46 protein-coding genes and 2 pseudogenes (2 of these 48 cut by a window edge) are annotated in these 56,160 nt (G+C 74.2%); 19 read left to right on the forward strand and 29 right to left on the reverse strand.

The window, feature by feature from the left end; translation table 11 throughout:
• Positions 1 to 193 carry the beginning of an FtsW/RodA/SpoVE family cell cycle protein gene (locus tag ACLJTM_RS03955; protein WP_411101902.1) on the reverse strand. 1,172 nt of this gene lie to the left of the window's left edge, so only the first 193 of its 1,365 coding nucleotides appear in the window; it begins with the start codon at positions 191 to 193; its stop codon lies beyond the left edge, outside the window.
• A gap of 121 nt (positions 194 to 314) precedes the next feature.
• On the opposite strand from ACLJTM_RS03955, the gene ACLJTM_RS03960 reads away from it, so the two are divergent.
• The 3 genes and pseudogenes from ACLJTM_RS03960 to ACLJTM_RS03970 all read left to right on the forward strand — a co-directional run.
• Entirely contained in the window at positions 315 to 722 is a 408-nt protein-coding gene (locus ACLJTM_RS03960) for a DUF6325 family protein (RefSeq protein WP_411101903.1), read from the forward strand.
• On the forward strand, positions 722 to 1,126 hold the full coding sequence (locus ACLJTM_RS03965) for an SHOCT domain-containing protein (RefSeq protein WP_411101904.1): 405 nt from the start codon (positions 722 to 724) through the stop codon (positions 1,124 to 1,126). Before ACLJTM_RS03960 ends, ACLJTM_RS03965 begins: the two co-directional genes overlap by 1 nt.
• Before the next feature lie 2,120 nt (positions 1,127 to 3,246).
• Positions 3,247 to 3,861, forward strand: a pseudogene (locus tag ACLJTM_RS03970) (C40 family peptidase); the annotation flags it as partial.
• A gap of 167 nt (positions 3,862 to 4,028) precedes the next feature.
• Here the strand turns inward: ACLJTM_RS03970 and ACLJTM_RS03975 are convergent.
• From ACLJTM_RS03975 to ACLJTM_RS03995, 5 genes are read right to left on the reverse strand one after another with little or no spacing between them, the layout of a single operon-like run.
• Positions 4,029 to 5,369 carry a styrene monooxygenase/indole monooxygenase family protein gene (locus tag ACLJTM_RS03975; RefSeq protein ID WP_411101905.1) on the reverse strand — a complete coding sequence of 447 codons (1,341 nt, stop codon included), beginning with the start codon at positions 5,367 to 5,369 and terminating at the stop codon, positions 4,029 to 4,031.
• 20 nt (positions 5,370 to 5,389) lie between these two features.
• On the reverse strand, positions 5,390 to 6,028 hold the full coding sequence (locus ACLJTM_RS03980) for a GTP-binding protein (RefSeq protein ID WP_411101906.1): 639 nt from the start codon (positions 6,026 to 6,028) through the stop codon (positions 5,390 to 5,392).
• On the reverse strand, positions 6,009 to 6,398 hold the full coding sequence (locus ACLJTM_RS03985) for a DUF742 domain-containing protein (protein WP_411101907.1): 390 nt from the start codon (positions 6,396 to 6,398) through the stop codon (positions 6,009 to 6,011). Before ACLJTM_RS03985 ends, ACLJTM_RS03980 begins: the two co-directional genes overlap by 20 nt.
• Positions 6,395 to 6,868: a roadblock/LC7 domain-containing protein gene (locus tag ACLJTM_RS03990; RefSeq protein ID WP_411101908.1), complete on the reverse strand. Its 474-nt coding sequence runs from the start codon at positions 6,866 to 6,868 to the stop codon at positions 6,395 to 6,397. Before ACLJTM_RS03990 ends, ACLJTM_RS03985 begins: the two co-directional genes overlap by 4 nt.
• Complete coding sequence (locus tag ACLJTM_RS03995; RefSeq protein WP_411101909.1) at positions 6,865 to 9,819, reverse strand: nitrate- and nitrite sensing domain-containing protein; 2,955 nt, start codon at positions 9,817 to 9,819, stop codon at positions 6,865 to 6,867. The genes ACLJTM_RS03990 and ACLJTM_RS03995 overlap by 4 nt, the downstream gene beginning before the upstream one ends.
• 389 nt (positions 9,820 to 10,208) lie before the next feature.
• Between ACLJTM_RS03995 and ACLJTM_RS04000 the strand changes: the two genes are divergently transcribed.
• Positions 10,209 to 10,982: a hypothetical protein gene (locus ACLJTM_RS04000; protein ID WP_411101910.1), complete on the forward strand. Its 774-nt coding sequence runs from the start codon at positions 10,209 to 10,211 to the stop codon at positions 10,980 to 10,982.
• 156 nt (positions 10,983 to 11,138) lie between these two features.
• Here the strand turns inward: ACLJTM_RS04000 and ACLJTM_RS04005 are convergent, their stop codons facing one another.
• Together ACLJTM_RS04005 and lon are read right to left on the reverse strand one after the other, a co-directional pair.
• On the reverse strand, positions 11,139 to 11,585 hold the full coding sequence (locus ACLJTM_RS04005) for a MarR family winged helix-turn-helix transcriptional regulator (RefSeq protein WP_411101911.1): 447 nt from the start codon (positions 11,583 to 11,585) through the stop codon (positions 11,139 to 11,141).
• Positions 11,586 to 11,689: 104 nt separating this feature from the next.
• A complete protein-coding gene (gene lon / locus ACLJTM_RS04010; RefSeq protein WP_411101912.1) occupies positions 11,690 to 14,086 on the reverse strand; it encodes an endopeptidase La in 2,397 nt (798 codons plus the stop codon).
• A 244-nt stretch (positions 14,087 to 14,330) separates the two neighbouring features.
• Between lon and ACLJTM_RS04015 the strand changes: the two genes are divergently transcribed.
• Entirely contained in the window at positions 14,331 to 15,545 is a 1,215-nt protein-coding gene (locus tag ACLJTM_RS04015) for a monooxygenase (RefSeq protein ID WP_411101913.1), read from the forward strand.
• Positions 15,546 to 15,641: 96 nt separating this feature from the next.
• Here the strand turns inward: ACLJTM_RS04015 and ACLJTM_RS04020 are convergent, their stop codons facing one another.
• Both ACLJTM_RS04020 and ACLJTM_RS04025 read right to left on the reverse strand, forming a co-directional pair.
• The gene (locus ACLJTM_RS04020) at positions 15,642 to 16,601 is read right to left on the reverse strand and encodes a sulfurtransferase (RefSeq protein ID WP_411101914.1); all 960 of its coding nucleotides are present in this window, start codon (positions 16,599 to 16,601) and stop codon (positions 15,642 to 15,644) included.
• Positions 16,602 to 16,659: 58 nt separating this feature from the next.
• Complete coding sequence (locus tag ACLJTM_RS04025) at positions 16,660 to 18,051, reverse strand: hypothetical protein (RefSeq protein WP_411101915.1); 1,392 nt, start codon at positions 18,049 to 18,051, stop codon at positions 16,660 to 16,662.
• 36 nt (positions 18,052 to 18,087) lie between these two features.
• On the opposite strand from ACLJTM_RS04025, the gene ACLJTM_RS04030 reads away from it, so the two are divergent.
• From ACLJTM_RS04030 to ACLJTM_RS04045, 4 genes are all read left to right on the forward strand, one after another.
• Complete coding sequence (locus ACLJTM_RS04030) at positions 18,088 to 18,666, forward strand: hypothetical protein (protein WP_411101916.1); 579 nt, start codon at positions 18,088 to 18,090, stop codon at positions 18,664 to 18,666.
• 139 nt (positions 18,667 to 18,805) lie between these two features.
• Positions 18,806 to 19,546 carry a response regulator transcription factor gene (locus tag ACLJTM_RS04035; RefSeq protein WP_411101917.1) on the forward strand — a complete coding sequence of 247 codons (741 nt, stop codon included), beginning with the start codon at positions 18,806 to 18,808 and terminating at the stop codon, positions 19,544 to 19,546.
• Entirely contained in the window at positions 19,543 to 20,628 is a 1,086-nt protein-coding gene (locus ACLJTM_RS04040) for an ATP-binding protein (protein WP_411101918.1), read from the forward strand. Before ACLJTM_RS04035 ends, ACLJTM_RS04040 begins: the two co-directional genes overlap by 4 nt.
• A gap of 258 nt (positions 20,629 to 20,886) precedes the next feature.
• Positions 20,887 to 24,780, forward strand: coding sequence for a multifunctional oxoglutarate decarboxylase/oxoglutarate dehydrogenase thiamine pyrophosphate-binding subunit/dihydrolipoyllysine-residue succinyltransferase subunit (locus ACLJTM_RS04045; RefSeq protein WP_411101919.1), 3,894 nt, complete (start codon positions 20,887 to 20,889; stop codon positions 24,778 to 24,780).
• Positions 24,781 to 24,850: 70 nt separating this feature from the next.
• On the opposite strand, the gene fxsT is transcribed toward ACLJTM_RS04045, so the two are convergent.
• The 7 genes from fxsT to ACLJTM_RS04080 all read right to left on the reverse strand — a co-directional run bounded on the left by fxsT (position 24,851) and on the right by ACLJTM_RS04080 (position 37,638).
• Complete coding sequence (fxsT, locus tag ACLJTM_RS04050) at positions 24,851 to 27,865, reverse strand: FxSxx-COOH system tetratricopeptide repeat protein (RefSeq protein ID WP_411101920.1); 3,015 nt, start codon at positions 27,863 to 27,865, stop codon at positions 24,851 to 24,853.
• Between the two features lie 94 nt (positions 27,866 to 27,959).
• On the reverse strand, positions 27,960 to 29,231 hold the full coding sequence (locus ACLJTM_RS04055; RefSeq protein WP_411101921.1) for an aKG-HExxH-type peptide beta-hydroxylase: 1,272 nt from the start codon (positions 29,229 to 29,231) through the stop codon (positions 27,960 to 27,962).
• Positions 29,228 to 30,448, reverse strand: coding sequence for an FxsB family cyclophane-forming radical SAM/SPASM peptide maturase (locus ACLJTM_RS04060; RefSeq protein ID WP_411101922.1), 1,221 nt, complete (start codon positions 30,446 to 30,448; stop codon positions 29,228 to 29,230). The genes ACLJTM_RS04055 and ACLJTM_RS04060 overlap by 4 nt, the downstream gene beginning before the upstream one ends.
• 238 nt (positions 30,449 to 30,686) lie before the next feature.
• Positions 30,687 to 30,917, reverse strand: a complete 231-nt coding sequence (fxsA, locus tag ACLJTM_RS04065) for an FxSxx-COOH cyclophane-containing RiPP peptide (protein ID WP_411101923.1) — start codon at positions 30,915 to 30,917, stop codon at positions 30,687 to 30,689.
• A 93-nt stretch (positions 30,918 to 31,010) separates the two neighbouring features.
• Entirely contained in the window at positions 31,011 to 34,436 is a 3,426-nt protein-coding gene (locus ACLJTM_RS04070; RefSeq protein ID WP_411101924.1) for an SAV_2336 N-terminal domain-related protein, read from the reverse strand.
• A 6-nt stretch (positions 34,437 to 34,442) separates the two neighbouring features.
• Positions 34,443 to 35,504, reverse strand: a complete 1,062-nt coding sequence (locus ACLJTM_RS04075) for an AAA family ATPase (RefSeq protein ID WP_411101925.1) — start codon at positions 35,502 to 35,504, stop codon at positions 34,443 to 34,445.
• 22 nt (positions 35,505 to 35,526) lie between these two features.
• Positions 35,527 to 37,638 (reverse strand): trypsin-like peptidase domain-containing protein, encoded by a 2,112-nt coding sequence (locus ACLJTM_RS04080; RefSeq protein ID WP_411101926.1) that lies wholly within the window; start codon positions 37,636 to 37,638, stop codon positions 35,527 to 35,529.
• A 118-nt stretch (positions 37,639 to 37,756) separates the two neighbouring features.
• On the opposite strand from ACLJTM_RS04080, the gene ACLJTM_RS04085 reads away from it, so the two are divergent.
• Positions 37,757 to 37,945: a DUF6104 family protein gene (locus tag ACLJTM_RS04085; protein WP_411101927.1), complete on the forward strand. Its 189-nt coding sequence runs from the start codon at positions 37,757 to 37,759 to the stop codon at positions 37,943 to 37,945.
• Between the two features lie 172 nt (positions 37,946 to 38,117).
• On the opposite strand, the gene sodN is transcribed toward ACLJTM_RS04085, so the two are convergent.
• The gene (sodN, locus tag ACLJTM_RS04090) at positions 38,118 to 38,513 is read right to left on the reverse strand and encodes a superoxide dismutase, Ni (RefSeq protein WP_411101928.1); all 396 of its coding nucleotides are present in this window, start codon (positions 38,511 to 38,513) and stop codon (positions 38,118 to 38,120) included.
• Positions 38,514 to 38,683: 170 nt separating this feature from the next.
• Between sodN and sodX the strand changes: the two genes are divergently transcribed.
• Positions 38,684 to 39,106 carry a nickel-type superoxide dismutase maturation protease gene (gene sodX / locus ACLJTM_RS04095; protein WP_411101929.1) on the forward strand — a complete coding sequence of 141 codons (423 nt, stop codon included), beginning with the start codon at positions 38,684 to 38,686 and terminating at the stop codon, positions 39,104 to 39,106.
• Here the strand turns inward: sodX and ACLJTM_RS04100 are convergent.
• A complete protein-coding gene (locus ACLJTM_RS04100; RefSeq protein ID WP_411101930.1) occupies positions 39,010 to 39,636 on the reverse strand; it encodes a CGNR zinc finger domain-containing protein in 627 nt (208 codons plus the stop codon). The genes sodX and ACLJTM_RS04100 overlap by 97 nt on opposite strands.
• 97 nt (positions 39,637 to 39,733) lie before the next feature.
• Between ACLJTM_RS04100 and ACLJTM_RS04105 the strand changes: the two are divergent.
• Positions 39,734 to 39,844, forward strand: a pseudogene (locus tag ACLJTM_RS04105) (SAM-dependent methyltransferase); the annotation flags it as partial.
• A gap of 118 nt (positions 39,845 to 39,962) precedes the next feature.
• Here ACLJTM_RS04105 and ACLJTM_RS04110 read toward each other — a convergent pair.
• From ACLJTM_RS04110 to ACLJTM_RS04120, 3 genes are read right to left on the reverse strand one after another with little or no spacing between them, the layout of a single operon-like run.
• Positions 39,963 to 40,715, reverse strand: a complete 753-nt coding sequence (locus tag ACLJTM_RS04110; protein ID WP_411102274.1) for an amino acid ABC transporter ATP-binding protein — start codon at positions 40,713 to 40,715, stop codon at positions 39,963 to 39,965.
• An 11-nt stretch (positions 40,716 to 40,726) separates the two neighbouring features.
• Positions 40,727 to 41,674, reverse strand: coding sequence for an amino acid ABC transporter permease (locus tag ACLJTM_RS04115; protein ID WP_411101931.1), 948 nt, complete (start codon positions 41,672 to 41,674; stop codon positions 40,727 to 40,729).
• A gap of 28 nt (positions 41,675 to 41,702) precedes the next feature.
• Positions 41,703 to 42,647, reverse strand: a complete 945-nt coding sequence (locus ACLJTM_RS04120) for an ABC transporter substrate-binding protein (protein ID WP_411101932.1) — start codon at positions 42,645 to 42,647, stop codon at positions 41,703 to 41,705.
• A 523-nt stretch (positions 42,648 to 43,170) separates the two neighbouring features.
• Here ACLJTM_RS04120 and ACLJTM_RS04125 point away from each other — a divergent pair.
• The 4 genes from ACLJTM_RS04125 to ACLJTM_RS04140 all read left to right on the forward strand — a co-directional run bounded on the left by ACLJTM_RS04125 (position 43,171) and on the right by ACLJTM_RS04140 (position 46,344).
• The gene (locus tag ACLJTM_RS04125; RefSeq protein WP_411101933.1) at positions 43,171 to 44,373 is read left to right on the forward strand and encodes an NADP-dependent malic enzyme; all 1,203 of its coding nucleotides are present in this window, start codon (positions 43,171 to 43,173) and stop codon (positions 44,371 to 44,373) included.
• Positions 44,374 to 44,537: 164 nt separating this feature from the next.
• Entirely contained in the window at positions 44,538 to 45,500 is a 963-nt protein-coding gene (locus tag ACLJTM_RS04130) for a zinc-binding dehydrogenase (RefSeq protein ID WP_411101934.1), read from the forward strand.
• A 65-nt stretch (positions 45,501 to 45,565) separates the two neighbouring features.
• The gene (locus ACLJTM_RS04135; protein ID WP_411101935.1) at positions 45,566 to 45,775 is read left to right on the forward strand and encodes a helix-turn-helix domain-containing protein; all 210 of its coding nucleotides are present in this window, start codon (positions 45,566 to 45,568) and stop codon (positions 45,773 to 45,775) included.
• On the forward strand, positions 45,775 to 46,344 hold the full coding sequence (locus tag ACLJTM_RS04140) for a Clp protease N-terminal domain-containing protein (protein WP_411101936.1): 570 nt from the start codon (positions 45,775 to 45,777) through the stop codon (positions 46,342 to 46,344). The genes ACLJTM_RS04135 and ACLJTM_RS04140 overlap by 1 nt, the downstream gene beginning before the upstream one ends.
• A gap of 18 nt (positions 46,345 to 46,362) precedes the next feature.
• Here the strand turns inward: ACLJTM_RS04140 and ACLJTM_RS04145 are convergent, their stop codons facing one another.
• The 3 genes from ACLJTM_RS04145 to ACLJTM_RS04155 form a co-directional block, all read right to left on the reverse strand.
• Entirely contained in the window at positions 46,363 to 47,307 is a 945-nt protein-coding gene (locus ACLJTM_RS04145) for a helix-turn-helix transcriptional regulator (RefSeq protein WP_411101937.1), read from the reverse strand.
• Position 47,308: 1 nt separating this feature from the next.
• Positions 47,309 to 48,214 (reverse strand): hypothetical protein, encoded by a 906-nt coding sequence (locus ACLJTM_RS04150; protein WP_411101938.1) that lies wholly within the window; start codon positions 48,212 to 48,214, stop codon positions 47,309 to 47,311.
• 996 nt (positions 48,215 to 49,210) lie between these two features.
• Complete coding sequence (locus ACLJTM_RS04155) at positions 49,211 to 50,200, reverse strand: LysR family transcriptional regulator (protein WP_411101939.1); 990 nt, start codon at positions 50,198 to 50,200, stop codon at positions 49,211 to 49,213.
• Between the two features lie 207 nt (positions 50,201 to 50,407).
• Between ACLJTM_RS04155 and snpA the strand changes: the two genes are divergently transcribed.
• On the forward strand, positions 50,408 to 51,064 hold the full coding sequence (gene snpA, locus ACLJTM_RS04160) for a snapalysin (protein WP_411101940.1): 657 nt from the start codon (positions 50,408 to 50,410) through the stop codon (positions 51,062 to 51,064).
• Here snpA and ACLJTM_RS04165 read toward each other — a convergent pair.
• The 4 genes from ACLJTM_RS04165 to ACLJTM_RS04180 all read right to left on the reverse strand — a co-directional run bounded on the left by ACLJTM_RS04165 (position 51,061) and on the right by ACLJTM_RS04180 (position 54,714).
• The gene (locus tag ACLJTM_RS04165) at positions 51,061 to 51,267 is read right to left on the reverse strand and encodes a hypothetical protein (RefSeq protein WP_411101941.1); all 207 of its coding nucleotides are present in this window, start codon (positions 51,265 to 51,267) and stop codon (positions 51,061 to 51,063) included. The two genes, snpA and ACLJTM_RS04165, sit on opposite strands and share 4 nt — an antisense overlap.
• A gap of 240 nt (positions 51,268 to 51,507) precedes the next feature.
• Positions 51,508 to 52,101 (reverse strand): GNAT family N-acetyltransferase, encoded by a 594-nt coding sequence (locus tag ACLJTM_RS04170; RefSeq protein ID WP_411101942.1) that lies wholly within the window; start codon positions 52,099 to 52,101, stop codon positions 51,508 to 51,510.
• A gap of 118 nt (positions 52,102 to 52,219) precedes the next feature.
• Positions 52,220 to 53,269 carry a family 2 encapsulin nanocompartment cargo protein polyprenyl transferase gene (locus tag ACLJTM_RS04175; protein ID WP_411102275.1) on the reverse strand — a complete coding sequence of 350 codons (1,050 nt, stop codon included), beginning with the start codon at positions 53,267 to 53,269 and terminating at the stop codon, positions 52,220 to 52,222.
• A 38-nt stretch (positions 53,270 to 53,307) separates the two neighbouring features.
• Positions 53,308 to 54,714, reverse strand: coding sequence for a family 2B encapsulin nanocompartment shell protein (locus ACLJTM_RS04180; RefSeq protein WP_411101943.1), 1,407 nt, complete (start codon positions 54,712 to 54,714; stop codon positions 53,308 to 53,310).
• A 220-nt stretch (positions 54,715 to 54,934) separates the two neighbouring features.
• Here ACLJTM_RS04180 and ACLJTM_RS04185 point away from each other — a divergent pair, with 220 nt between their 5' ends.
• Both ACLJTM_RS04185 and ACLJTM_RS04190 read left to right on the forward strand, forming a co-directional pair.
• Positions 54,935 to 55,399 carry an RrF2 family transcriptional regulator gene (locus ACLJTM_RS04185; RefSeq protein WP_411101944.1) on the forward strand — a complete coding sequence of 155 codons (465 nt, stop codon included), beginning with the start codon at positions 54,935 to 54,937 and terminating at the stop codon, positions 55,397 to 55,399.
• Between the two features lie 179 nt (positions 55,400 to 55,578).
• Positions 55,579 to 56,160: the 5' end (the start) of a globin domain-containing protein gene (locus ACLJTM_RS04190; RefSeq protein ID WP_411101945.1), read on the forward strand. It continues 615 nt past the right edge of the window; 582 of the gene's 1,197 nt are visible here — the first part of the coding sequence; its start codon is at positions 55,579 to 55,581; its stop codon lies off the right edge, out of view.

Consider the following 56,160-nt stretch of genomic DNA (forward strand, 5'->3'; position numbering starts at 1 on the left):
CGAGACCGCCCGCGTACCGGGAGGACAGGCGCGGGAGGTGGCCGGTGGTGGCGAGGCCGACGTACAGGTGGCCGAGTACGGAGACCAGGACGGCCCCGGCGAGGAGCGTCAGCTCGACCCCGCGGCGCTTGGGGGCGCGGGCGCCGGGGGGCGGGGGCGCGGGCTCCGCCACCTTTGCCGTCAGAGCGGTCATACGCGAAACGTAGCAAGCAGAGGGATGCTATGTCCGTTTATGTCATAGTGTGCCGAAGAGTCGTCAGAAACGGTCAGGAGCAGCGACCGCGGTCGCCGCCGGGAGCGAGGAGCCGAGGCACGTGGGACCTGTGGAATTCATCGTCCTCGCCTTCCCGGAAGAGCAGCTGAGGGTCCCGGCGGTCGAGGCCGTGATGGGACTGCGCAAGACCGGGGTGGTCCGGCTGATCGACGGCCTGGTCGCCACCAGGACCGCCTCGGGGGACGTGCTCGCGGCGGAGTTCGACGAGTACGAGGAGCTGCGGGGCCTGCTGTCGGGCCGCGAGGCGGCCCGGCTGATCGGACCGGAGGACGTCCAGGAGGCGGCGGGCCTGCTGGAGCGCGGGAACTGCGCGCTGCTGCTGCTGGTCGAGCACGTGTGGGCGCAGGACGCGGCAACCGCCGTCCGGGCGGCCGGCGGCCGCATCGTCGGGTCGGTCCGCATCCCGCCGGACCGGGTGGCGGCGGGCCCCCGGGCGGGGGCGGCCTGATGTTCATCCGACCGGTGGCCCCGACGGTCACCCCGGCGGACCGCGCCCCGGGCCGCCCCCTCCTCCGCGGACTGCTGGCACGCGCCGCGGAAGCCGGCGCAGCGCAGGCGACCCGGGACACCGCACCAGCGGCCCCACCCGGACCGGGCGAAGCGGGCCGGGAGGGGCCGGAGGACGGGGAGGGACCGGAGGTTCCGGAGGTTCCGGAGGTTCCGGAGGTTCCGGAGGTTCCGGAGGAGCAGGGCCGTCCGGGCGGCGCGGGTAAACCCCGGGAGCCCGAACCCGACCCCGCCCGGGGAACGCACCTGACGGCCCAACTGACCCAACTGGCCGACCTGACCCGCGAAGGCTTCCTCACCCCGGAGGAATTCAGCAGAGCCAAGGCCCGGCTGCTGGGGGGTTGAGGGGGGCGGGGCGGTGTCGGTGGGGGCTCTGTGGCGGTGGAGCGGGATCAGGGAAGCGTGGGGGTTTCCCGTCAGTCCCAGGGTCCTTCCGGGTCGGGCCGTCCCCTCAAGGGCGCTCCTTCGTCGCGTCGCTACGCGATGGCCTTCGGCCACCCTTGACCGGCCGTCCCGCCCCGGAAAGACAAGGACTGTCGGGAACCCCCCAAAAGGACGCTCACCGGGGACAGGCCAACATTCGGGCCGGCCAGCGATGGGCGGGAGGTCGGGGGACGCATCAGACCATGACCCCTACGGCTCGGCATAGCGGCCGCCGCCCGTCTGTGGCCGTACATAGGCCGCAAGCTCCCCGGTGCCCCCTGCCACTCGGCTCGGCGACTGCCACCCGCCTGGGGCTGGGCATAGGCCGCCCACCGTCCACTGCCCTCCGGCGCTCGGTTTGGCGACTGCCGGTCGTCTGAGGTTGGGCATAAGCCGCCCAGAGTTCGGTGCCCTCCGGCGCCCGGCTTGGCGGCCATCGGTCGCCTGGGGCTGGGCATAGGCCGCCCACCGTCCACTGCCCTCCGGCGCCCGGTTTGGCGGCCATTGGTCGTCTGGGGCTGGGCATAGGCCGGGTCCTTCTGGGGCCCGTCGGGGGTGGTTGCGGGCAGTGGGCGCCGAGCGGGTCGATGTGGAGGTGTACAGGCCGCCTTCCGGCGACCCTAGGCGCCGCGAACGGCCATCGGCCGGTACGGGAGAAGGCCTTGGGACGCAACCAGGCGCCCGAAGGGCCGCATCGGGGGCGGAAGGCGCTCTGACGGAGTCAGAAGCCACTTCCCTCGCTGTCACACTCCGGCAAGACGTCACCCACGCCCAGACCGGCGCCCAAAAGGGACAAACCGACGGGAGGTGGCTCCCCCGGGCCGCGGTCGGCCCGTGCCCACTCCCGAACGGCTCGCAGACGCCCGCGGCGGGGACCCCACACCCCGCCTACGGCGGCCCGTGCCCCAGCCACAGACCAGGTGGCAGCCGCCAAGCCGAGCAGCAGAGGGCAGCGGGCAGCCTGCGGCCCATGCCCAGCCCCAGACGACCGGCGGACGCTAGACCGGGCGCCGGAGGGCACCGGATGGTGGACGGCCTATGCCCAGCCGCAGCCAACCGGCGGACGCCAAACCGGGCGCCGGAGGGCACCGGATGGTGGACGGCCTATGCCCAGCCACAGACAACCGGCGGACGCTGAGCCGAGCGCCGTTGGGCACCGGATGGTGGGCGGCCTATGCCCAGCCCCAGACGGCTCGCAGCCGCTGAGCCGAGTGGCAGTGTGTAGCGATCTGTTGCGGCCTATGTACGGCCACAGGCGGGGTGCAGACGCTATGCCGAGCCGCAGGGGGCATGGTCTGATGCGGCCCCCCGACCTCCCGCCCATCGCTGGCCGCCCTGTCCCTGGACCGGTCCCCGGTGAGCGTCCTTTTGGGGGGTTCCCGACAGTCCTTGTCTTTCCGGGGCGGGACGGCCGGTCAAGGGTGGCCGCAGGCCATCGCGTAGCGACGCGACGAAGGAGCGCCCTTGAGGGGACGGCCCGACCCGGAAGGACCCTGGGACTGACGGGAAACCCCCACGCTTCCCTGATCCCGCCCCGCCGCCACAGAGCCCCCCGAAGCCCCCGCCCGGCCAAGCCGGCCCCGCCCCCCCCCCGAAGCCCCCCTGACCACCCCCCAAACAGGGGAGTTGTGGGGGCTGGCCGGCTCGGGTGGGGGATTTGTCATACCGGGCGTGGCAGCATCGGCGCCGGAGGTGACCCCATGTCACGTCGGCCGCTTCGTGCCGTCTGCATCGCCGCTGTCCTCGTGCCCGCGCTCGTCACGGCCGGGCCCGTACCCGTCGTCCACGCGGAGCCGGCCGGGCCCGGGGAGTCGGTCGGGGCGCTGCTCAGCCGGTTGCAGGGGCTGTACCAGAAGGCCGAGGAGGCGACCGAGGCGTACAACGCCACCGAGGTCGCGTTGGGTGCCCGGCAGGGCGAGGAGCGGCGGCTGGCCGCTGCGCTCGGCAGGGCGCGTACTGCCCTCGGCGCGGAGAAGGCGGCTGCCGGGATGCTGGCCCGGGAGCAGTACCAGGGCTCGCGGGGCCTGTCCCCGTACGCCCGGATGGTGCTGGCCGGGGATCCGCAGGCGGTGCTCGACCAGCGGCGGCTGCTCGCCCGCGAGAGTGCGCGGCGGGCCGGGGTGCTGCGGCGGCTCGCGCGGGGTGAGCGGGAGGCCGGGGCGTTGGCGGAGCGGGCCCGCAAGGCCCTGGACGCGGAGCAGAGGCTGGCGGCGCAGCGCAAGCAGCACCAGGCGGAGGTGGCGGCCCGGCTGCGGGAGGTGGAGCGGACGCTGGCGGCGCTGACTCCCGCAGAGTTGGCCCGGCTGGGTGAAAGGGAGGCGGAGGACACCGCGGTCGCCCAGCGCGCGCTGGTGGCTTCGGGGCGGTTGGGGAGTCCCGGTTCGGCGGCGGTCCGTACGCCCACGGCGGCCGGGGGTACGGCGCTGACGTACGCGGCGGCGCAGATCGGGAAGCCGTACCTGTGGGGTGCGGAGGGGCCGGCGGCCTTCGACTGCTCGGGGCTCACCTCGCAGGCCTGGGCCCGGGCCGGCCGGGTCATCCCGCGGACGAGCCAGGAGCAGTGGGCGCAGTTGCCGAAGGTGGCGCTGAACCAGCTGCGCCCCGGTGACCTGGTGGTTTACTTCCCGAAGGCGACCCATGTGGGCCTGTACATCGGTGACGGCAAGGTGATCCAGGCGCCGCGTCCGGGGGCGCGGGTGAAGGTGTCGCCGATCGCGGCCAATCCGCTGCTGGGCGCGGTGCGGCCGGATCCGGACGGGGCTCCGCTGGACCGTTTCACGCCCCCGCCGCTGCCCGAGGGTGCGGCGGCGGGGGACGATGCGGGCTACTCGTCCGAGGAGGCCCCGGAGGAGGCCCCGGAGGAGAGACCGGCCGAGGCATCGGCAGGGGCTTCCGCGGGGGCGGCGGCGGGGGTGGCCGACGGTGAGGCGGTGGCGGCGACTTCCGCCAGGTAGTCCGCCGCGTCCTCGGGGTCGTAGAAGTAGGCGTCGAAGTCGGCCGGGTTGTCGAAGCCGTTGGCGAACCGGTCGGCGACGGGCTGGAGCTGGCCGGCCGCGCCGATGAGGTTGAGCACGTGTTCCGGCGGTACGCCGAGCATCGCGTTCGTCCACTGGGTCACGGGCTTGCCGGTGGTGAACCAGAACTTGTCGAAGGTCGCCTTCATCCAGGCCTCGTCGAACGGCTTGTCGCCGTGCAGGAGGATCGACGAGAGGTAGGAGGCCGCGCACTTGGAAGCCGAGTTCGAGCCCTGCCCGGTGATGGGGTCGTTGGCGACGACCACGTCGGCGACGCCGAGCACGGCTCCCCCGCCCGGGAGGCGGCCGACGGGGTTGCGGACCACCGGGGCGTAGCGGCCGGCCAGGGTGGCTCCTGTGTCGGTGAGTTCGACCTTGGTGGCGCGCGCGTACTCCCAGGGCGTGAACCTCTCCATCAGCTCCAGGGTGAGCGCCAGGCGCTCGCCCGGGTCCTTGACGCCGGCGAAGGCGTCCAGCGGGCCGCCGGGGATGCCTTCCCAGAACAGGATGTCCGCGCGCCCGGAGGTGGTGAGGGTGGGCATGACGAAGAGTTCGCCGACGCCGGGTACGAGGTTGCAGCGGACGGCTTCGGTGTCCGGGTGCTCCGGGCGCGGGCCGAGGCCGTGCACGTAGGAGACGGCGAGGGCGCGCTGCGGGGCGTCGTAGGGGGATCGGGCCGCGTCGCGGCCGAACATCGACACCAGCTCGCCCTTGCCCGCGGCGACCAGGGTCAGGTCGTGGGTGCGGGAGAAGTAGTCGAGGTCGGCGACGGAGGCTCCGTGGATGACGAGTTGGCCGCCGCGCTGTACGAAGGCGTCGAGCCAGCCGGCCATTTTGACCCGCTGGTCGACGGATTGCGCGTAGCCCTTGAGGTGGCCGAGCCAGTCGATGGCGCGGCCCCCGTCGGGGGCGGCGACGGAGACGCCGAGGCCTTCGATGCGGGGGGCCTGCTGCTCCCAGAAGTTGATCCGGAGGTCCCGCTCGTGCTGCAGCGCGGTGTCGAACATGACTTGCGTGGACATGACCCGCCCGGTGCGGATCTCGTCCGCGGTCCGGTTGGACATGAGGGTGACCTCGTACCCCTTCGACTGGAGGCCGAGGGCGAGCTGGAGGCCGGACTGGCCGGCTCCCACGACGAGTATCCTGCGCATCTCACACTCTCGATTCGGGTCTATGCGGGGGTGGCGTCGAGGGCGTGCCCCACCAGGGTGAGCAGGCTTTCCACGACGGTGCGGCGGTCCCGTGCATCCATGATCACGACGGGTACGCCGGGCGGTACGGTGAGCGCTTCGCGTACGTCTTCGGGCTCGTAGGAGCGCGAGCCCTCGAAGTGGTTGACGGCGACGGCGTAGGGCAGCCCGCAGCTCTCGAAGTAGTCCAGTGCCGGGAAGCAGTCGCGCAGCCGGCGGGTGTCGGCCAGCACGATCCCGCCGACGGCTCCGCGGACGAGGTCGTCCCACATGAACCAGAAGCGCTCCTGGCCGGGGGTTCCGTAGACGTAGAGGACGAGGTCGTCGTCGAGGGTGATGCGGCCGAAGTCCATGGCGACGGTGGTGGTGTGCTTGTCCGGGGTGCCGGTCAGGTCGTCGGTGGGGGCGCTGGCCTGGGTCATCACCGCCTCGGTGCGCAGCGGCGTGATCTCGGATATCGAGGAGACGAAGGTGGTCTTGCCCACGCCGAAGCCGCCGGCGACCAGGACCTTGACGGCCACGGGTGCGCGGGAGCGGTCGTACTGCCAGGGCTGGGCGGCCTCGTCGTCCGGGCCGGGGGCGGCGGGCGCCGCGGTCGGGTCAGAGACGGCGGAGGCCACTGAGCACCCTTTCGAGCAGCGCGCGTTCGGGGCGGCCGGTGGCGTGGCCCGTCCCGTAGACGCGGATCCTTCCCTGGTCGGCGAGGTCGCTGACGAGTACGCGGACCACGCCGAGCGGCAGCTTCAGCAGCGCGGCGATCTCGGCGATCGTGCGCATCCGGCGGCAGATCTCCACGATGGCGGGCATCTCGGGCATGCGGTCGGGCTTCTGCGGCTCGGACGCCTTGGGGTCCAGGGCCGCGACGAAGGTCTCGACCAGCAGCACCTGCGTGAAGCGGGTGCGGCCTCCGGTGAGGGAGTAGGGGCGGACTCGGGCGGGGCGGCGGTCGGCGCCGCGTATCGGCAGCCGGTCGGAGGCCGGACTCCTCACGGGGTGTTCTCCATCGACTGGCGCAGCTCGCTGCGGACTTCGGGGGTCAGGACGTGGCCGGCGCGGCCGACGAAAAGGGCCATGTGGTAGGCGACGACGCTCATGTCGCAGTCGGGGGTGGCGTGTACGCCGAGGAGCGAGCCGTCGCTGATGGCCATGACGAAGACGGAGCCGTGCTCCATCGCGACCATGGTCTGTTTGACGGATCCGCCGTCCATCAGTGCGGCGGCGCCGGTGGTGAGGCTGCCGAGGCCGGAGACGATGGTGGCGAGGTCGGCGGAGGCGCCGCGCGGGCCCTTGGGACGGTCCTGCGGGGTCTCGGGTCCTGGTGCGGAGGAGAGCAGCAGGAGTCCGTCCGAGGAGACGACGGCGACGGAGTTGACGCCGGGCACCTCCTCGACCAGGTCGGTCAGCAGCCACTGCAGGTTGCGGGCCTGGGTGCTCAGTCCGTACGTACTGGGCGCGGTCATGTGCGTGCCTCCTGTGCGGTGTCCCCCCGGTCGGTGTGCCCCTGGTCCTGGTCGCGGTCCTGGTCGTGGTCGCGGTCCTGGTCGTGGCCCTGGTCCTGGTCGCGGTCCTGGTCGTGGTCCTGGTCCTGGCCCTGGTCCTGGGCGAGTTCGGCGGCGACCACGCGCCGGCCGTCCTGGGCGCCCTGGTAGAACCCGCCGAGGCGCCGCCGCAGTTCCTCGGCGTCGACCTTGCGCGGGGGTTCGGGCCGGGCGTCGCCGTCGGCTGCGCCGTCGCGGCCGGTGGCCACGGAGCGCGGGGTCCGCTTGGGCAGGCCCTTGTCCGTGAGGGAGTCCTCGGCCGGGGCGGCTTCGGCGTGGTGCGCGGGGTGGCTGCCTTGGCGGGGCAGCCAGTTGCCCTCGTCGGCGGTGTGGCGGTGCGGGTCCGGCTCCGCGGCCTCGGGGGCGGTCTCGGGCCGGGGCGACGCGGGGGCCGCGGGGGCCGCCGGAGCCGCGGGGGCCTCGGGGGCCGGGACGGTGAAGACCTGCTCGGCGGGTGGCAGCGGGTCGTCCGGGTCGGTGAAGGCGGCGGCGGTGTCCGGGACGACCCGGGCCAGCAGTTCCTCGGCCGCGGCGGGCTCGGGGGCGGGCGCGACCTCGACCACCGGCGCGACCTCGACCACCGGCGCGGCCTCGACCACCGACTCGGCCACTGACTCGGCCACCGGCTCCGGCGTGGCTGCGGTCCCCCGCCCGGCCACCGGCTCCGGCCCGGACGGGGACTCCGGCTCCGGCTCCGGCTCCGGCTGCCGTTCCTGTACGGGGAGGCCCGGCTCCGTCGGGTCCGCCGCGCCGGGGCCGCGCTGCCGGTGCGGCAGGGTGTTCTCGTTGGCCTCGGCGATCACGCCCGGCAGGCGCAGGGCGGAGGCGCCCGGCGTGGCCAGGGCGTGGACCGGGGACGCGTGCGGGGTGGTGGGGAGCAGGGCCGCCGGTACGACGACCAGGGCCTCGGTGCCGCCGTGCCGCGGGGTGCGCAGTTCCGCGGTGACCCCGTGCCGGGCCGCGAGGCGCCCGGCCACGTACAGGCCGAGGCCCAGGCCGTGTTCGGCCTCGGTCTCCTCGTCGTAGGCCTCGGGGGTGGCCAGCCGGGCGTTCAGCACCGCCAGCCGGTCCTCGGTGATCCCGATGCCCTCGTCCACGACGGACAGCACCGCGTCGCCGGAGTCGAGGAGCCACCCGGAGACCTTGACCTTGACCTCGGGCGGGGAGAAGGTCGTCGCGTTCTCCAGGAGTTCGGCGAGCACGTGCGAGATGTCGTCCGCGGCGTGGCCGGCGATCTGGGTGTACGAGGGCAGGGCCGCGAGGTCGACGCGCTCGTAGCGTTCGATCTCGCTGACGGCGGCCCGCATGACGTCGACCAGGGGGACCGGGAGGCCCTGGCCGTGGCCGTGTTCCTGCCCGGCGAGGACCAGCAGGTTCTCGTTGTGGCGGCGCATCACGGTGGCCAGGTGGTCCAGCTTGAACAGGGTCGCCAGCCGGTCCGGGTCCTGTTCCTTGGACTCGAGTTCCTCGATGACGGCGAGCTGGCGCTCGACGAGGCCCAGGGTCCGCAGGGAGAGCGAGACGGAGGTCGTCGACATGATCCGGCGGTGTTCCTCCAGACCCGCCCGGAGCTTCGACAGCTCTTCCTCCAGCACCTCGCGGCTGGAGGTGAGGGCCTCGCTGCGGCCGATGATGCGGCGGCGGTCGGCGTCGAGGCCGGCGATCCGGGTGTGCAGGGACACCGTCTGGTCGCGCACCGCGTTGAGGTGGCGGACGACTTCGGCGAACTCGTCGTTGCGGCCGGTGAAGCGCACCGGTTCCACGGAGCCCTCCGGCGTCGCGAGCCGCTCCGCTCCGCGTCGCAGGACCGACAGCGGGCGGGTCAGCGAGCGGGCCACGGCGGTGGACACGCCGACGGCGACCAGGAACAGCAGGCCCAGCAGGGCGACGAGGGTCTCCAGGCGGGTCACGTCGTCGTCGCGCAGGCCGGCGAGGGCGGTGGCCCGCTGTCCGGCGAGGGTGGACTCCACGGACCGCATCCGGTCTATGCGGGCGGTGAGCGCGGGGGCGAGGGTGGACCCGTCGGTGCGGCGGTCGGCCGTGGACAGGGTGGGGCGCTCGGTGAACCGCTTGAGGTGGTCGTCGGCCGCTTTGACCTCGGGTCCGGTGACGGTGGCGGCCAGCGTCTGGCGGACGTCGGGGCGGGCGACCCGCGCGAAGTCCTCCAGGGCGGCCTGCTCCCGTACCCGGGCGCGCTGGGCGGCGGTGGTGAGTTCGTCCACGACGGCCGCGTTGGGCGGCTGTTCGCCGCGGGGGACGGCCAGGGCGGCCAGCAGCAGTCCGCGGGTGGCCGAGGCCTGTTCCACGGCCTGGCCGAGCGGGGCCAGCGGGCGGACGGTGGCGAGTGCGGCTTCGGCGCGCGGCGGGGTCAGTTCGGTGAGCCGGTCGCCGGGGGCGAGGAGTTCCGCGATGACCCCGGCGTACGCCTGGTGGGCGGCGAGGGCGCTGCCCTTGCCGTCGACGGCTTCGGTGCGGACGGCCTGGACGCGGCCGAGGGCTCGGGCCAGTTCCTCGTCGGCTTCGGCGCGGACCTCTTCGAGCTGCCGGTCGGTACGCGTGGTGCGTTCCTGGACGGAGGCCTTGGCGGAGGCGGGCCGGCCCTTGGCGGCGTACTCGATGACCGCGTCGCGTTCGTCGCCGAGGAGGTGGGCGAGGGTGAGAGTCTGCCGGGTCTGTTCCGCGAGGGTGACCAGGCGTTGGGAGTCGTTGAGGTCCGTCGAGGCGCTGACGACGGCGGGGGCGCCGGCCGCGAGGACGGTGAGGCCGGCGACAGCCACGCCGACGACCAGCCTGCGGCGCACGCGGACGCGGCGTCCTGCGGGGGCCGGGCCGTCCGTGGCGGTGCCGTTCTTCCGAGACCGCTTCTTCTGCACCGGTGCTCGCAATCCTGTACGTGTGCTCGTGCTCGTCTACTCGGGTGGCCGAGGTAACGGCCGGTCAACAAGTAAACGTGCCCCGCCCCTCGTACCGCCTCAGACCTTTGCAGCGTGATGGGGACAGAGCCGCACATCACCCACCCGGCCACTCGAACGAGTGAACATCACGGATGAGTTGGCATCCAACTCGGACACCCCGTGCCAGGGCGGCTCCGTGGACAGGCGGTTGAAAGATCGATGCGGCCTTTGGCAGGATGCTCGGCCACGTTCGGCCTCCGGGGGCCGCGGGGGCCGCGTGCGCGGGGTGTGCGGGGTCCGTTCCGGGCCGTGTGCCGCGGTCCGGACCTTTCCGGGCGGGGCCGGGCCCGCGGGGGCAGAATGCCGGTATGCGCATCGACCTCGCCTCCGCTCCCGGTGACCCGGAACGCCCCAACGAGGATTGGGTGTCGGCCGCTCTGCCTGCCTGCGGCGGCGGTGTCCTGGTGGTGTTGGACGGGGTCACTCCGCCGCGCGGCGGTGACGGCTGCGTGCACGGCGTGCCGTGGTTCGCGGCCCGCCTCGGGGGCCGGCTGGCCGAACTGTCGGGGTCGCGGCGGGACATGCCGCTGACCGCGGTCCTGGCGGAGGCGGTCCGCGCCACGGCCGGAGCCCACCGGGACAGCTGTGACCTTTCTCACGTCCGGACCCCTCAGGCGACGGTGGTGGTGGTGCGCTGGGACGAGGCCTGGGTGGAGCACCTCGTGCTCTCGGACTCGGTCCTGCTCCTGGAAGAGCCCGGGGGCGCGGTGACGGCGGTGCTGGACGACCGCTTGGACCGGGTCCCGCGGGAGGTGCTGCGCTCGGTGGCGGCGACGGATGCGCTGCGCAACGCGGAGGGCGGCTTCTTCACCGCCGCGGCGGATCCGGCGGTGGCGGCGCGGGCCGTGGCCGGGCGGACCCCGCGCGGGCAGGTGCGGGCGGTGGCGGCGCTCACCGACGGGGCGAGCCGGTGGACGGACACCTTCGGTGAGGGCGACTGGGCCGCATGCCTGGGGGTGCTCCGGGCGGAGGGGGCGCGGGGGCTGATCGGGCGGGTCCGTGCGGTGGAGTCCGACCCGGCGCGTCCGCCGGCCCGGCACAAGCGGCACGACGACGCCTCGGCGGTGTACGCGGAGCTCTGAAGCCGGCCGGAGGCGCACGGGGCAGGCGCGGGTGCGGGGGTGCGGGGGCATGGGTGCGTGGGTTCGGGAGCGCGGGATGCCACGGCAGGCCCGCCGGTCCCGGTGGGCCCCGTACGCCGGTTGCCGCCGGGTCGTTGGTCGCCGGGTCGGTGGTCGTCAGTCGGTCTCGGCCCCGGCGTTGAGCTGGTTCAGCAGGCGGGCCAGTTCCGCGACTTCGCCGCGGTCCCAGTCGGCGAGTTTGCGCATGTACTGCTCGCGCCGGGCGTCCCGTACCCGCAGGAAGCGTTCGCGTCCCTCGTCGGTGAGGCCGATCAGGAAGGCCCGGCCGTCGGCGGGGTCCGGTTCGCGGGCCACCAGGCCGAGCACCTCGAGGGCGCGCAGTTGGCGGCTCATGGTGGCCTTGCCGACGCCGAAGTAGGCGGCGAGTTCGGTGGCCCGCTGCCGGCCGGCGGCCTCCAGGCGGGTGAGGAGTCCGTACGCGGCGGGTTCCAGCTCGGGGTGGAGCGCCCGGGCCATCTCCCCGGAGGAGGCGCGGGCCCGCCGGAGGAAGACGGACAGCTCCCGCTCCAGGGCAAGGAACTCCTGGTCTTCGCTCCCGTGCACGTCCCGCTCCCATCGAAGGTGTGAGCGGCCAGTATTTCGCAGCGGGTGCGCCGACGGCCCGGGGCCCCGCCGGGGCGGGGTCGCGGGCCGTCGGACCGGGGGTGTCAGGCCGCGGCGGTGACGGGGACCCGGTCGCGGTCGAGGGCCAGTTCCAGGACCTGGCGCACATCGGTCACCGGGTGCACCTCCAGTCCCTCCAGGACCTCGGCCGGGACGTCGTCCAGGTCGGCCTCGTTGCGCTTCGGGATGATCACCGTGGTCAGGCCGGCCCGGTGGGCGGCCAGCAGCTTCTGCTTGACGCCGCCGATCGGCAGGACCCGTCCGGTCAGCGAGACCTCGCCGGTCATCGCCACGTCGGTGCGCACCTGCCGCCCGGAGAGCAGGGAGGCGAGCGCGGTCGTCATGGTGATGCCCGCGCTGGGGCCGTCCTTGGGCACGGCTCCCGCGGGGAAGTGGATGTGCACGCCGCGGTCCTTCAGGTCGGCGACGGGCAGTTCCAGTTCGGCGCCGTGCGAGCGCAGGAAGCTGAGGGCGATCTGCGCCGACTCCTTCATGACGTCGCCGAGCTGCCCGGTCAGGGTCAGGCCGGCCGCGCCCGTCTCGGGGTCGGCCAGCGAGGCCTCTACGAAGAGCACGTCGCCGCCGGCTCCGGTGACGGCGAGGCCGGTGGCCACGCCGGGTACGGCGGTGCGCCGTTCGGCCGGGTCCTGGGCGGACTCCGGTACGTGGTGGGGCCGTCCGATGAGCGCCCGCAGGTCGCCGGCGCTGATCCGGAAGGGCAGCTCCCGCTCGCCGAGCTCGTGCTGGGAGGCCACCTTGCGCAGCAGTCGGGCGAGGGAGCGCTCCAGGGTGCGTACGCCCGCTTCGCGGGTGTACTCGCCGGCCAGCCTGCGCAGGGCGTCCTCCTCCAGGGCGACCTCGTCGGCGCCGAGTCCGGCGCGTTCCAGTTGGCGCGGCAGCAGGTGGTCGCGTGCGATGACGACCTTCTCGTCCTCGGTGTAGCCGTCCAGGCGGACGATTTCCATCCGGTCGGCGAGCGCTTCGGGGATGGCTTCCAGGACGTTGGCGGTGGCCAGGAAGACCACGTCGCTGAGGTCCAGTTCCACTTCCAGGTAGTGGTCGCGGAAGGTGTGGTTCTGGGCCGGGTCGAGGACTTCGAGGAGGGCGGCCGCGGGGTCGCCGCGGAAGTCGGAGCCGACCTTGTCGATCTCGTCGAGGAGGACGACCGGGTTCATCGATCCGGCTTCCTTGATGGCGCGGACGATCCGGCCGGGCAGGGCGCCGACGTACGTCCGGCGGTGTCCGCGGATCTCGGCCTCGTCGCGTACGCCGCCGAGGGCGACGCGGACGAAGGTGCGGCCCATGGCGTGGGCGACGGACTCGCCCAGGGAGGTCTTGCCGACGCCGGGGGGCCCGACGAGGGCGAGCACCGCTCCCCCGCGGCGGCCGCCGATGACGCCCATGCCGCGCTCGGAGCGCCGCTTGCGGACGGCGAGGTACTCGGTGATGCGGTCCTTGACGTCGCTGAGGCCCGCGTGTTCGGCGTCGAGGACGGCGCGGGCGCCCTGGATGTCGTACCGGTCCTCGGTGCGTTCGTTCCAGGGGAGTTCGAGGACGGTGTCGAGCCAGGTGCGGATCCAGGAGCCCTCGGGCGACTGGTCGCTGGCGCGCTCCAGCTTCTCGACTTCCTTGAGTGCGGCCTCCCGGACCTTTTCGGGGAGGTCGGCGGCCTCGACGCGGGCGCGGTAGTCGTCGGACTCCTCGCCCTCCTTCTCCCCGTTGAGTTCGCGCAGTTCCTTGCGGACCGCTTCCAGCTGGCGGCGGAGCAGGAACTCGCGCTGCTGCTTGTCGACGCCGTCCTGGACGTCCTTGGCGATGGACTCGGCCACGTCCTGTTCGGCGAGGTGGTGGCGGAGCCAGGTGATGGCGAGGCCGAGGCGGGTCACGGCGTCGCCGGTCTCCAGGAGTTCCACCTTCTGTTGGAGCGTCAGGAAGGGGGAGTAGCCGGAGTTGTCGGCGAGGGCGGAGACGTCCTCGATCTGCTGGACGCGGTCCACGACCTGCCAGGCCCCGCGCTTCTTGAGCCAGCTGGTGGCGAGGGCCTTGTACTCCTTGACCTGTTCGGTGACCGCGCCGGGCAGCGGGTCGGGGACGTTCTCGTCCACGGTCTCGCCCTCGACCCAGAGTGCTGCGCCGGGGCCGGTGGTCCCGGCGCCGATGCGGATGCGGCCGCGGCCGCGGATGAGGGCGCCGGGGTCCCCGTCGGAGAGCCGGCCGACCTGTTCGACGGTCCCGAGCACACCGGTGCCGGTGTACTTCCCGTCGACGCGCGGCACGAGCAGTACCCGGGGCTTGCCGGTCCCGGCCGCCGCCTGGGCGGCCTCGACGGCCCCCCGTACCTCGGCGTCGGACAGGTCCAGGGGCACGACCATTCCGGGCAGCACGACCTCGTCGTCGAGCGGCAGCACGGGCAGGGTGAGCGATACGGACGTCGAAGCCATGATCTTCCCTCCGGCAGTGAAGTTGAGCTATGCCGACTCAATGCAGCTGAGTCCCCCAATGTTCCCCGACAGTCGTTCGCCCGGGGCGAACAGGTGTCTCGGAGCCCGCCGTCGGAGGCCGACCGCGGCTGCGGTTCCGGTCGGACGAGGCCGGATTCGGCCGTTCGGGGGGGCACGGGCGGCCGGGGCCGCCGCAGGCTCGCTAGCGTGGCCGGTTCGGGCAGCACGGGCGGCTGGAGGCGGTATGCGGGGCGGATCGGTCGCGGTGGTCGGCGGGAGCATCGCGGGGTGCGCCTTCGCGGCCGCCGCCGCGCGCGCCGGAGCGGAACGGGTCGTCGTACTGGAACGGACGCGCGGGCAGCTCGCCGACCGGGGCCTCGGGCTGTGTGTCCACGACGACCGGGCCGCCGAGCTCGTTGCGGCGGGGGCGCTGCCCGCAGGGATCCCGGCGCACCGGCTGACGCGCCGCCGGTGGGTGGTGCGCGATCCGGCCGCGGCGGGCGGCCGGGTGATCTGGGAGCAGCCCTTCCCCTTCCACTCGTACCACTGGGGGCTGTTGTGGCGGGGGCTGCGCGCGGCGGTCCCGGGGACGGTGGACCACCGGCCGGGTGTGGCCGTGGCCGGTGTGGGCGACGGCCCCGACGGGGCCGAGGTGCGGTGCGCGGACGGCTCCGCCGAGCGGTTCGACCTGGTGGTGGGCGCCGACGGGTACCGCTCCGTGGTGCGCGCGGCGCTGTGCCCGCAGGCGCGGGCGCACTACGCCGGGTACGTGTGCTGGCGCGGGAACCTGGACGCGGCCCTGCTGGACGGGGTCCGCCCCGGCGAGGACCCGCACCCCGACGCCGTGACCACCGTCTGCTTCCCGGGCGGGAGCTGTGTGGTCTACCGGATCCCGGGCCCGGACGGGCCCCGGGTGAACTGGGTGCTTTACGCCGCGCCCCCGGCGGCGGGCGGGCTGCGCCTGGACGACCCCACGAGCTTCCCGCCGGGCGCACTGCCCCCCGGGCTGCGGGCGCACCTGGGGGTGCTGCTGGAGCGGGAGTTCCCGCCGTACTGGGGGCACGTGCTGGCGCTCACGGATCCGGCCGACACCTTCGTGCAGCCCATCTACGACCTGGAGCCCCCGCGCGTCGCCGCCGGGCGGCTCCTGCTGGCCGGCGACGCGGCCGCCGTGGTGCGCCCGCACAACACCAGCGGCGCCGCCAAGGCCCTGCAGGACGCCGCGGCCTTCGCGGCGGCCTGGCGCCGGGCGGACTCCTGGGAGCGGCTGGTGGCGGACTACCAGGACGTGCGGGGTGCGGCCGGGCGGGACCTGGTCGCCCTGGCCCGCCGGTTGGGCCGGGCCCAGGTGGAGCGGACGCCCGGGTGGGCGCGGATGAGCCGGGAGGAGGTCGCGGCCTGGTGGCAGGGGCAGTTGGCGGGGGCCGCCGGTATCGGCGGCCGGGCCCTGGCCCCGTAGCCGGACCGGCCGGTCCGCGTCCCGGTCGGCGGTCCGGGGCCCGGTCAGGGCCCGGTCGGCCGGTCCGGGCGGCCCGCCCGGGGCCCGGGCGGGCGGTCAGGTCCCCGGGCGGGCGGCGGCGGGGCCGGTCGGGCCCGTGCCGGGGCCGGCGTCGGCCGGATCGGAAGGGCCGGTCCCGTCTCCGGTGGCCACCGGTCGCGCCGAGGGCAGGCCCCATTCGCTCCAGGAGCCGTCGTACACGGTGAGGTCCCGGTAGCCGGCCAGGTGGGCGCCGAGAGCGAGCACGCAGGCCGTGACCCCGGATCCGCAGCTGAACCAGAGCCGCTGCCGCTCCCCCGCCGCCTGCGCGAAGGCCGCACGGAGTTCGGGTACGGCCCGCATCAGGCCGTCGGGGCCCTGGAGCTCCCCGAAGGGCAGGTTGACGGCGCCCGGCATGTGGCCGCCGCGCAGTCCGGGACGGGGCTCGGGCGCCGTGCCGGCGAAGCGCTCCCGGGTACGGGCGTCCAGGACGGCGGCGGCCGGGTCGGCGAGGGCGGCGGCGACGCCGGTGCCGTCGCCGAACAGGCCGGGGCGGGGGTGGGCGGTGAAGGAGCCGCGGGGGCCCGTGTAGGCGGGGGCGGCGGCCTCGACGGGACGGTCCGCGGCCGTCCAGGCGGGCAGCCCGCCGTCGAGGACGGCGGCCCGGTCGAAGCCCATGGCGCGCAGCATCCACCAGGCGCGGGCGCTGGAGTAGAGGCCTGCCGCGTCGTAGACGACGAGGGTGTCGGTGTCGCGGACGCCGAGGTCCCGCAGGGCTTCGGTGAACGCGGCGGCGCCGGGCATGGTGTGCGGGGCGGGGGCGCCGTGGTCGGACAGGGGGCCGTCGAGGTCGAAGGGGCGGGCGCCGGGGATGCGGCGGTCCGTGCCGCGGTGGGCGCCGACGGAGGCGTCGAGGAGGACCAGTCCGGGCGTGCCCAGCCGCGGCGCGAGCCAGTCCGCCCCGACGAGGGGGCCCGGCAGTGGGAGTGGTCCGGGACGGCCGGCAACGGCCCGGTGGGCAGGGGTCGGTGGGGTCATGCGGCGCCTCCGGTGGGTGCGGCCGGGTCGGCGGCCGGCGGTGCGGGTCGCCCCATCTTCACCCGGGGGCGCCGCAGGTTCCCGGGCGGGCGTACACCGCGATGCGGGCGCCGCGCACCGCGGTGACCGAGCAGAGCTCGAACCCCGTGGCCAGGGCGCGGCGTTTGGCCTCCTCGGCGGGGTACGGGTCCAGGGGCTGCCCGGCCGGGTCCTGGAGGGCGAGTACCCGGGGTGCGGCGGCGAGGGCGGCGCGGATGTCCTGCGGGGCACGTTCCGTGCCCTGGAGGGTGTGCGAGGCCGCCGGGGAGCGGTCCAGGGCCACGTCGCGCAGGCCCTCGTAGACGTCGGGTGAGGACAGCAGCCACTCGCGGCGCCGTGCGGGCATGAAGAGCACGGCGTCGCCCGGCCGGGCCCGTTCGCGGACCGCGGCGCTCACCGCGAGCACGTCGTCCTTGCGGCTGTCCGGGGTGCGCAGCCACGCGGACCACAGGCCGACGGGGACCAGGAGGGCGGCGGCGAGCAGCCGGGGCCACCGGTTGCGGGCGCCGGCCAGTCGGGTGCCGGTGAGCAGGGCGAGTCCGGTCAGCGCATAGAGCACGTACCGGTCGACGTACCAGGGGTGCACCAGGGAGAGCGCCATCAGCAGTCCGGGCGGCAGCAGGGCCAGCGGCAGTGCGACGCGTACGAGGTCCCGGGGGGCCCCGCGGGCGAGGAGCAGGGAGGCGGCCGCGAGGACCGCGTACGCCGTCCAGTCCTGCCAGCCCGGCCGGCCGAGCCAGCCGAGCTGCTGCTGGGCCTGGCGGGAGCTCACCAGGGCGAGCGGCAGCAGCAGGGCCGCGACGGCGGCGGCGCTCCACCGCCAGCCCCGCTCGCGGCGGGCGGCGAAGGCATGGGCGAGCAGGGCCAGTACGGCGAACTCGTGCAGCCAGCAGCCGAGGAGCAGCACCGCCGTGTACGCCGTCCAGTGCCGGTGCAGCATCAGGTGGGTGGACCAGGCGACGGCGGCGGCGACGAGGGCGTAGGAGCGGCCCTCCTGGGCGTACATCTGGACGGGCGGCAGGGCGGCGTAGACGAGTCCGGCGCACAGGGCGGCGCGTTCCCCGGCGAGGTGCCGGGCGACGGCGGCCACGCCGGCGGCGGCGAGTGCGGTGGCGGCGACGGAGGGCAGCCGCAGGGTCCACAGGCCGCCGTCCCAGACGAGGTAGGCGCCGTGCATGAGCAGGTAGTAGAGGCCGTGGACGGCGTCGACCTGGCCGAGGAGGTCCCAGAGGCCGCCGAGCGGGCGGTGGGCGGCCTGCCAGGTGACGGATTCGTCGCGCCACATGCTGCCGCCGCGGGGCAGGCCCCACAGGCCGAGGGCGGCGGCGAGCAGCGGCGGCAGGACGCGCCAGGGGGCGATGCGGCGGATGGCGGGCTCCGGGTGCTGTTCGGCGGGGCGCGGGCACTCCATACTCGGGGTTCGGTCCTTGTACCCGCGGAGGTGGGTGTGCGCACGTTCCGGGCAGTGGCGGCGGCAGTGCTGTGTGCGGTGGTCCTGGCGGGCTGCGGACCGTCCGGGGACGGCGGCGGGGACGGTGCGCCCGCGTCGTCCGCGGGCGGGGCCGGGGGCGCCGGGGGTCCGGTCGGGGCGTCGCCGTCGGCTTCCGCGGCGTCCTCGCCGGCCGCTCCTGCGCCCTCGGCCCCGTCGGGCTCGGCCGGCCCGTCCGCGCCGGGGGTCCCGCCGGCCGCCGGGACCCTGGTCCGGGTCTCCCGCAGCGGGGGCTTCGCGGGCCAGCTGCGCACCATGGTCGTGCAGGGTGACGGCGCGTGGACGGTGCTGGACCGGCAGGCCGCGCAGCTGGGCGCCGGGAGGCTGTCGGCGCCGGAGCTCGGCCGGTTGCGGGAGGCCTTGCGGGAGGCGGACTTCGCGGCGCTGCCGCGGATGTCGACGGGCGGTCCGAAGGTCTACGACGGGTTCTTCTTCACGTTCGTGCACGGCGGTGTCGAGGTGGCCGGGGAGCAGGAGTCCCTGCCTTCCGTTCTGGTCACAGTTCTGGAGGCTTTGCCTCCGTTTTCCGCGGGCTAGCACCCGGCGGCACCGGCCGCCCCGCGCGTCTCGGGGGCCCGGTCGGACCGGGCCCTGTCCGAACCCCGCATAGCCGCAGGCCGGTGGCTCCTCTACGCTGCACCCCATCACGCGGGATCATCACGGGGCGGGACCGGACATGGAACAGACACACACGACCCACAACAGCGCTGCGGCGACCCCCGGCGCCCAGCGGCGTGTGCTCGTCGTCGAGGACGACCGCACCATCGCCGAGGCCATCGCGGCCCGGCTGCGCGCCGAGGGCTTCCAGGTGCAGACGGCCCCGGACGGGCCGGCCGCCGTGGCAGCGGCCGAGAGCTGGCTGCCGGAGCTGCTGGTCCTGGACATCATGCTGCCGGGCTTCGACGGCCTGGAGGTCTGCCGGCGGGTCCAGGCGCAGCGGCCGGTGCCGGTGCTGATGCTCACCGCCCGGGACGACGAGACCGACCTGCTGGTCGGTCTCGGGGTCGGGGCGGACGACTACATGACGAAGCCGTTCTCCATGCGGGAGCTGGCCGCACGGGTGCACGTCCTGCTGCGGCGGGTCGAGCGGGCCACGCTGGCCGCGCACGCCCCGCGGGGGGCCACCCTGCGCCTGGGCGACCTGGAGATCGACCACGCCCAGCGCCGGGTGCGGGTGCAGTCCGAGGACGTGCACCTGACCCCGACCGAGTTCGACCTGCTGGTGTGCCTGGCCGGGACCCCCCGGGCGGTGCTGTCGCGGGAGCAGCTGCTGGCGGAGGTCTGGGACTGGGCCGACGCGTCCGGGACCCGTACGGTCGACAGCCACATCAAGGCCCTGCGGCGCAAGATCGGCGCGGAGCGCATCCGTACGGTCCACGGCGTCGGGTACGCCCTGGAGACCCCGGCCCAGGCATGAGCGGCCGGCCCGGGCAGCGGCCCGCGGGGCTGCGCCCTTTCTCGCCGTTCTCGATCAAGACCAAGCTGGGGATGCTGGTCGTGGTCTCGGTGTTCATCACGACGGGGCTGCTGCTGGTGGCCCTGCGCACCGACACCGAGCTGCGGTTCATCACGGTCTTCTCGGTGATCGCCTCCATGCTGATCACCCAGTTCGTGGCGCACGGCCTGACGGCGCCGCTGGACGACATGACGACGGTGGCCCGGGCCATCTCCCGCGGGGACTACACCCGCCGGGTGCGCGGCGCGGGCCGCCGGGACGAGCTGGGCGACCTGGCCTCGACGATCAACCTGATGGCGGACGACCTGGAGGCGGTGGACCGGCACCGCAAGGAGCTGGTCGCCAATGTCTCGCACGAGCTGCGGACGCCGATCGCGGCGCTGCGGGCGGTGCTGGAGAACGTGGTGGACGGGGTCTCGGCGGCCGATCCGGAGACCATGCGGACGATGCTGAAGCAGACCGAGCGCCTTGGCGGCCTGGTGGAGACCCTGCTGGACCTGTCCCGGGTGGACAACGGGGTGGTGCCGCTGCGGGCCCGGCGGTTCGAGGTGTGGCCGTACCTGTCGGGGGTGCTGAAGGAGTCGGCGCTGGCGGCGGCCGGGCGGCCCGGGCTGTCCTCCGGCTCCGGCGGGCACACGCGCAACGACGTGCACCTGCACCTGGACGTGTTCCCGCCCGAGCTGTGGGCGTACGCGGACGCCGAGCGGCTGCACCAGGTGGTGGCCAACCTGATCGACAACGCGGTCAAGCACAGCCCGGCGCACGGCCGGGTCACGGTCCGGGCGCGGGCCGGCGAGGAGCCGGGGAGCCTGGCTGTGGAGGTGCGGGACGAGGGCCCTGGCATCCCGGAGTCCGAGCGGCACCGGGTGTTCGAGCGGTTCAACCGGGGCAGCGCGCGCGGCGGCGACGGCGGCACGGGGCTGGGCCTGGCGATCGCCCGGTGGGCGGTGGAACTGCACGGCGGGCACATCGGCGTGGCCGAATCGTCTCGGGGCTGTCGCATCCTCGTCACGCTTCCGGGCAGTTCGCAGGCGCCGCGTTGACGTAGGGTTCGAGTGGGAAGGACATGATCTCGGCCACACGTGCCCGGGGTCGTCAGGGGTGCGAAGCCAAGGGGGCCGCAACCTGGGTGGCGGCTACCCGAACCCTGCTCGTTTCCCGCCATTCCCGGTGCCGAAACCCGCCGTTCGATGTGACCTGCGCGACGGATGTCCCGCCCGGTCTGCATCCGGTGCCCTGGGAGGCGTAGCCTTTATTCCCGCTGTCCATACCTTGTGAAGCGGAAGAGGGCGGTTGCCGCCGTGTCGCCACAGTCCCCCAGTAACTCGAGCACCACGACCGAAGCAGCAGAGGGCGGGAAGAACCCCGCCTCAGGCTTCGGCGCCAATGAGTGGCTCGTCGACGAGATCTACCAGCAGTACCTCCAGGACCCGAACTCGGTCGACCGGGCCTGGTGGGACTTCTTCGCCGACTACAAGCCGGGCGGCGCAGCCGCCCCGGTGAAGGCCGAAGAGCCGAAGAAGTCCCCGACGACGACGGACGGCGCCTCCGCACAGGCCGCCCCCGCCGCCGCGTCCGCGCAGGCACCCGACGACGCCGCCACGGGGGCGGCGGGCACCGCGACGCCTGCCCCGGCTCCTGCCGCCGCGCCCACGCCTGTGTCAGCTCCTGCCCCTGCTCCTGCCACCCCCTCTGGTGCCCCTGCTGTGACTGTCACCTCCCAGGCTCCGGCCGCCGCACCGGCCGCTCCTGCCCCTCAGGCCCCGGCCGCCTCCTCCGCAGCCCCGCAGAAGGCCGCGCCCACCACCGAGGCCCCCGCGGGCCCCGAGCTGGTGACGCTCCGCGGCCCGGCCGCCGCCGTGGCGAAGAACATGAACGCCTCCCTCGACGTCCCGACGGCCACGTCCGTCCGCGCCGTCCCGGTGAAGCTGCTGTTCGACAACCGCATCGTCATCAACAACCACCTCAAGCGCGCCCGGGGCGGGAAGATCTCCTTCACGCACCTCATCGGCTACGCGATGGTGCAGGCGATCAAGGCCATGCCGGCCATGAACCACTCCTTCGCGGAGAAGGACGGCAAGCCGACGCTGGTCAAGCCGGAGCACATCAACTTCGGCCTCGCCATCGACCTGGTGAAGCCCAACGGCGACCGCCAGCTCGTCGTCGCCGGCATCAAGAAGGCCGAGACCCTCAACTTCTTCGAGTTCTGGCAGGCCTACGAGGACATCGTCCGCCGCGCCCGCGTCGGCAAGCTGACGATGGACGACTTCACCGGGGTCACCGTCTCGCTGACCAACCCCGGCGGCCTGGGCACCGTGCACTCCGTGCCCCGCCTGATGCCCGGGCAGTCGGTCATCATGGGCGTCGGCTCCATGGACTACCCCGCCGAGTTCCAGGGCACCTCGCAGGACACCCTGAACAAGCTGGGCATCTCCAAGGTCATGACCCTGACCTCGACCTACGACCACCGGGTCATCCAGGGCGCGGCCTCCGGCGAGTTCCTGCGCATCGTCGCGAACCTGCTGCTCGGCGAGAGCGGCTTCTACGACGACGTCTTCGAGGCGCTGCGCATCCCGTACGAGCCGGTCCGCTGGCTCCGGGACATCGACGCCTCGCACGACGACGACGTCACGAAGGCCGCCCGCGTCTTCGAGCTGATCCACTCCTACCGGGTCCGCGGCCACGTCATGGCCGACACCGACCCGCTGGAGTACAAGCAGCGCAAGCACCCCGACCTCGACATCACCGAGCACGGCCTCACCCTGTGGGACCTGGAGCGCGAGTTCGCCGTCGGCGGCTTCTCGGGCAAGTCGATGATGAAGCTGCGCGACATCCTCGGTGTGCTGCGCGACTCGTACTGCCGCACCACCGGCGTCGAGTTCATGCACATCCAGGACCCGAAGCAGCGCCGCTGGATCCAGGACCGCATCGAGCGCCCGCACTCCAAGCCGGAGCGCGAGGAGCAGCTGCGCATCCTGCGCCGCCTGAACGCGGCGGAGGCCTTCGAGACCTTCCTGCAGACCAAGTACGTCGGCCAGAAGCGGTTCTCGCTGGAGGGCGGCGAGTCCGTCATCCCGCTGCTCGACGCCGTCATCGACTCGGCCGCCGAGGCCCGCCTCGAAGAGGTCGTCATCGGCATGGCCCACCGCGGCCGGCTGAACGTGCTCGCGAACATCGTCGGCAAGTCGTACGCGCAGATCTTCCGGGAGTTCGAGGGCAACCTCGACCCGAAGTCGATGCACGGCTCCGGCGACGTCAAGTACCACCTGGGCGCCGAGGGCACCTTCACGGGCCTGGACGGCGAGCAGATCAAGGTCTCGCTCGTCGCGAACCCCTCGCACCTGGAGGCCGTCGACCCGGTCCTGGAGGGTGTCGCCCGCGCCAAGCAGGACGTCATCAACAAGGGCGGCACGGACTTCACCGTCCTGCCGCTGGCCCTGCACGGCGACGCGGCCTTCGCGGGCCAGGGCGTGGTCGCCGAGACGCTGAACATGTCGCAGCTGCGCGGCTACCGCACCGGCGGCACCGTGCACGTGGTCATCAACAACCAGGTCGGTTTCACCGCCGCCCCGGAGTCCTCGCGCTCCTCGATGTACGCGACCGACGTGGCCCGCATGATCGAGGCGCCGATCTTCCACGTGAACGGCGACGACCCGGAGGCCGTGGTCCGCGTGGCGCGGCTCGCCTTCGAGTTCCGTCAGGCGTTCAACAAGGACGTGGTCATCGACCTCATCTGCTACCGCCGCCGCGGCCACAACGAGTCCGACAACCCGGCGTTCACGCAGCCGCTGATGTACGACCTGATCGACAAGAAGCGCTCGGTGCGCAAGCTGTACACCGAGTCCCTCATCGGTCGTGGGGACATCACGCTGGAAGAGGCGGAGCAGGCGCTCCAGGACTTCCAGGGGCAGCTGGAGAAGGTCTTCGCGGAGGTCCGCGAGGCGTCGACGGCCCCCCTCGGCGGCGCGCCGGTGGCCCCCGCGCAGACCGCGCAGGAGTTCCCCGTCCCGGTGAACACCGCGATCTCCCAGGAGGTCCTCAAGCGGATCGCCGAGTCGCAGGTCAACATCCCCGAGCACGTCACCGTCCACCCGCGTCTGCTGCCGCAGCTGCAGCGCCGTGCGGCGATGATCGACGAGGGCACGATCGACTGGGGCATGGGCGAGACCCTCGCCTTCGGGTCGCTGCTGATGGAGGGCACCCCGGTGCGGCTGTCCGGCCAGGACTCCCGCCGCGGCACCTTCGGCCAGCGCCATGCGGTCCTCATCGACCGGGAGACCGGCGAGGACCACACGCCGCTGCAGTACCTCTCGGACGACCAGGCCCGCTACAACGTCTACGACTCGCTGCTCTCGGAGTACGCGGCGATGGGCTTCGAGTACGGCTACTCGCTGGCCCGTCCGGACGCGCTGGTGCTGTGGGAGGCCCAGTTCGGCGACTTCGTCAACGGTGCCCAGACCGTGGTGGACGAGTTCATCTCCTCGGCCGAGCAGAAGTGGGGCCAGACCTCCGGCGTCACCCTGCTGCTGCCCCACGGCTACGAGGGCCAGGGCCCGGACCACTCGTCGGCCCGCCCGGAGCGCTTCCTGCAAATGTGCGCGCAGGACAACATGACGGTCGCGATGCCGACCCTGCCGTCGAACTACTTCCACCTGCTGCGCTGGCAGGTCCACAACCCGCACCACAAGCCGCTGATCGTCTTCACCCCGAAGTCGATGCTGCGTCTGAAGGCGGCGGCGTCGAAGGCGGAGGAGTTCACGAACGGCTCGTTCCGTCCGGTCATCGGCGACAGCACGGTGGACCCGAACGCGGTCCGCAAGGTCGTCTTCTGCGCGGGCAAGGTCTACTACGACCTGGAGGCCGAGCGGGAGAAGCGCGGCATCACCGACACCGCGATCATCCGCATCGAGCGGCTGTACCCGCTGGCCGGCGCGGAACTCCAGGCGGAGATCGCCAAGTTCCCGAACGCGGCGAAGTACATCTGGGCGCAGGAGGAGCCGGCGAACCAGGGTGCGTGGCCGTTCATCGCACTGAACCTGATCGACCACCTCGACCTGGCGGTCGGCGCGGACGTCCCGGCGGGCGAGCGGCTGCGGCGCATCTCGCGCCCGCACGGCTCGTCCCCGGCGGTGGGTTCGGCCAAGCGCCACCAGGCGGAGCAGCAGCTCCTGCTGAACGAGGTCTTCGAGGCCTGACCCCTTCGGTGGTCCCCGCACGGCCCGGCTCCCCTGACGGGGGCCGGGCCGTGCGGCGTCCGGGGCCCGGTCACGGCTGTGGTTCGAAGTCCCAGTAGGGGCGGGTGCGGCGGCGGGCGGAGACCGTGTGGACGTGCTGGGCGCCCAGGGTGCGGGTCAGGCCGTCGAGGGCGGCGTCCTCGTGCCGGTCGGCCTCGGCGTCCTCGTGCAGGGCCCGCAGGTCCGCGGCGAGGGCGATCCGGGCGCTGAAGGTCATCGGGTGGTCGGGGCCCAGGACCTGGCCGGCGGTGTGCAGGGTGTCCCGGGCCAGGGGCAGTGCGTCCTGCGGGCGGCCGGCGGCGGTGCGGTGGCCGGTGGTGTTCAGGGCGCAGCCCAGGGTCCAGGGGTGCCGGTCGCCGAGGGCCGTGCGCATGCCGGTGAGGGACCGTTCGGCGAGGGCGAGGGCTTGGGGGCGCTCGCCCTGGGCGCGCAGGACCAGGCCGAGGTTGCCGAGGGTGCCGACGCTGTAGGGGTGGGCGGGGCCGAGCTGGGAGCGGTAGCCGCGGACCACGTCCTCGGAGATGCGGCGGGCCTCGCCGATGTCCCCGTACTCCCTGAGGTAGGTGGCGTAGTCGGAGGCGACCATCAGGGTCCAGGGGTAGTCGGCACCGAAGACGCGGGTGGCGCGTTCCCATACGGTGCGCAGCCGCAGGCCGGCGCCGGGGATGTCGCCGCAGCGGCGCAGGCACTGGCCGAGGTTGTGTTCGGCGCGCAGGGTCTGCGGGTGGCCGAGGCCGAGGACCTGCGTGTTGAGTTTGACGCCCTGTTCCTGTCGGGTCTGGGCCTCGCGGTAGCGGCCGGTCAGGCGCAGGCCCATGGCGCAGGCGATGCCCGAGGCGAGGGTGGAGATGTGCTGGGGGCGCAGGACGCGTTCGCGGCGGCGCAGGGTGTCCAGGTCGAGGTCGTAGGCGTCCTGGTAGCGGCCCAAGAGCCGGTAGGTGGCGGCCAGGTTGTTCTGGGCGTCCAGGGTGGTGGCGTCGTCCTCCCCGAGGAGTTCGCGGTAGGTGGCCAGGCAGTGCTCGAAGATTGCGCGGGCCGGTTCGAAGGCGGCGATGCACAGCAGGACGCCGCCGTAGGCGCTGCGGGCGCGCAGGGTCTGCAGGTCCCGTTCCCCGCGTTCCGCGGTGAGCCGGTCGGCGACGGCCTCGGTGAGGGCTTCGGCGCGGCGGAAGAGGCCGAGGTTGCGCAGGGCTCCGCCGTAGGGGTAGCTGAGTTCGCGGACCCTGGGGTGGTCCTCGCCGAGCAGGGCCCGCCAGGACCGGTCGGTCTCTTCGCACAGCCGCAGGCAGGTGCGGTACTCCCCGGCGAGGATCAGATAGCGCAGGCAGTGCAGCAGGAAGGTCTGGATCCGCGGGTTGCTGCTGGTCAGGACGCCGGATGTGCCGAGGTGGGGGACGAGTTCGGCGTAGCGGGGCCACAGCCGGGAGTCGGAGGGGTGGCCGGGGTCGGCGGCGGCGAGGACCTGGCGGACGGCGCGGGCGAGGGGTTCGGCCTCGTCCTCGGCGAGGTTGTCGCGGACGATGCCGTGGACCATGCGGTGCAGTTGTACGGTTTCCAGGCCGCCGCCGCCCTCCTCCACGGGCAGGTCGGAGTACTCCAGGCGCACGACGGAGAACTGGACGAGTTTGTTGAGGGCGGCGTTCCACCGGATCTGGTCGTTGATGAGGCCGGCGAGGTGCTCGGGCACGTCGTCGGCGGGGAACTCGCGCAGCAGCCGCAGCGGTACCGGGCCGGGGGCGAAGAACACGAACAGGCGGAGCAGGGCGAGGGCGTCGGGGAAGTTCTCCCGGACGTTGTTGAGGAGTATCGCCAGGGCCGTCGGGAAGGGCAGCGGGTAGTCGTCGGAGACGGCGACGGCCTCCCGGGAGTCGAGGCGGCGCTGGAGCAGGGCGAGGTAGTCGCCGACGGTGAGCGGGGAGTCGGCGAGCCAGCCGGCGGTCTGGTCGAGGGCCAGCGGGTAGTCCTCCAGGGCGTCGGCGAGCTGGTCGGCCTCGGCGTCGGTGAGGCGTACGGCGCGGCGGCGGATGAAGGTGACGGACTCGGGCCGGGCGTACAGGGGGACTTCGACGAGGCTGGAGTGGCGGGCGGCCCAACCGCGGTTGCGGGAGGTGATGATGACGTCGCCCGCGCCGGACGGCAGCAGGTCGGCCAGGTCGTCGGGGTGGTCGCAGCCGTCGAAGACGAGCAGCCAGCGGTGGTAGGGGGAGCCGCGGCGCAGGGCTTCGAGCACGGCCCGGATCTGTTCGCCGTAGCTGCCCGCGCCGCGGGGCAGGCCGAGGGCCGGGGCGAGGTCGGCGAGGCGTTCGCGCAGGGTGGGCCGGTCCTCGGCGGGGACCCACCACACCACGTCGTACTCGGAGGCGAAGCGGTAGGCGTACTCGGTGGCGACCTGGGTCTTGCCGACGCCGGACAGCCCCAGCAGGGTGACGACGGATGCGCCGGGCGGGGCGTCGGCCAGGGCGGTGCGCAGCGTGGCGATGACGTCGTTGCGGCCGGTGAAGCGGGGGTTGCGGCGCGGGACGCGGCCCCAGATCTCGGGCGGGTCGTTGGGGAAGCGGGGGCCGCGGCGGCCGGTCTCGGCACCGATGCGCTCGGTGGGGAGTTCCAGGCGGCGCAGCACCCGGTACTCGGCCTCGTACGCGTCCACCCCCCACAGGTCGGTCTTCTCCAGGACGGCGACGGCGCTGGGCAGCGGGTCGTCCGTGAGGCAGACGGCGGCGAAGCGGCCGGGGTGGCGGGCGGTGACGGTGCGCAGGGCGGTGTTCCAGGCCTCGTCGGTGTGGGTGCCGGCGGAGAAGTAGCGTTCGCTGAGGACGAGCAGGACGCGGCTGCCGGAGCGGGCCAGGTCCTCCAGGGCGAGGGCCAGGCCCGGGCTGTTCTGCGGGTCCCAGCGCTGCAGGGCCACGCGGTGGCCGTGCTCCTCCAGCCGGTGGGCGATCCACACGGCCCAGGGGCGGTTGAAGCCGGCGAAGCTGATGACGAAGCGCTGCGGCTGGTGCGGCGGCGGGGCGGCCGCGGGGCTGGGGTCCTGCCGGCTGGCGGTCATGCGCCGTCTCCCTGGGATGCGGGCGGTGGACGGGGTGGAAAAGGTACCGCGGCCGGGTCGGGCCGGGCCCTGCCCGGAGCGGTTCGCCGTGTCCTCAGCCGTCGAGGAAGGCAGCGAGTTCGGGGTGTGCTTCGCACCAGGCGCGGCGTGCGCGCTCGACGCTGCGGCGGGCGGCGGCGTGCTGGTCGCCGGGTGGCGGCAGGTCGTCCATGGCTCCTTCGGCCTCGGCCATGGCCCCGGTGAACGCCCGTCCGGCGGGGGTCAGTGCGGGGTGGGCGAGCAGCGCGGGCAGGGCGGCGGCGACCTGGGCGCGGATCCGGGCGTGCTGCGCCCAGGCGCCGCGGGCCCCGTAGAGGGCGGCGCGCTGCCAGTAGCCGGCCAGCGCCAGGTGGGCGTACGCGCCGTGCAGGAGCCCTTCCAGGGGGCGGGGGTCGGTGCGCCAGGGGGCCCAGTGGCGGGGCGTGCGGTCGGCGGTGTGCAGGGTCAGGACCTCGGTGAGGGCGCCGAGTTTGCCGTGCTGGACTTCGTGGACGAGGGTCGCGGCCAGTGCGGGCGGGGCCTGGGCGCGGGCCAGTACGGATCCGGCGGCCGCGGGCAGGGTGGCGCCGTGCGAGCGGGAGCCGCCGGCCAGGGGGACGACGGAGCGCAGCAGGTCGACGGTCTCGCCGGCGCGGGCGGTGTCGTAGCGCTGGAGCAGGGTGAGGGCGCCGGACCACTGGGTGTCCCAGCGCTTGTGGCCCTTGGGGGTGAGCCGGCGGGCGGGCCGGACGGAGCCGGCGGGCGGGACGGCGGGGTGCGGGGGGCCCGGGGTGCGGTAGGGGTCGAGGTCGTCGAGGGCGGCGCCGCCGCCGGGCAGGGCGTGCAGGGGCAGGGTCGCGGGGTCGTCGGGGTCCCAGGAGTGTTCGGTGAGGACGAGCGGGCCGGGGCGGTCGGGGCGCAGCAGTCCCAGGGTGGGCAGGGCGAGCCGGCCGTGCCGGGGGCGCAGGGCGAGGGTGAAGGAGATCCGGGCGCGCAGGGCGGCGGCCGCGGCGACGGCTCCGAGGTGGGCGAGTTCGGCGGCGGGGCCGTACGGGGCGTGCAGGCGGCGCAGCGTCTCCTCGGCCCACACGCCGGTGGAGGGGTAGTGCAGGACGTCGCGGACCGCGTCCGGGTCGCGGCGTTCGGCCTCCTCCAGCAGGGCCCAGTGCTCGGCGGTCTCCGCGGCGGGCCCGCCGGGTGCGGCGTCGAGGACGGCGCGGAGCAGCACCAGCCGCTTGGAGCGGCGTACGTCGCGGATCAGGCGGGTGCCCTCGGCGGAGGGTTCGGTGCAGGCCAGTGCGCGCAGGACGGGCGGGGTGACGGTGAAGGCGGCGGGCGCGGCGGTCACGAGGCGGCCGCCGGGGGGACGGCGGCGCGCTGCACCGCTGCGGCCACGTGCCGGATGAGGGCCTGGAGGTCGGCGCAGTACACGGACGGCTGCCGGAAGCCCTCCCCGGCCCGGTAGCGGTGCGGGTAGTGCCCGCCGCCGCAGACCTCGACCAGTTCGCAGGCCCGGCAGCCGGCGGTGAGTGCCTCGCGGCCCAACTGTCGGGCGGCGAAGCCGGGGTGGTCGAGCAGTTCGTCGAAGCTGTGGGTGTCCAGGGTCATGCCGGTGGCGGCGGCGCCTTCGTAGGCGGACTTCAGCGAGTCGGCCTGTTCGATGGAGCCGTCGGTCTCGATGACGGCGGTGGTGGCGGGCGCGAGTCCGAGGGTCTCGGTGGCGGCGGGCAGGCCGAGCAGCAGGGCGATGATCTCCTCGAAGATCCTGATGCGGGTGCGGCGCACCCCGTCGTGCCACCAGCGTTCGAAGACGGCGACGAGCCAGTCCGCGTACGGGGTGGCGGCGGCCGTGCCGGGGTGGGGGCCGGGCGGCGGGCTGCTCCAGTTGGCGAGCGGCAGGAGCAGGCCGAGGGTGGGCGGGGCGAAGGCGAGCAGGGATTCGTAGGTCTCCACGGGGTCCTGGGCGAGGTCGACGACGCAGAGCACCCCGGCGTAGCTGTGCGGGTGGCGGGCCAGCAGGCGCAGTCCGCGGGCGGCGGCCCCGAACCCGGGCTGCCCGGTGCGGTCCAGGCGCCGGACGTTGTGTGCGGGCAGGCCCCCGTCGAGGCTGACCCCGATCCGGATCCCGGCGGCTTGCAGGGCGGCGAGCCGGCCGCGGGTGAGCAGGGTGCCGTTGGTCTGCACTCCGGCGGTGACCCGGGTGCGGGGTGCGGCGCGGGCCACGGCGGCCCGTACGGCGTCGACGGGTGCGGCGAGTCCGGCGGGGGCGGTGAGCAGGGGTTCGCCGCCGTGCAGGACGAGGTCGATGCGGTCGGGGCGGTGGGCGGCGGCGTGCTCGGCTATCCGCTCGGCGGCGCGGGCGACGGTGGCCCGGGTCATGGTGCGCGGCTGTCCGCGCCAGGTCTGGTCGGCCATCTCGTAGACGTAGCAGTAGCTGCAGGCGAGGTTGCAGCGGCTGCGTGTCTTCAGGACGAACTGCCGGATGGGGTGCGGGCGGTGGCCCGATGCCCGCAGGGCGGGCACGTCGAGCCGGGCGTAGGGCCACGGGGCGTGGCGGGCGTGCACACGGTGCTGTGCGGCGGGGGACGGGACGGGCGCGGGGGCAGCGGGAGGGCCGGGTGCGGGGGGCGGGCCGGGCGGGCCGGGTTGTTGCGCCGTGCCGCTGGTGCTCGCTCGCCTCATCGCCTGTGCCTCCCTCCCCCGGCTACGCGGGGTGCCACCCCCGGGGGACGGTCCATCCCTGCCCTCCCGGAGGTGCCCGCTAACGGCGGAAAGTGGTCAAGTCCTGCGCGGCCGGGACAGATCAGACGACTCCGGAGTCGAAGGCGTTCAGGATCTCGGCCGGGTGGGTCACCCGCTCGACCATCCCCTCGATCACCTGGGCGAGCACGGGGTGGTCGATCCCGCGCAGGGCGGCCAGGTCCAGTCCGGAGAGGTCGGGCAGCCGGCCGGGGCACTTCGCCCGCGGGGCGGCCGCGGAGTCCTCCTGATGGTGCATCACCATGGGTTCCCCGTCCCCCTGTCGTGTCGCCATGGGCGGTCCACCTCCCTTTCCCTGTGTCCGAGGCCGGGAAACGGGGGCCCGGAAGGGGCCCGGAACCGGCACCCGGGCTCCGGGCCCACCTGCTCAGGGGCCCGCCTCCAGGATGCGTATCCGGGCCCGCAGCGCCGCGGCGCGACCGCGGGCGCCCTCGCGGGTACCGGTGTCGGCTCCGGCAGCGCCCGGGTCCGGGCGCCGGCCGGCGCCCGGGTCCGCATCCGCGTCGGCTTCTGCGGTGGCAGCCGCCTCCCCGGCTGCATCCGTCCCGAGCCGCGTCCACAGCTCCAGTGCGGAGCGGTACGCGTCGAGGGCCGCCCGGGGCCGGGCCAGCCGCTCCAGTACCTCCCCGCGGGCTTCCTGGACCCGGGCGGCCAGCCGGACGGCGGCCCCCCGGCGGTCCTCGCGGTCCTCACGCTCCCGGCGGTCCTCGGGGTGTGGACGCCCCTCGTGCCAGGGGCGGTCCGCCGCCTCCGGGCCCTCCTCCCGGTCCGCGACCAGGGCGGCCAGCCAGGCCCGCCGGTAGGAGTCCGCGGCCCGGTCGAGGCGGTCCGCGGCCCCGGTGTGGCCGTGGACCTCCTGCTGGAGGTCGCCGTGGTCCCGCCAGGCCAGGGCCTGGTCCAGGGGGCTGCGGCTCTGCCGGACGGCCAGCTCCAGCAGGTACTCCGCCTCGCGCAGGTCCACCAGGTCGCCCTCGTGGACGTGTCGCAGCCGCAGCCCGGCCGCGAGCCTCAGCAGCCGGTGCGCGGCCCGCGGATCGGACTGCGGCACTGCGGCCCGGCTCTCGCGCAGCACGCGTACGGCGGCCCCGGTGAAGGGCCGTCCGCCGGCGGCCCGGGCCCGCTCCAGGAGGACCTCGCCCCACTCGGGCAGCAGCTCGCCGTAGGCCTCGCTGTCCCGGGGGACCAGCCGCCGGGCCCGGCCGTACGCCTCGGCCGCGTCCTCCAGGGCCGCCGGGTCCGCGTCCCGCCCGTACCGGGCCCGGTGCACCCGGGCGGCGCCGACCAGGGCGTCGATGCGCAGCCCGGGCTCGCCGGCGGCCTCCTCCAGGGCGGCCGCGAGCTGCGCGGCGGCCTCTTCGAGCCGGTCGGGCAGGTGGCGCAGTGCCTCCGCCCGCTCCACCCGGACCCGGGCCCGCTCCGCCGGGGCGGCCGCCGGGTCCACGGCCAGCCGGGCGGCGGCCCGGGCGGCCAGGTCGGCGCGGTCGGCCGGGTCGGGGGTGACGGGCAGCAGTGCCAGCAGCACCCTCCCCAGCGCCAGGTGCAGTTCGGGGTGCCCGACGGGGGCGGGCGCCGGCGCGGCGGCCGGCGGGCCCGCGTGGGGGCCGGGTACGGGGGGCGGGTCGGGCGGGGGGCCCGCCAGGGGTTCCAGGGCCGCCCGGGCCTCCCGCAACGCGCCCGGCTCGTCCCGCAGTTCGCTCAGCCTGATCAGGGTCCGGGCCCGCCGCACCGCACAGTCGCGGCGCAGCGGGGCGTCCAGGCCGGGCAGGGCGCCCGCGGCTGCGAACTCCCGGTCGGCCGCGGCCAGCAGCTCCGCGTCCGGTTCGGCCGCCAGGGCCCGTTCGTACAGCACCCGGCCGTGCGCGAGCCGCGCCGCGGCCGTGGCCAGTGCGGCCACGGTCTGCTCGGCCTCGGCGAGCAGGGCGGGGTCCCGCTCGGCCGCCCACAGCCGCAGCAGGGCCAGGGCCAGTTCGGCCTCCGCTTCCTCGGGCGGGTCCCCGGGGCCGGCCGGGGCCGCGAGCGCCCGCCGCAGCACCGCCACGGCCTCGTGCAGGGCCCGGGCGTCCACGCCCCCGCCGGCGTCGGCGTCGGCGAGCCGGTCCCGGGCGGTGCGGACGGCGGCGGACCTGCCGGGCGCCGGGGCCGCGGGCGGGGGCGGGGGCTCGGCCCCGGGGCCGCTCTCCGGGAGGCCCGGCAGGTAGCGCCGTACGACCTTGGCCGACACCTGCGCGAAGGCCTGCGGGAGGGGTTCCGCGGGCGGCCGCCCGTCGTCCGGGGGGCCCTCGGCGCCGCCGGGCACCGGCGCCCCGGTGAGCTGGGAGACGGCCAGGGCGGGGAAGTTGCGCACGCCGCGTCCGAAGTGGGCGAGGACGTACTCCGAGCAGTGCTTGAGCACCAGCGCGGCCTCGTCCCGTCCGAGCGGTCCCAGCAGCACGTCCTGTACGCCGGGGACGAACGCGTACCACTGGCCGGGGCCCGGTCCGCTGCGCCGCAGCAGCCCGCTGAGCAGCACTTCCGCCAGGTCCGAGGGTTCCGAGTCCGGGAGCATCGTGCGCTGCACCAGCCGCATCACGGGCAGGGTGAGGGGCGCGGCGGCCAGGTACAGGGCCAGCTGGACGGCGCGCGGCGAGGCCGAGGACCGGAACCGCCGGACCAGTTCGCGCGGCGGCCGGGCGGCCGCGGGCGGCGGCGCGGGGGCCGCCGGGTGCGCGGCCAGGACGCGGGCCACCTCGGCCGGTACGGGGCCGGTGCCGAGTCCGGCGACGAGCCGGGCCCAGGCGCCGAGGGCGATGGCGCCTGGGGGCAGTACGGGTACGGGCAGGCCGCCGGCGGGGCGGCCCGGGCGGGGCGGGCGGTCCGGCCGGAACCTCAGCCGTCCTGCGCCGCCCTCGACCCGGGTGACGGCGCCGCGCTCGGTCGGCAGCCAGCTGCGCCCCCACAGCCGCTGCGGCAGCGGCTGCACGACCACGCACGGGGTGCACTCGGCCCACCGGTACAGCAGCCGCTGTGCCCGGCCCTCCCGCCACAGGGGGCCGGTGCAGTCGGAGACGACCATGGTCAGCTCCCGTCCGGTGGGGTCGCGCAGCTGGTCCCCGGAGCGCAGGGCGGTGGCGGGTAGGGGGCCGCGGCCGAGGGCGGGCGTGCCGTCGGGGAGCCGGTGCAGGTAGTGGACCTGTACGTCCCGGAAGGCGCCGAGGCGCTCGCAGACGGCCCGCAGTTCGTCGAACACGTCCTGCCAGACCGCCATCGACGGGGAGGCGTCCATGACCAGCCGGGCGGTGGCCTCGCGGCGGGTGTCGGGCCGCAGCACCGGGACGATCAGGCCGAGGGCCCGGGCGCTGGCTTCGGCGGTGGCGCCCTCATCGAGCACCTTCCGGGTGGGCGGCCCGGCGGGCCGGTGCTGCTGGAGGGCGCGCAGGGCCCGCTGGATGTCGAGGATCCGCGGCAGCGCTGCGGCCCGGGGCACGCGGACCGGTACGCCCGGCTCCGGGGGCAGGGCCGGTCCGGGGGGTGCCGGGGAGCGGCGGGCGCCGGCGGCGTGGAGGCTGACCGGGTCCCCGGTGTCGGCGTCCGGCGCGGCCGCCGGGTCCGGTCCGGGGTCGGAACCCGGGTCCGGGTCCGGCTGGGGTTCGGGCTTCCCGGGTGCGGCGGCCGGCCGGCCCGCGGCCGGGGCCCCTGGTACGGGCGTGCCCGGCGGGCGGATCTTCGCGGCCAGCCACAGGGCGTCGCAGAGCTCCTCGGCGGTCGGGTCCAGCCCGGCCGCGCGCAGCAGCGCCGCCAGTTCACGGATGGGCACGGCCGTTCACCTCGGACGGTCGAGGCGCTGGATGAGCAGGTCCGCGAGGTCTTCCCGGGTGGGCGGGGCCGCGTAGTGGGTCAGGTAGACGGCGTTGAGCAGCTGGTCGGCGGCGACGAGTTCGGACTGCGAGCGGCTGAGGAACTCCCGGATCAGGTCCGCGCCGAGGCGGGCGGCTTCCTCCCCCAGGTGGGCGCGGACCATGGTGGCGAGCCGCTTCTCGCCGGGCTGGCCGAGTTTGAGCTGGATGCAGCGCCGCAACAGGGCGGCGGGGAAGTCGCGTTCGCCGTTGCTGGTCATGATGATGAAGGGGAAGGCCCGGCAGCGGACCCGGCCCCCCGCGACGGCCGCCTTCGTCCCGTCGTCGGTGAGCACCCGCACCTCGGGTTCGGTGTCGGCGACGCGCTCCAGCTCCGGGAGGGCGAACTCGCCCTCCTCCAGGACGTTCAGCAAGTCGTTGGGCAGGTCGACGTCGCTCTTGTCGAGTTCGTCGATCAGCAGCACGCGCGGGCGGGCGGTGGGCAGCAGGGCGGTGCCGAGCGGACCGAGGCGGATGTACTTTCCGATCCCGGGCGCCCCTCCGGGCGCGCCGCCGGATGCCGCGGGTGCGCCGCCGGATGCCCCGCCGCCCGCGGCGATCTGTACGTCCTGGAGGCGGGCGAGGGCGTCGTAGCGGTAGAGCCCGTCCTGCAGCACGGTCCGGGAGACCACGGGCCAGCGCAGCACCCGGCCCAGTTTCAGCTCGTGGGCGACGGCGTGCGCGAGGGTGGACTTGCCGGTGCCGGGGAAGCCCGTCACCAGCAGGGGCCTGCGCAGGTAGAGGGCCGCGTTGACGGCGTCGAGCTCCTCGGGTTCCGGCCGGTGCTGTTCGGCGGCCTGCCGGTGGGCCCCCAGCCGCCGGGCGATGGCCCCGTCGGCGGCCGCAGGCTCCCCGGGGCCGTCCGCGGGAGCGCCTGCCCCGCCCACGGGCCCGCCGTCGAAGTCCCGCCAGGGCGGCGGATCGGGCAGGGCGTCGATCCCGTCGTGGGGCTCGCCGACGCCCCGGTAGATGAGCCACTCGTCGTTCATCGGTGCTCCTGACTCGCGCCGCTCACAGGTCCCCCCGGAGCGGCTCGTCCTCGGGCAGGGCCCTCGCCGGGTCGTCCCACACCAGTGCGGTCCCCGCCGCCCAGTACGCGTCGGGGTCGGCGCCGTACGCCCGCCCGCGCAGCGCCCGGAGCCGCTCCGGCAGCGCCTGCGCCCGGCCCGCTCCGGCCAGTTCCTCGCGCAGCCCGCGGTGGAACGGCGCGCACGAAGCCCCCGCGTCCGCGGAGGGCCGCCGGCACACCACGACCCCGTACCCGGCGTCCCGGACCGCGTGCAGCGACCCCAGCGTGGGCTCGGCGTCGGGAGCCCGGCAGTGCACCGGCACGGTGTTGTCGGGGAGCCCGGCCAGCCATGCGGCCGAGGGGCTGCGGGGGCGGCCCCGTACGCAGTCCGCGCGTTCGTCCAGCAGGGGGCCCGCCTGCACCCGCGCCCAGCGGGCTCCCGCGTCGGGGGCCTCGGCGTCGGCGGGGTGGCAGGGCGCCGCGGGCCGGTCGGCGGGGTGGCGCAGCACCACGGGCCGCTGCACGCCGAGCGGCACCCCGCCCTCCAGGGTCCACTCGTCGACGGGAAGCCCGAACAGCGCCGGCTCCACGGCGACTTCGAGCAGGGCGGCCGCCTCGTGGGTGTCGCAGCGCCGGAAGGCCTCCGCGAGCGGGTCCCGCAGCACCTCGGGCAGGCGGGCCGGCGGGACCCGCACCCCCGAGTCCACCGGGGTGACCCGGCCCGGGCTCGCCGGGCCCGCGAGGACCGAGACCCGCCAGTCGCAGACGTCCTCCCAGCCGTGCGCCCAGGCCTCCAGCAGGACCGAGGCCCCGGGCGGGGGTCCCCCGGCGGCGCGCACCGGTCCGCGCCCCTGCCGGCCGGCGGAGGCCCGCCGCCGGCGGGCGCGCTCCGCGAGGCCCCGCTCGTGCCGTTCGCCGAGTTCGCGCCGCAGCGGGCGCCACAGCCGCTCGGCCGTGACCCGTACCCAGTCCCAGAGCTCCTCGTCGGCGCCGGGCACGGGCGGCTCGCGGTGGTCGGCGACGCTCACGTCGGTCGCGTACCGCAGCACGGCGGCGGCCTCCCCCTCCCCGCCGGGCGGGTCGTACAGCAGTCCGAGCCCGTCGCGCCAGCTCAGCGGGGCCGGCGGATGCGGATCCGGCTCCTCGCCGCGGGCCGCCTCCACCAGGGCCCGGACGAGCTCGGAGGAGCCGGGCGGCGGCAGTTCGGCGAGCAGCCCGCACAGGGTGGTGCGTTCGCCGGGGGTGAGGCGGCCGCGGACGCCGTACGGGTCGGTGTCCGCGGCGGCGAGCTCCCCGTGCACGTCGGTCCAGGTCCGGCGGGTGTCGAGGTCGCTGAGGTGGTGGTCGTAGTGGTGCAGGTCGTGGGCCTGCATGACCCGCCGGTAGAGGCCGGTCCGGCCGGGGCCGGCGGCGGGCAGCGTGCGCAGCTGCACCACGGAGACGGCGAGCCCGCCGCCTCCGGTGGGCCGCCGGGCCTTGACCACGCCGACGACCTCGCCGCGGGCCAGGTCGACCACGGGCCCGCCGGACATGCCGGGGGCGATCTCGTCGTCGTCGCCGAGGCGGATCGCCGCGCCGTTGCCGGCGGTGCCCCGCAGGCGGGTGGTGCGGCCGGTGATCTCGGGGGCGCCGAGGTCCTCGGTGCAGCCGAAGTACGCGACCTCGTCGAAGCGGGGCCGGGAGCGGTCGGTGAGCCAGACGCAGGCGTGCGAGACGGGGGCGAGGATCCGGACGAGGGCCAGGTCCGGGAGGTCCCACAGGGCGCGCGGGGCGGGCCGCCGTCCGTCGAGCCGCTCCGGCAGGACGCACTCCACCCGGCCGGTGACGGTCCCGGTGGCGGGCCCGTTCCCCGCGTACCGGCCCGACTGGAAGGTGATGCCGACCTCGCGTCCGGTCAGCCGCACGGCGGCCCCCCCTTCACCGACCACGTGGGCACACGTCAGGACCCAGCCGGGGGCGATGAAGAAACCGCTTCCCCAGGTGGGCGCGGACGTGTGGCTGCCGTGGGGGTCATACCCGCCCGGAGGGGCGTGGACGCGTACCGTGGCGGCGTGGACCAGGGGCTCCAGGAGCTCGAAGGCGCGCGCTGAGCCGGTCGTGCGCCCGTCGGTCATCCGCGCCCCCCGCTCGTGAGACGTCCAGGCTAGCGCCGGGGTCACCAGGGGTGTGAGGTGTCCGTGCGCCGCGGATTATCCTGGCGGGAAACACCCCCATCACGGCACGGAGCCCGACTTGTACTTCACCGATCGCGGCATCGAGGAGCTGGAGAAGCGGCGCGGCGAGGAGGAGGTCACCTTCGAGTGGCTCGCCGAGCAGCTGCGCACCTTCGTCGACCTGAACCCGGACTTCGAGGTCCCGGTGGAACGCCTGGCCACCTGGCTGGCCCGGCTGGACGACGAGGACGACGAGGACGGGGCGTAGGCCCCCTCCCCGGGATCGTGCGGGCGCACGGCTGCTGCGCCGCGGGCGCCGGCGCGCGGGGCACGGGATACGGGATACGGGAACGGCCCGGCCGCCTGAAGGCGGCCGGGCCGTTCCCGTCTTCGCGCCGCCCGGCCGGGGTGGCGCGAACGGGGGTGTACCGGGCGCCGGATCAGGCCGCCTTGGTCTCCCAGAAGATGCGGTCGATCTCGGCGATGAGGTCGAGGGCCTTCTGGCCGGTCGCCGGGTCGTTCGACGCCTTGGCGGCCGAGAGGGCCTTCAGGGTGTCGTTGACCAGGGTGTGCAGCTGGGGGTACTTCTCGAAGTGCGGGGGCTTGAAGTAGTCGCTCCACAGCACGGAGACGTGGTGCTTGGCCAGCTCGGCGCGCTGCTCCTTGATGGTGATGGCGCGCGCACGGAAGTCGGCGTCTTCGTTGGCCTGGTACTTCTCCTGCACGGCCTTGACGGACTGGGCCTCGATGCGGGCCTGGGCAGGGTCGTACACGCCGCACGGCAGATCGCAGTGGGCGGAGACCTTCGCCTTGGGGGCGAAGAGGCGGGAAAGCATGGGTGTGTCCTCCTCGTGATCGTCTTCTCAAGGGGGAGATTACTCGCTGGGGAACGGGTTTTCGCGGTCACCCCCTGGGGCTTGGGACAAAAGTCCAGCGCCGCGGTCGGTCCGGTGAGCGAACGTACGGGGCGGTACGGCAGCATGCGGGAGGGACGAGGAGGTCGCTCATGGTGGACAACCGCCGCCGACGGTGTGCGTTCGAGGTGCTGGAGGTGTCGGGTCCCTCGATGGTTCCGACACTGCTCCACGGGGACCGGCTGGTGGTCCGGTACGGGGCCGCCGTCCGCCGGGGCGCCGTGGTGGTGCTGCGGCACCCCTTCCAGCAGGACCTGCTGGTGGTCAAGCGGGCGGTGGAGCGGCGGCCGGGCGGCTCCTGGTGGGTGCTGGGCGACAACCCGTTCAACGAGACCGGCGACAGCTCCGACTACGGGCCGGTGCCGGACGAACTGGTGCTGGCGACAGCCGTGCTGCGGTTCCGGCCGCCCGCGGCGGATCAGCGTTCGCTGAGGGCGCGGCTGTCCTGGGCGGTGTCCGCGCTGCGGCCGCTGCGGGCGGACCCCTCGGCCTCGCGGCGCTTGCGGGCCCGGTAGGCGGCCACGTTGGCCCGGGTCGCGCAGCGGTCGGAGCAGTAGCGGCGGGACCGGTTCGTGGAGGTGTCGAGGTAGGCGTTGCGGCAGGGCAGTGCCTGGCACAGGCCGAGCCGGTCGGGCCCGTGCTCGGTGAGGTGGAAGGCCAGGCCCATGGAGGCGATGGCGGCGTAGCCCGCGGACGCGTTCGACGGGTGGTCGGCGAGGTGGATGTGCCAGTGGGGGCCGCCGTCGGTGAGCAGGTCGTGGCCGCTGACCTGGGGGCTCACCGGGAACTCCATGAGCAGGGAGTTCAGCAGGTCGACGGCGAGGACGTGGTCGCCGCCGTCGGCCGCCTCGAAGACGGCGCGCAGCCGGCCGCGGACGTTGCGGAAGCGGGTCACGTCGGTGTCGGTGACGCGGCGGGCCATGTGCTCGCTGGCGCCGAAGAGGGTGCGGACGGCGTCCACCGAGGTGAGCGAGTCCTTGCTGCGGGCCGGCTCCTCGGTGTTGACCAGGCGCACGGCGTAGTCCGAGTAATGGGCCAGTTCCACTTGTAGTCCTTACGGCTGCGGCTTGGTGTCTCGGTAACGGCTGAGACACGTTCGAGGGTATTACGCGTGGAGGGGTTCGTGACGACAGCCGGGAGCCGGCCCCGCGCCCCGGGTGCCGGACCTCGCGTGCGGTACGGGAAGTATCACGGACCGCGCCCTCGGGCGGTTCCCGGATGCGACGACTGCGGGCGCGGACCCGGACCGGGCGCCGCCGGGCGCGCCCCCCGGGCACGCAGCCGGGCCGGTGGCGGGAGCGGGTGCGGCCGGACATGCGCGAGGGGCGGTACGGGTTCCCGTACCGCCCCTCGTCCGTCCGCGGGTCCTGCTTACAGGACCTTGGAGAGGAACGCCTTCGTCCGGTCGTGCTGCGGGTTGCCGAGCACGTCGCGGGGGTTGCCCGACTCGACGACCACGCCGCCGTCCATGAAGACGAGGTTGTCGCCGACCTCGCGGGCGAAGCCCATCTCGTGGGTGACCACGATCATGGTCATGCCGTCCTCGGCCAGGCCGCGCATGACGTCGAGGACGTCACCGACCAGCTCCGGGTCGAGCGCCGAAGTGGGCTCGTCGAACAGCATCAGCTTCGGCTCCATGGCCAGCGCGCGGGCGATCGCCACGCGCTGCTGCTGGCCGCCGGAGAGCTGGGTGGGGTAGTTCCCGCCCTTGTCGCCGAGGCCGACGCGGTCCAGGAGCTTGACCGCCCGCTCCCGGGCGACCGCCTTGGACTCGCCCTTGACCATGACGGGCGCTTCCATGACGTTCTCGATGGCCGTCATGTGCGGGAAGAGGTTGAAGCGCTGGAAGACCATGCCGATGTCCCGGCGCTGGGCCGCGACCTCGCTGTCCTTCAGCTCGTAGAGCTTGTCGCCCTTCTGCCGGTAGCCCACCAGCTGGCCGTCGACCGAGAGCCGGCCGGCGTTGATGCGCTCCAGGTGGTTGATACAGCGCAGGAAGGTGGACTTGCCGGAGCCGGACGGGCCCACCAGGCAGAACACCTCGCGCGGGGCGACCTCGAGGTCGATGCCGCGCAGGATGTGGGCCGGGCCGTACGACTTGTGGACGCCTTCGGCCTTGACCATCGGCTGGGCGGTCACTTCGCCACCTCCGTACGGCGGAACATGTTCAGGTTGGCCTTCAGCCGCTGCAGCGGCGTGGGCGGCAGGGTGCGCAGCGAACCGCGGGCGTAGCGGCGCTCCAGGTAGTACTGGCCGACGCTGAACACGCTGGTCAGAGCCAGGTACCAGATGGACGCGACGAAGTACATCTCGATCACCGCACCGGCCGTGGAGCCGATGTTGGAGCTGGCCCGCAGGAGTTCGGTGTACTGCACCGCCGAGACCAGGGACGAGGTCTTCAGCATGTTGATGAACTCGTTGCCGGTCGGCGGGATGATCACGCGCATCGCCTGCGGCAGCACGATCCGGCGCATGGTCTGCGTACGGGTCATGCCGAGCGCGTGCGAGGCCTCGCTCTGGCCCTCGTCGACGGACTGGATGCCGGCCCGGACGATCTCCGCCATGTAGGCGCCCTCGTTCAGGCCGAGGCCCAGCAGGGCGACCATGAACGGCGTCATGACGTCGACGGTCTCGTTCTTGTAGATCGGTCCCAGGTTGATGTACTGGAAGATCAGCGGGAGGCTGAACCACACCAGCAGCTGCACGTAGACCGGGGTGCCGCGGAAGAACCAGATGTACAGCCAGGACACGAAGCTCGTGACCGGGTTGTTCGAGAGCCGCATCACGGCGAAGAGGATGCCGAGCACGAGGCCCAGCGCCATCGAGGTGATGCTGATGACCACGGTGTTGCCGAGGCCGGCGATGACCGAGGGGTCGAACAGCTTGTCGCCGACGGTCCCCCAGATGACCTTGCCCTGGGAGAAGGCGTAGATCAGCCAGGCGAGGAGCACGGCGACCACGACGGCGCTGATCCAGCGGCCGTAGTGCCGTACGGGGATGGCCTTGATCGCCTCGTAGGGGGTGCCCGGGGCGCCGGGTCCGGCCGGAGTTTCGGCCGGACCCTTGTCGATCTTGTCAGTCACGGTGACTGCCCTTCAGTGGAGCGCTCGATCACTGACCGGCGTTGATCGTGGCCGACGGAACTGCGCTTCCCTTGACGTCCCACTTCTCCAGGACCTTGCCGTAGGAGCCGTCCTTGATGATGGCGTCCAGGGCCTCCTTGAGGGCGTCGCGCAGCTGGGTGTTCTCCTTGGAGACCGCGATGCCGAAGAGGCCGACGTCGGCCTGCTGGCCGCCGACCTCGAAGTCGTTGCCGCCGCCCGAGGTCTTCGCGATGTACGCGGCGACCGGGTAGTCGTTCAGGTCGGCCACGGCGCCGCCGGCCTTGACGCGGGTCTGCGCCTCGGCGTCGGTGTCGAAGGCCTCGATGGTGAGCTTCTTGTCGCCGCACTTCTCGGCCTGGGCCTTGAAGGTGTCCTCGTAGATGGTGCCGCGCTGAACGGCGACGGTCTTGCCGCACAGGTCGTCGAGCGACTTGACGCCCTCCGGGTTGCCCTTCTTGAGGATGAGCGAGACGCCGGAGGAGAAGTAGTCGACGAAGTCGACGCCCTTGCCGATCTTGGCGCCCTTGTCGTCCAGGCCCTCCTGCCGCTTCTTGTTGTCGGTGATCGACGACATGGCGACGTCCTGGCGGCCCGTCTCCAGCGAGGTGATCAGGCCGTCGAAGGTGCCGGAGGTGAACTGGAACTTCACACCGAGCTGCTTGCCGAGGGCCTCGGCGATGTCGGGGTCGACACCGACGATCTTGCCGCCCTCGGTGAACTCCATGGGGGCGTAGGCGGCGTCCGTGCCGACCTTGACGACCCCGGCGTCCTGGATCTTCTTGGGCAGCTTGGAGAACAGCGGGGCGTCGCTGGTCTTCTCCTTGCTCGCAGAACCGCTGTCGGTCTGGTCGCCGCAGCCGGTGAGGACCAGGGCGCCGGCGACCGCGATCGCGCCGACCGCGGCGATCCGGGACCGGGCGGCGGTCGTACGACGGGTGATGCTTGCGGTCATGAGCGGGTTCCTCCGGCTGGTGGAAAAGCACCGAAAAACGGTCGTGCACGCACCATCGAGTGTCGCGACCTTGTGTGATTACGGCATCTTGCCATTCGGACTGGCGCATTCAGGCTGCCCAGCAGGTCAAAATCAGATAACGGACACCCCCGACTCCCCAACAGGACTGCGGACAAGGGCCATCTGAGCCGCACAAAACGCCGTGACCAGCCAGTTTGGGAGGATGATTTGCGGTGCGTCTCGCCCACTGGACACGGAGGTTTGGACTTTTAGCCAAAACCCGGACAAGCAGCCTATGGTCGAGCAGGAATCGACTCGTCTGGGTGACGGTTCTTCGGGTAGAACAGACCTTTACACCCCTCATCCGGGGCTCAGGGCGCGCGTGCGGCGCGCCCGCGCGTACGAACCTCCCCTCTGCGGAGACGGGCCAACCGTCGATGCGGAGTACGGACGCGGTGCCCGCCCACCCCTTAACCAGGAGTGGCCACCCTCAATGATCAAAGGACCTAAGGGGTCACACAAAGTGGCAGCGGAGATCGTCAACCCTCGCAGCGACAGTGCGACGGACAACAACCCGGACGCGGTGTTCGCGCTGCACCGGGGCGGCAAGATGGCCATCCAGGCCACGGTGCCGGTCAACGACAAGGACGACCTGTCCCTGGCGTACACGCCCGGCGTGGCGAAGGTGTGCAGCGCCATCGCCGAGCAGCCGGAGCTGGTGAACGAGTACACCTGGAAGTCCAACGTGGTCGCCGTCGTCACCGACGGCACGGCCGTGCTCGGACTCGGTGACATCGGTCCCGAAGCCTCCCTCCCCGTGATGGAGGGCAAGGCCATCCTCTTCAAGCAGTTCGGCGGGGTGGACGCGGTTCCGATCGCGCTCGCCACCAAGGACACGGACGAGATCGTGGAGACGGTCATCCGTCTCGCGCCGTCCTTCGGCGGGGTGAACCTGGAGGACATCTCCGCTCCCCGCTGCTTCGAGATCGAGCGGCGCCTCCAGGAGGCGCTGGACATCCCGATCTTCCACGACGACCAGCACGGCACGGCCATCGTGACGCTGGCCGCGCTGCGCAACGCGGCGAAGCTCACCGGTCGCACCCTCGGCGACCTGCGGGCCGTGATCTCGGGCGCGGGTGCCGCGGGCATCGCGATCGCCAAGATCCTCGTGGACGCGGGCATCGGCGACGTCTGCGTCACCGACCGCAAGGGCGTCGTCTCGGCGGACCGCTCCGACCTGACGGACGTCAAGGCGGAGATCGCGGGCCTGACCAACCGGACCGGGCAGAGCGGCTCCCTGGAGCAGGCCCTGGCCGGCGCGGACGTCTTCATCGGCGTCTCGGGCGGCACGGTGCCCGAGGAGGCGGTGGCCGCGATGGCGAAGGACGCCTTCGTCTTCGCCATGGCCAACCCGAACCCGGAGGTCCACCCGGACGTCGCGCACAAGTACGCGGCGGTCGTGGCCACCGGCCGGTCGGACTTCCCGAACCAGATCAACAACGTGCTGGCGTTCCCCGGCATCTTCGCGGGCGCCCTCAAGGTGCGTGCCACCCGGATCACCGAGGGCATGAAGATCGCCGCCGCCGACGCCATCGCCGGCGTCGTGGGTGACGAGCTCGCCGCCGACTACGTGATCCCGTCGCCGTTCGACGAGCGCGTGGCCGAGGCCGTCGCCTCGGCGGTCGCGGCCGCCGCCAAGGCCGACGGCGTGGCGCGCCTCGCCTGACGGGCGCAAGCGCGTGCGGGTACGGGAAGGGGCCCGGCCGGAGTGATCCGGCCGGGCCCCTTCGCGCGTCCGGGCCGGTGGCGGGGCCCGCGGCCGGCGGTCCGCCGCGCCATGTGGCGAAACAGGGGCTGGCACCGGAAGCTACCGAGCGGTAGCGTCGCGGCATGTTCGCTGCCTACGCCGCCCGAATCGACCGTGACCAGCCGCTGAACGGCCTGGAGCTGGGTGACCGCCCCGCTCCCGGGGCCCGGCCCGGCTGGGTGACCGTGAACGTCAAGGCCGCCTCCCTCAACCACCACGACCTGTGGTCGCTGCGCGGGGTGGGCCTCGGCGAGGACAAACTCCCGATGATCCTCGGCTGCGACGCCGCCGGGACCGACCAGGACGGCAACGAGGTCGTCCTGCACTCCGTGATCGGGCAGAGCGGCCACGGGGTGGGCCCCGACGAGCCCCGCTCGATCCTGACCGAGCGCTACCAGGGCACCTTCGCCGAGCAGGTGACCGTCCCGGCATGGAACGTCCTGCGCAAGCCCGCCGAGCTGTCCTTCGAGGAGGCCGCCTGCCTGCCGACCGCGTGGCTGACGGCGTACCGGATGCTGTTCACCAATGCCGGGGTCCGGCCCGGGGACTCCGTCCTGGTGCAGGGCGCGGGCGGCGGGGTCGCCACCGCCGCGATCGCCCTCGGCCGGGCCGCGGGCCTGCGGGTCTTCGCGACCAGCCGGGACGAGGCCAAGCGCAAGCGGGCCGTGGAACTGGGCGCGCTGGAGGCCTTCGAGCCCGGCGCCCGGCTGCCGCAGCGGGTGGACGCCGTGATCGAGACGGTCGGCGCGGCCACCTGGTCCCACTCGGTGAAGGCCCTGCGCCCCGGCGGCACCCTGGTGATCTCCGGCGCGACCAGCGGCGACCGCCCGGCGCACGCCGAGCTGACCCGGATCTTCTTCCTGGAGCTCAAGGTGGTCGGCTCGACGATGGGCTCGAAGGAGGAGCTGGAGGACCTGCTGTCCTTCTGCGCGACGACGGGGCTCCGGCCGGTGATCGACGAGGTCCTGCCGCTGGACCGGGCCCGCGAGGGCTTCGCGAAGCTCGAGTCGGGTGACCTCTTCGGCAAGGTGGTCCTGACGACGTAGCGGCGCGCCAGGCCGGGCGTCAATGTGGGTTGACACTTCTCCCCTGTCAACCTACATTGACACCCATGACCGAAGCCACTGATCTCGCCGAGCGGGCCGGTGACCGGGACCCGCGTGTGGGCCTGCGTGCCGTGGCCGCCCTCCGCAGGCTGCTGGAGCAGCTGGAGGCCGTACAAGTACGCAGCGCCCGCGCGCAGGGCTGGTCCTGGCAGGAGATCGCGGCCGAGCTGGGCGTCACCCGGCAGGCCGTGCACAAGAAATACGGGAGGCTCTGATGTTCGAACGCTTCACCCGTGACGCCCGGGCCACGGTGACCGGCGCGGCCGCCGAGGCCCGCGGAGCCGGGGCGCCCGCGGTCACCGAGGAGCACCTGCTCCTCGCCCTGCTCGCCCTCGGCGCCCTCGACCCCCTGGGCGTGGACCGGGCCGCGGTGGCCGCGGACCTCGCAGCGGTCCGCCGCCGGGGCGGCATGTCCCGAGCCGACGAGGAGGCCCTGGCGGGTCTGGGCATCGACCTCACGGAAATCGTCTCCCACATCGAGGAGGCCCACGGCGAGGGCGCCCTGGCGGCCGGTGCGCCGCGCAGGCGCAGCCTGGGCGCCTCGCTCCGCTCGGCCCTGGGCCGCGGCGGACCGGCCGACCGGCCCGCCGGCCACGTCCCCTTCACTCCGGGCTCGAAGAAGGTCCTGGAGCAGTCCCTGAGGATCGCCATCGGCCTCGGCGACCGCCACATCGGCAGCCGCCACCTGCTCCTCGCCCTGCTCTCCCGGCCCGGCCCGGCCGCCGAGGTCCTCACGGACCACGGCGTGACCTACGCCGCGGCCTCGTCCGGCCTGGCGGCCTGACACCCCCGCGGGTACGGGTCAGGGGGCGGACCGGAAGGTGCGGAGTAGTCCGGCGGCGGCCGCGGACAGCTCGGCGCGGGCCGCGGCCAGCCGGTCCGGGGTGACGCCGTGGTCCCGTGCGGCGTCCCGCACCTCGTCGCGGAAGCGGTCCAGCAGCCGGTCCAGGTCCCGGGCGGGGTCTCCGGTGGGTGTGAGGTCGCCGGCCCAGTCCGGGTCCGCGGCAGCCCGGTCCGGTCCCGCGGCGCGGGCGGCTGCGCCGGGCGCCGCGGCGGGGGCGCCGGAACCGGCGGACGGGGCGGAGGCAGCCGTACCGGGGCCGCCCCCGAGCCAGGCCCCGGCGAGGCTGCCGAGGACTCCGCCGGATGCGGCGAACTGCTCCTGGAGCTGCACCGCGATCCGCTGGATCTCCTCACGGGCCCGCTCCTGGGCCTCCTTGGCCTGGCGGCGGGCCTGCTGGGCCTCCTCGCGGGCCCGGCGGCTCTCGTCCTTCGCCCGGCGCGCCTGGTCCTTCCACTCCTGCCTGGCCTTGCGCAGTTCCTCCTTGGCGGCGTTCCAGGACTCGTCCTCGACCCGGGTCTGCGAGGCGGAGGCCGCCGCCAGCATCTCGCGGCGCAGCTCGCCCGCGGCCCCGCGGACGTCGTCGCGCATCTCGGCGGCCAGTTCGGAGACCGAGTCGCGGATCTCCAGCTCCAGATCGGCCAGTTCGCCGCCTCGGTCGGCCAGCTCGGCGCGGCCGGCATCGGTGATGGAGTACACCTTGCGCCCGCCTTCGCTGGCATGGGTGACCAGGCCTTCGGCCTCCAGCTTGGAAAGCCGCGGGTAGACGGTGCCGGCGGAGGGCGCGTACAGGCCCTGGAAGCGCTCCTCCAGCAGCCGGATCACCTCGTACCCGTGGCGCGGGGCCTCGTCCAGCAGCTTGAGCAGGTAGAGGCGCAGGCGGCCGTGGGCGAAGACGGGCGGCATGTCAGATCACCTTCTTGTCGAGCGTCAGGGGGGTGTCCGCGGCGGGGCGGCGCAGCAGCGCGATGGCTCCCGAGACCGTGGTGGCCCGCAGGGTGCCGGTGCCGGAGCCCAGGGTGCCGGTGATCCGCTTGGTGCCGAGCTGGCCGGAGACCCGCAGGTCCTCGAAGGCGTTGGAGACGCCGCCGGTGGCCGTGTTGGCCTCCACGCGGGCGTCGGCGGGGTGCGGCAGCCGGATGGCGAGCTGGCCGGAGACGGAGTTGAGCGCGATGTCCACGGGGCGGGAGGCGCCCGGGTCGAGGTCCAGGTCGATGAGCATGTCCCCGCTGACCGAGTCGGCCCGTACGCTCACCCCCGCGCCGTCGACCACCGTCAGCCCGCCGGAGACGGAGTGGAACGCGAGGTCGCCGGTGACGGACTGGGCCTCCACGCTGCCGGAGACGGTGTGCGCCTTGACCCGGCCGGAGAGGGCGACCAGCGTGGCGTCGCCGGAGACCCCGTTGACGTCGGTGCCGCCGGAGATGCCCGAGACGAAGGCCGTGGCGTCGACCGCGGCCAGCTGGACGCGGGTGGCGGCGGGGACCGTGAGGGTGACGGCGGCGCTGCGCTCCCACGCCTTGCGGGGCGAGGACCCCGACCAGGCCTTCCAGGGCTTGGACTCGAACCAGGCGCGCAGGCCCTGGGAGCCGTTCCAGGGCAGGTCCTGGTAGGAGACGGTCAGGGAGCCGCCCTCCTGCACCACCTGCAGGGGCGGGCCCTCGACCGAGGTCACTTCCAGCCGGACCGGGCCGTCCTCGGCGGCGACGACATTGACGGCGCCGCTCACCAGGCGGACGTGGAGCTCGGTCACCGGTTCTTCGAAGGTGAGCTTCTGGGGTTCCGCGACGGACCACGTCGTCTGCTCTGCCATGGCTGCTGATCCTCCTCGTGCGTTCACGGACCGGGTCTCGACGCACGCAACATATCGCGTCTTCTGCACAACACGATATATCGCGGCGCGACCAAGTCAAGCACGGGCCCCCTCGGGGCCGGGGACGCGAAAGGGTCCCGAGAAGCACCGCTCCACCCCGCGCCCAGGCACACCGAGCCCCCGCCGTCGCTTGAGGCGAGGGGACGGGGCGGGGCCCCGGGCGGCGCCGCGGGAACGCAGGGTCCACCCGTGCCGGGGCCTGGGCGGAGGCCCGGGCGGCGGCGCCGCACGAGCGCAGGCCCCGGCGGCAACGGGTCGGGGCGGAGCCCTGTGCAGCGAGCGCCGCAGAGACCAGGGACCACCTGCGCGGGGTCCGGGGCGGAGGCCCAGGGAGCGGCGCCGCACGAACGCGGGCACCGGCGGCGCGGGGTCGGGCGGAGCCCCGGGTGGCGCCGCAGGAACGCAGGGACCACCCGCGCCGCCGGGGCGGGCGGAGGCCCGAGCGGGCGCGGGAACGCAGGCGTCGGCCGCGCCCGGGCCTGGGCGGAGCCGCGGGCAGGGGCGCCGCAGGCTCGCAAGGCGCCGCCGGCGCGGGGCCTGGGCGGCGGCCCGGGCAGCGGCGCCGCGGGAACGCAGGGCCCGCCCGTGCCGGGGCCTGGGCGGAGCCCCGGGCGGCGCCGCGGACGCAGGGACCACCCGCGCCTGGGCCTGGGCGGAGCCCCGCGCAGCGGCGCCGCACGAACGCGGGCACCGGCGGCGCGGGGTCCAGGGCGGAGCCCTGTGCAGCCAGCGCCGCAGAAACGCAGGGACCACCTGCGCGGGGTGTCCGGGGCGGAGCCCCGTGCAGGGGCGCCGCGGGAACGCGGGCCCCGGCGGCGCGGGGTCCAGGGCGGAGCCCCGGGCGGCGCCGCGGACGCAGGGACCACCCGCGCCGCCGGGGCCTGGGCGGAGGCCCGGGCAGCGGCGGCGCGGGGGCGCGGGCGCCGGGCGGCCCCCTCAGGCCGCCTCCGCTCCCGGCGGGCCCGGCACGGACTCGGCATCCGGCCCGGGCGGGTTGCCCGCAAGCAGCGGGCTCGCGTGGCGGTGGAGCCAGGCCCGGTACGGGGGCGTGCGCAGGGCGGCTTCGAGGTAAGCGGCGCGCAGGTCCTCGTACACCTCGGCGTGGGCGCCCGGCCGGGTCGCCAGCAGGAGCCGTACGGCCAGCGGGTCGCCCGACAGCGGTCTGATGGCCATGTCCTCCCGGGGCACGGAGGTGGGCTGGCAGGGCGCCACCGCCTCGCCGGAGACGATCAGCGACGTGGCCGTGTGGTAGTCGGCGTGCAGCACCGGCGGCGCGAGCCCGGCCCCGGCGAAGATCCGCCGCAGGCCGTCCCATTCACCGTCCACCGAGGGGTCCACGGTCCACCGGTCGCCGGCCAGGTCCTGTAACTCCACCACCGGCCGGCCGGCCGCCGGATGGTCCCGGGCCATCGAGACGAACTGCGGCTCGCGCTCCATCAGCACGTGCAACTGCAGCCCGGCCGGCACCCGCAGCGGGCTGCCCTCCACCTCGTGCACGAAGGCGACGTCCAGCTGGCCCGCATCCACCATCCGCAGCAGGGCGTTGGCCGAGACGTCGACCACCAGGGAGGTCTCCGTGTCCGGAAGCCGGCGGTGCAGCCGGCGCAGCCAGCCCGGCAGGGCGCGGCTGGCCGTGGAGCCGATGCGCAGCCGCGGCCCCACGGCGAGCGCCCGGGCCTCCGCCACGAGCGCCGCCATCTCGGCGAGCAGGGGACGGGCGCGGCCCAGGACGGTGCGGCCGAAGGGGGTGGGGCGGCAGCCGGTGCGCTCACGCAGGAACAGCTCGCCGTCCAGGGCCCGTTCGATCCTGCGCAGCTGGGTCGTCAGGGAGGGCTGGCTCACGCCGAGTTGCCGCGCCGCCTTGTGCAGGCTGCCGGCGTCGGCGATGGCGCACAGCGCGCGCAGGTGCCTCACCTCGAGCTCCATGTCCCGAGGGTAGGGCGGGCCGGGTGGAGCGCACCAGCCACTTATAGCCCCTCGAATCCCGCCATTCTCCTCGTAGTCGGCCATCCGAAAACTTCCCGATAGCCCCGCGTTATCGGTGGCTGACATCATCCGCCCGGCCCATCGGCTCCCGCAGACTCCGGTACCGAACGACCCACCCCCCGCACCGGATGAGTAGGAGCCCCCCACATGCGCCACTCCCGAAAGGCCGTGCTGGCCGCCACCCTCGGCCTCGGCATGGCCGCGCTCGGCGCCGTCCCCAGCGCCAGCGCCGCGACCGCCCCCGTCTCCGGCAACGCCGCGAGCTTCGCCGCCTACGCGGGCTCGCAGGAGAACGCGGCCGCCAACCGCGCCTTCTTCGACGCCGTGCAGCGCTCGGTCGCCGAACAGCGCGCCGCCAACCCGGGCGTCCTGGCCGTGACGGTCACGTACAACACCCGCAGCGCGCCCAGCTTCCGCACCCAGATAGCCCGCTCCACGCAGATCTGGAACAGCTCGGTGAGCAACGTCAAACTGCAGGAGGTCTCCTCCGGCGGCAACTTCTCCTACCGTGAGGGCAACGACTCGCGCGGTTCGTACGCGAGCACGGACGGGCACGGCCGGGGCTACATCTTCCTCGACTACCGGCAGAACCAGCAGTACAACTCCACCCGGGTGACCGCGCACGAGACGGGGCACGTGCTCGGCCTGCCGGACCACTACTCGGGTCCGTGCAGCGAGCTGATGTCGGGTGGCGGACCGGGCACCTCGTGCACCAACGCCAACCCCAACAGCGCCGAGCGGTCGCGCGTCAACCAGCTGTGGGCGAACGGCCTGGTCGCCTCCGGCCTGGGCTCGAAGGGCTAGCCCCGGTCGTCGGGGGGCGCGTACCGCAGGCATTCCCGGTCCCGGCAGGGACCCGGCACCCACTCCGGTACGAAGACCCCCAGGGACTTGTGCCGTCTGACCACCGTGTCGACGGCGCCCCCGCAGGCCGGGCACGTCTGCTGTCCGTGCCCGGCCTGCGGAGCGGCCCTCTCGTGCGCTCGCTGCTGCTCATCACCGGCCATACCTCCACGGTAGGCCGGTTTTGCGCGTCCGGCGGGGTCTGCGGTCCGGCGCCCGCCGCTCTACGGGACGGCTGCGCGGGCGGGGAAGCCCGCCGGGCCCGCCGGCGGGCCGGGCGCCGGCGGGTGGCGCGCCCCGTCGGGAGCGGGCGGGCACGTCGGCGGGAGCTCCCCTCGGCCCCGGCTCAGCCCCGCGGCTCAGCCCCGACCCAGCCATCGGCTCGGCCACGGCTCAGCCCCGGCTCAGCCCCGCGGCTTGCGCCACATCGGCCACATGAGCGGGCCGTCCGGTAGGCGCACCGCCTCGCCCGTGAACTCCCAGCCGAGCCGCTCGTACAACCGCCTGCTGCGCTCGCTGCTCGCCTCCAGGTACGCGGGCACGGACTCGCGGTCGCAGCGCTCCAGCACCGGACGGATCAGCTCGGTGCCGAGGCCCTCGCCCTGCCGGCCCGGGGCGACCGCGATCATCAGCAGGTACTCGTGCTCCTCCGCCGTCGGGTGCACGGCCCCGGTCAGACGGCCGACCAGCTCGCAGCGCTCGTTGTCGGGGTCGGCCACGGCCCGCATCCTCGCGGGGACCTCGTCCTCGCCCTCCGGCTCCCCGGCCGGTATCCGCAGCCACAGGGCGGCCGCCGAGCCGTCGGCCGCGTAGTCGATGCGGCCCTCGGCGAGGGCCACGTCCACGAAGACGCCGAGGAAGGCGCCGTGCACGGCGGCGCGGTGCTCCGGGTCCGGGAAGACCCAGCAGCTCACCGGGTCGGTGCGGAAGGCCTCGTCGAGCAGCCGGGCCACCGCGTCCCGGTCCGACCGGTCCGCCTGACGTATCTCCAGAGCCACTGGGCACACCCTTCACTCGCGTGTCAACAACCGTGAGTGATCCTAGAGTTGGCCCCGAGACGGCGTAAGGCCCGTTCCGGCACCATGGGGGTACCGGAACGGGCCTCGCGCACCCCGCCTACCGGGTGCGCCGCGTGACGAATTCGGCCAGCGCCAGCAGTCCGCCCGCCGCCGCGAGGTCCGGGACGGCCCGGGACAGCTGCTGCACCGCCCGGCCCATCCGGTCCGCGGCGTGAGCCTGTGCCCAGTCGCGCCCGCCGGCCCGGTCCACCGCCGCGGCGGCCGCCGCCACGTCCGCCCCGGTCATGGGGCCCGCGTACAGGGCGGCCAGCTCCTCCCCGGCCGCGGTGCCCGAGGTCAGGGCCGCCACGACGGGGAGGGACTTCTTGCGGGCGATCAGATCGGCCCCGGCGGGCTTGCCGGTGTGCCCCGGGTCCCCCCAGATGCCGATCAGGTCGTCGATCAGCTGGAAGGCCAGGCCGGCCTCCCGGCCGAAGGCGTCCATGGCGTCGACCTCGTCGGGGCCCGCCCCCGCGTAGAGCGCGCCCAGTGCGCACGCGCAGCCCAGGAGGGCGCCGGTCTTGGCCATGGCCATGGTCAGGCATTCGTCGAGGGGGACGTGGGCGCGCTGCTCGAAGGCGCAGTCGGCCTGCTGCCCCGCGCACAGCTCGATGACGCAGGCCGTGAGCCGGGCGGCGGCGGGGCCCGCGGCGGGGTGCGGGTCCTGAGCGAGGACGCCCAGGGCCAGTGCCATCATGGCGTCGCCGGTGATGATCGCGTCCGGTGTCCCGAACACCGTCCAGGCCGTGGCCCGGCCGCGCCGGCGGACGTCCTTGTCGATGACGTCGTCGTGCAGCAGCGTGAAGTTGTGCGCCAGCTCCACGGCCACGGCCGCCCGTACGGCCTCTTCGGGACGGCCCGCCGGCCCCTGGAGGGCCTGGGCCGCCGCGAGCACCAGGGCGGGCCGGACGGCCTTCCCGGTGCTGCCGTCCGCGGGACTGCCGTCCGCCTGCTCCCAGCCGAAGTGGTACATCGCCACGCGCCGCATGAGCCCGGGCAGGCTCTCGACGGTCCGGCGCAGTTCCGGGTTGACCGCCTCCCTGGTGCGTTCCAGCAGGGCCGCTGCCTCCTGGCCCTCGCCGGTGGTGATCGCCTCGGTGGTCGCCATCGTGCTCACGTGCCCCCCGTGTCCGTCGGCCGGCCGCCTCAGCGCCAGCGGCCGATCTCGACGTTCTCCAGGACGCCGAGCGCGTCCGGCACCAGCACCGCGGCGGAGAAGTAGGCGGTGACCAGGTACGAGATGATCGCCTGCTCGCTGATCCCCATGAAGCGGACCGACATGCTCGGTTCGATCTCGTCCGGGATGCCCGGCTGGTGCAGGCCGATGACGCCCTGCTCTTCCTCGCCCGTGCGCATGCAGAGGATGGACGTGGTGCGGGCGTCGCTGATCGGGATCTTGCTGCTCGGGAAGATGGGCACGCCGCGCCAGGACGGCAGGCGGCTGCCGCCGAACTCCACCGACTCCGGGTAGAGGCCGCGCCGGTTGCACTCGCGGCCGAAGGCGGCGATCGCCTTGGGGTGCGCGAGGAAGAACTTGGAGCCGCGCCGCATGCTCAGCAGCTGGTCCATGTCGTCGGGGCTGGGGGCGCCGTCGTGGGGCTGGATGCGCTGGTCGTAGTCGGCGTTGTGGAGCAGGCCGAACTCGCGGTTGTTCAGCATCTCGAACTCCTGGCGCTCGCGCAGCGCCTCGACCGTGAGCCGCAACTGCTGCTCGGTCTGGTTCATCGGCTGGTTGTACAGGTCGGCGACGCGGGTGTGCACCCGCAGGACCGTTTGCGCAATGGAGAGTTCGTACTCGCGGGGGTGGGCCTCGTAGTCCACGAAGGTGCCGGGCAGGACGGCCTCGCCCTGGTGGCCGGCGGAGAGGTCGATGGCGGCCTCCCCGTACTTGTTGGTGCGCTGGGCGGGCTGGGACCGCACCTGCTCCACGTGCTCGCGGAGCGAGTCGACCCGGTCGGCGAGGAGCTGGAAGTCCTGGCGCGACAGGACGAGTGCGGTGCCGGAGGTGGCGGCGCGGGCGGTGTACTCCCAGATCGCCTCCTCGTCGACGAGGGAGTCCTCGCCGAAGTAGGTGCCGTCGGCGACCGTCTGCAGGACGGCGTCGTCCCCGTAGGGACCCGGCCCGATCTGGTCGACGCGGCCGTGGGCGAGCAGGAAGACCTGGTCGGAGGGGCTGCCGAAGGAGGTGAGCTCCTGGCCCGCCTCGAAGTCGATCTGGCGGCACCGCTGGGCGAGTTCGCCGAGCACCTCGAGGTCCTCGTACGAGCGCAGCAGCGGGAGCTCGCCGAGCTCGGCCGGGATCACCTGGACCTGGGTCCCGGTCTTGATGAACTCCACGCGTCCGTCGCCGACCGAGTAGCTCAGCCGGCGGTTGACGCGGTAGGTGCCGCCCTGGACCGAGACCCACGGGAGCATCTTCAGGAGCCACCGGGAGGTGATCTCCTGCATCTGCGGCGCGGATTTGGTCGTGGTTGCCAAGTTCCGCGCTGCCGAGGTCCCGAGACTGCGCTGCGGAGTCTGGGCCTCGGACTCGGAACCTGCCTGGACCGACATGTATTTCCCTTTCGATCACTCCATGGATCTGCGGGATGCACCTTTCCAGCACGCAGCGTGGTGGGACCATTACACAAAAGAGTGGGACTACTCCGTCCGGGGGCGGGGCACTCTCTCCGCCCTGCTTCGCGCCGCACGCCCCCGGAAGCCCGCGATTTCCAGCCATCCACGGAAGCGGAGGAAACTTGCAAGCAGATGCAAGTTTTCTACGCTGCCCCCCATGCGGCTGACCCGATTCACGGACCTGGCGCTGCGCGTCCTGATGCGGCTGGCCGTCACGGACGCCGGCGCGGCGGACCTCCCCACGACCCGTGCGGTCGCGGCGACCCTGGAGGTCCCGTACACGCACACGGCCAAGGTGGTCGCGCGGCTGCAGCACCTCGGCCTGGTCGAGGCGCGGCGCGGCCGCGGCGGGGGGCTGGCCCTCACCGCCGCAGGCCGGGCCGCCTCGGTGGGCGGGCTGGTCCGCGGCCTGGAGGGCGCGGGCGACGTCGTGGAGTGCGAGGGGGCCGCCCCCTGCCCGCTGCGGGGTGCCTGCATCCTGCGCGGCGCGCTCCGCCGGGCCCAGGAGGCCTTCTTCGCCTCGCTGGACCCGCTGACGGTGGACGACCTGGTGGCGGCCCCGACCGGGCCTCTGCTGCTGGGCATCTCGGGCGGCCCGCCGCGCGGGGCCCAGGGGCCCTGACGGACCGACCTCCCTGGCCGGTTTCCACCGGCACCGCGGTCCGGGCGGCCGACCGAGGAGCGGCATCCGAACGGATGTCCGTACGCCGAGGGCCTTCCCTCTCGCCGTCATCGTCGCCGTTGAATACGCATTCCAGATACCAGATACCAGTTCAGTCAGCACCCACGCGAGGAGTCCCGATGCTTTCCGAGACGTCGACGGCCACCGTACGAGCCACCCTGCCCGCCGTCGGAGCAGCGATCGGCGAGATCACCGAACTCTTCTACGCGAAGCTCTTCGCGGCCCACCCCGAGCTGCTCCGCGACCTGTTCAACCGCGGCAACCAGAACGCGGGCCTGCAGAAGCAGGCCCTCGCCGGTTCCATCGCGGCCTTCGCGACCCACCTCGTCGCCGACCCGGACACCCGCCCGGACGTGATGCTGCACCGCATCGCCCACAAGCACGCCTCCCTCGGCGTCACGCGCGAGCAGTACGCGGTCGTCCACCGGTACCTCTTCGCAGCCATCGCCGAGACCCTCGGCGAGGCGGTCACCCCCGAGGTCGCCGCAGCCTGGGACGAGGTCTACTGGCTCATGGCCAACGCCCTGACCGCCATCGAGGAGCGCCTGTACGAGCAGCACCGCATCGCCGCCGGGAACGTGTGGCGCGAGTGGACCGTCACCGGCCGGGTGGCGGAGACCGCCGACTGCGCCACCTTCCACCTCACCCCGGCCGACGGCGCCGCGCCGCCGGCCCACCTGCCCGGCCAGTACGTCTCCGTA

The sequence above is a fragment of the Streptomyces sp. cmx-4-9 genome (genome assembly GCF_046548835.1).
In the GTDB taxonomy this organism is placed as follows: domain Bacteria; phylum Actinomycetota; class Actinomycetes; order Streptomycetales; family Streptomycetaceae; genus Streptomyces.

Bases quoted from the DNA above. Each gene is read 5' to 3' on its own strand.
- ACLJTM_RS04075 (WP_411101925.1), bottom strand. From the start codon at position 35,504: ATGAACGACGAGTGGCTCATCTACCGGGGCGTCGGCGAGCCCCACGAC.
- ACLJTM_RS04110 (WP_411102274.1), bottom strand. From the start codon at position 40,715: ATGGTCAAGGCCGAAGGCGTCCACAAGTCGTACGGCCCGGCCCACATC.
- fxsT (WP_411101920.1), bottom strand. From the start codon at position 27,865: ATGACCGCCAGCCGGCAGGACCCCAGCCCCGCGGCCGCCCCGCCGCCG.
- ACLJTM_RS04130 (WP_411101934.1), top strand. From the start codon at position 44,538: ATGTTCGCTGCCTACGCCGCCCGAATCGACCGTGACCAGCCGCTGAAC.
- ACLJTM_RS04175 (WP_411102275.1), bottom strand. From the start codon at position 53,269: ATGGCGACCACCGAGGCGATCACCACCGGCGAGGGCCAGGAGGCAGCG.
- ACLJTM_RS04040 (WP_411101918.1), top strand. From the start codon at position 19,543: ATGAGCGGCCGGCCCGGGCAGCGGCCCGCGGGGCTGCGCCCTTTCTCG.
- ACLJTM_RS03965 (WP_411101904.1), top strand. From the start codon at position 722: ATGTTCATCCGACCGGTGGCCCCGACGGTCACCCCGGCGGACCGCGCC.
- ACLJTM_RS04155 (WP_411101939.1), bottom strand. From the start codon at position 50,200: ATGGAGCTCGAGGTGAGGCACCTGCGCGCGCTGTGCGCCATCGCCGAC.
- sodN (WP_411101928.1), bottom strand. From the start codon at position 38,513: ATGCTTTCCCGCCTCTTCGCCCCCAAGGCGAAGGTCTCCGCCCACTGC.
- ACLJTM_RS04165 (WP_411101941.1), bottom strand. From the start codon at position 51,267: ATGGCCGGTGATGAGCAGCAGCGAGCGCACGAGAGGGCCGCTCCGCAG.
- ACLJTM_RS04080 (WP_411101926.1), bottom strand. From the start codon at position 37,638: ATGACCGACGGGCGCACGACCGGCTCAGCGCGCGCCTTCGAGCTCCTG.
- ACLJTM_RS04025 (WP_411101915.1), bottom strand. From the start codon at position 18,051: ATGGAGTGCCCGCGCCCCGCCGAACAGCACCCGGAGCCCGCCATCCGC.
- ACLJTM_RS04185 (WP_411101944.1), top strand. From the start codon at position 54,935: ATGCGGCTGACCCGATTCACGGACCTGGCGCTGCGCGTCCTGATGCGG.
- snpA (WP_411101940.1), top strand. From the start codon at position 50,408: ATGCGCCACTCCCGAAAGGCCGTGCTGGCCGCCACCCTCGGCCTCGGC.
- ACLJTM_RS04180 (WP_411101943.1), bottom strand. From the start codon at position 54,714: ATGTCGGTCCAGGCAGGTTCCGAGTCCGAGGCCCAGACTCCGCAGCGC.
- ACLJTM_RS03975 (WP_411101905.1), bottom strand. From the start codon at position 5,369: ATGCGCAGGATACTCGTCGTGGGAGCCGGCCAGTCCGGCCTCCAGCTC.
- ACLJTM_RS04150 (WP_411101938.1), bottom strand. From the start codon at position 48,214: ATGGCAGAGCAGACGACGTGGTCCGTCGCGGAACCCCAGAAGCTCACC.
- ACLJTM_RS04120 (WP_411101932.1), bottom strand. From the start codon at position 42,647: ATGACCGCAAGCATCACCCGTCGTACGACCGCCGCCCGGTCCCGGATC.
- ACLJTM_RS04035 (WP_411101917.1), top strand. From the start codon at position 18,806: ATGGAACAGACACACACGACCCACAACAGCGCTGCGGCGACCCCCGGC.
- ACLJTM_RS04015 (WP_411101913.1), top strand. From the start codon at position 14,331: ATGCGGGGCGGATCGGTCGCGGTGGTCGGCGGGAGCATCGCGGGGTGC.
- ACLJTM_RS04135 (WP_411101935.1), top strand. From the start codon at position 45,566: ATGACCGAAGCCACTGATCTCGCCGAGCGGGCCGGTGACCGGGACCCG.
- ACLJTM_RS04000 (WP_411101910.1), top strand. From the start codon at position 10,209: ATGCGCATCGACCTCGCCTCCGCTCCCGGTGACCCGGAACGCCCCAAC.
- fxsA (WP_411101923.1), bottom strand. From the start codon at position 30,917: ATGGCGACACGACAGGGGGACGGGGAACCCATGGTGATGCACCATCAG.
- lon (WP_411101912.1), bottom strand. From the start codon at position 14,086: ATGGCTTCGACGTCCGTATCGCTCACCCTGCCCGTGCTGCCGCTCGAC.
- sodX (WP_411101929.1), top strand. From the start codon at position 38,684: ATGGTGGACAACCGCCGCCGACGGTGTGCGTTCGAGGTGCTGGAGGTG.
- ACLJTM_RS03990 (WP_411101908.1), bottom strand. From the start codon at position 6,868: ATGACCGCGCCCAGTACGTACGGACTGAGCACCCAGGCCCGCAACCTG.
- ACLJTM_RS04020 (WP_411101914.1), bottom strand. From the start codon at position 16,601: ATGACCCCACCGACCCCTGCCCACCGGGCCGTTGCCGGCCGTCCCGGA.
- ACLJTM_RS04145 (WP_411101937.1), bottom strand. From the start codon at position 47,307: ATGCCGCCCGTCTTCGCCCACGGCCGCCTGCGCCTCTACCTGCTCAAG.
- ACLJTM_RS04140 (WP_411101936.1), top strand. From the start codon at position 45,775: ATGTTCGAACGCTTCACCCGTGACGCCCGGGCCACGGTGACCGGCGCG.